Annotated in this window: 50 protein-coding genes, 1 pseudogene and 1 riboswitch (1 of these 52 cut by a window edge); of the genes and pseudogenes, 20 read left to right on the top strand and 31 right to left on the bottom strand. The window is 74.8% G+C overall.

Annotation, left to right across the window (positions count from 1 at the left end; genetic code table 11):
• Together argJ and argC are read right to left on the bottom strand one after the other, a co-directional pair.
• A protein-coding gene (gene argJ / locus ACFY00_RS19240; protein ID WP_388032784.1) for a bifunctional glutamate N-acetyltransferase/amino-acid acetyltransferase ArgJ crosses the window boundary here: on the bottom strand, positions 1–654 show its 5' portion. 501 nt of this gene lie to the left of the window's left edge; the window shows 654 of its 1,155 coding nt (coding positions 1–654); it begins with the start codon at positions 652–654; the stop codon falls past the left edge of the window.
• Between the two features lie 26 nt (positions 655–680).
• Positions 681–1,709: an N-acetyl-gamma-glutamyl-phosphate reductase gene (gene argC, locus ACFY00_RS19235; RefSeq protein WP_388032696.1), complete on the bottom strand. Its 1,029-nt coding sequence runs from the start codon at positions 1,707–1,709 to the stop codon at positions 681–683.
• Between the two features lie 104 nt (positions 1,710–1,813).
• On the opposite strand from argC, the gene ACFY00_RS19230 reads away from it, so the two are divergent.
• Entirely contained in the window at positions 1,814–3,004 is a 1,191-nt protein-coding gene (locus tag ACFY00_RS19230; RefSeq protein ID WP_388032695.1) for a hypothetical protein, read from the top strand.
• A gap of 193 nt (positions 3,005–3,197) precedes the next feature.
• A complete protein-coding gene (locus ACFY00_RS19225) occupies positions 3,198–3,794 on the top strand; it encodes a hypothetical protein (RefSeq protein WP_388032694.1) in 597 nt (198 codons plus the stop codon).
• Between the two features lie 12 nt (positions 3,795–3,806).
• Here the strand turns inward: ACFY00_RS19225 and ACFY00_RS19220 are convergent, their stop codons facing one another.
• Positions 3,807–4,805: a LacI family DNA-binding transcriptional regulator gene (locus tag ACFY00_RS19220; protein WP_388032693.1), complete on the bottom strand. Its 999-nt coding sequence runs from the start codon at positions 4,803–4,805 to the stop codon at positions 3,807–3,809.
• Positions 4,806–5,056: 251 nt separating this feature from the next.
• Here ACFY00_RS19220 and ACFY00_RS19215 point away from each other — a divergent pair, with 251 nt between their 5' ends.
• Together ACFY00_RS19215 and ACFY00_RS19210 are read left to right on the top strand one after the other, a co-directional pair.
• Entirely contained in the window at positions 5,057–5,959 is a 903-nt protein-coding gene (locus tag ACFY00_RS19215) for a ribokinase (protein WP_388032692.1), read from the top strand.
• Between the two features lie 49 nt (positions 5,960–6,008).
• Entirely contained in the window at positions 6,009–7,355 is a 1,347-nt protein-coding gene (locus ACFY00_RS19210) for an NtaA/DmoA family FMN-dependent monooxygenase (protein WP_388032691.1), read from the top strand.
• A gap of 138 nt (positions 7,356–7,493) precedes the next feature.
• Here the strand turns inward: ACFY00_RS19210 and ACFY00_RS19205 are convergent, their stop codons facing one another.
• Positions 7,494–9,002: a hypothetical protein gene (locus tag ACFY00_RS19205; protein ID WP_388032690.1), complete on the bottom strand. Its 1,509-nt coding sequence runs from the start codon at positions 9,000–9,002 to the stop codon at positions 7,494–7,496.
• Positions 9,003–9,149: 147 nt separating this feature from the next.
• On the opposite strand from ACFY00_RS19205, the gene ACFY00_RS19200 reads away from it, so the two are divergent.
• Complete coding sequence (locus ACFY00_RS19200) at positions 9,150–9,482, top strand: hypothetical protein (protein ID WP_388032689.1); 333 nt, start codon at positions 9,150–9,152, stop codon at positions 9,480–9,482.
• 6 nt (positions 9,483–9,488) lie between these two features.
• Here ACFY00_RS19200 and ACFY00_RS19195 read toward each other — a convergent pair whose 3' ends face one another.
• Positions 9,489–10,766, bottom strand: coding sequence for an erythromycin esterase family protein (locus tag ACFY00_RS19195; protein WP_388032688.1), 1,278 nt, complete (start codon positions 10,764–10,766; stop codon positions 9,489–9,491).
• Between the two features lie 81 nt (positions 10,767–10,847).
• Between ACFY00_RS19195 and ACFY00_RS19190 the strand changes: the two genes are divergently transcribed.
• Positions 10,848–11,597: a MerR family transcriptional regulator gene (locus tag ACFY00_RS19190; protein ID WP_388032687.1), complete on the top strand. Its 750-nt coding sequence runs from the start codon at positions 10,848–10,850 to the stop codon at positions 11,595–11,597.
• Between the two features lie 6 nt (positions 11,598–11,603).
• Here the strand turns inward: ACFY00_RS19190 and ACFY00_RS19185 are convergent, their stop codons facing one another.
• Together ACFY00_RS19185 and ACFY00_RS19180 are read right to left on the bottom strand one after the other, a co-directional pair.
• A complete protein-coding gene (locus ACFY00_RS19185) occupies positions 11,604–13,205 on the bottom strand; it encodes an amidohydrolase (protein ID WP_388032686.1) in 1,602 nt (533 codons plus the stop codon).
• A 58-nt stretch (positions 13,206–13,263) separates the two neighbouring features.
• Positions 13,264–14,799, bottom strand: a complete 1,536-nt coding sequence (locus tag ACFY00_RS19180) for an APC family permease (protein ID WP_388032685.1) — start codon at positions 14,797–14,799, stop codon at positions 13,264–13,266.
• A 188-nt stretch (positions 14,800–14,987) separates the two neighbouring features.
• Here ACFY00_RS19180 and ACFY00_RS19175 point away from each other — a divergent pair, with 188 nt between their 5' ends.
• Together ACFY00_RS19175 and ACFY00_RS19170 are read left to right on the top strand one after the other, a co-directional pair.
• Positions 14,988–15,584 (top strand): TetR/AcrR family transcriptional regulator, encoded by a 597-nt coding sequence (locus ACFY00_RS19175; RefSeq protein WP_388032684.1) that lies wholly within the window; start codon positions 14,988–14,990, stop codon positions 15,582–15,584.
• Positions 15,585–15,754: 170 nt separating this feature from the next.
• Positions 15,755–16,972, top strand: a complete 1,218-nt coding sequence (locus ACFY00_RS19170) for a beta-ketoacyl-[acyl-carrier-protein] synthase family protein (RefSeq protein ID WP_388032683.1) — start codon at positions 15,755–15,757, stop codon at positions 16,970–16,972.
• A gap of 18 nt (positions 16,973–16,990) precedes the next feature.
• Here the strand turns inward: ACFY00_RS19170 and ACFY00_RS19165 are convergent, their stop codons facing one another.
• Positions 16,991–17,956 carry a helix-turn-helix transcriptional regulator gene (locus ACFY00_RS19165; protein ID WP_388032682.1) on the bottom strand — a complete coding sequence of 322 codons (966 nt, stop codon included), beginning with the start codon at positions 17,954–17,956 and terminating at the stop codon, positions 16,991–16,993.
• A 54-nt stretch (positions 17,957–18,010) separates the two neighbouring features.
• Between ACFY00_RS19165 and ACFY00_RS19160 the strand changes: the two genes are divergently transcribed.
• Complete coding sequence (locus ACFY00_RS19160) at positions 18,011–18,397, top strand: VOC family protein (RefSeq protein WP_388032681.1); 387 nt, start codon at positions 18,011–18,013, stop codon at positions 18,395–18,397.
• A gap of 110 nt (positions 18,398–18,507) precedes the next feature.
• On the opposite strand, the pseudogene ACFY00_RS19155 reads toward ACFY00_RS19160, so the two are convergent.
• Positions 18,508–19,472 (bottom strand): annotated as a pseudogene (locus tag ACFY00_RS19155) (ADP-ribosylglycohydrolase family protein).
• A gap of 51 nt (positions 19,473–19,523) precedes the next feature.
• Between ACFY00_RS19155 and ACFY00_RS19150 the strand changes: the two are divergent.
• Entirely contained in the window at positions 19,524–20,678 is a 1,155-nt protein-coding gene (locus tag ACFY00_RS19150; protein WP_388032680.1) for a methyltransferase, read from the top strand.
• Positions 20,679–20,880: 202 nt separating this feature from the next.
• Complete coding sequence (locus ACFY00_RS19145; RefSeq protein WP_388032679.1) at positions 20,881–21,813, top strand: rhomboid family intramembrane serine protease; 933 nt, start codon at positions 20,881–20,883, stop codon at positions 21,811–21,813.
• Here ACFY00_RS19145 and ACFY00_RS19140 read toward each other — a convergent pair.
• A complete protein-coding gene (locus ACFY00_RS19140; RefSeq protein WP_388032678.1) occupies positions 21,806–23,221 on the bottom strand; it encodes a PLP-dependent aminotransferase family protein in 1,416 nt (471 codons plus the stop codon). The two genes, ACFY00_RS19145 and ACFY00_RS19140, sit on opposite strands and share 8 nt — an antisense overlap.
• 204 nt (positions 23,222–23,425) lie before the next feature.
• Here ACFY00_RS19140 and ACFY00_RS19135 point away from each other — a divergent pair, with 204 nt between their 5' ends.
• The 3 genes from ACFY00_RS19135 (at position 23,426) to ACFY00_RS19125 (ending at position 26,477) form a co-directional block, all read left to right on the top strand.
• On the top strand, positions 23,426–24,325 hold the full coding sequence (locus ACFY00_RS19135; protein WP_388032677.1) for a DMT family transporter: 900 nt from the start codon (positions 23,426–23,428) through the stop codon (positions 24,323–24,325).
• A 199-nt stretch (positions 24,326–24,524) separates the two neighbouring features.
• The gene (locus ACFY00_RS19130; protein WP_388032676.1) at positions 24,525–25,394 is read left to right on the top strand and encodes a polysaccharide deacetylase family protein; all 870 of its coding nucleotides are present in this window, start codon (positions 24,525–24,527) and stop codon (positions 25,392–25,394) included.
• Positions 25,395–25,481: 87 nt separating this feature from the next.
• Entirely contained in the window at positions 25,482–26,477 is a 996-nt protein-coding gene (locus ACFY00_RS19125; RefSeq protein ID WP_388032675.1) for a ketopantoate reductase family protein, read from the top strand.
• Between the two features lie 7 nt (positions 26,478–26,484).
• Here the strand turns inward: ACFY00_RS19125 and ACFY00_RS19120 are convergent, their stop codons facing one another.
• Positions 26,485–27,303 carry an SDR family NAD(P)-dependent oxidoreductase gene (locus ACFY00_RS19120; protein ID WP_388032674.1) on the bottom strand — a complete coding sequence of 273 codons (819 nt, stop codon included), beginning with the start codon at positions 27,301–27,303 and terminating at the stop codon, positions 26,485–26,487.
• Positions 27,304–27,541: 238 nt separating this feature from the next.
• On the opposite strand from ACFY00_RS19120, the gene ACFY00_RS19115 reads away from it, so the two are divergent.
• Positions 27,542–28,411 (top strand): 3-hydroxybutyryl-CoA dehydrogenase, encoded by an 870-nt coding sequence (locus tag ACFY00_RS19115; protein ID WP_388032673.1) that lies wholly within the window; start codon positions 27,542–27,544, stop codon positions 28,409–28,411.
• A gap of 243 nt (positions 28,412–28,654) precedes the next feature.
• Positions 28,655–29,767: a hypothetical protein gene (locus ACFY00_RS19110; protein ID WP_388032672.1), complete on the top strand. Its 1,113-nt coding sequence runs from the start codon at positions 28,655–28,657 to the stop codon at positions 29,765–29,767.
• Position 29,768: 1 nt separating this feature from the next.
• Here ACFY00_RS19110 and ACFY00_RS19105 read toward each other — a convergent pair whose 3' ends face one another.
• Positions 29,769–30,164, bottom strand: coding sequence for a hypothetical protein (locus ACFY00_RS19105; RefSeq protein WP_388032671.1), 396 nt, complete (start codon positions 30,162–30,164; stop codon positions 29,769–29,771).
• Between the two features lie 219 nt (positions 30,165–30,383).
• Complete coding sequence (locus ACFY00_RS19100; protein WP_388032670.1) at positions 30,384–31,235, bottom strand: chitosanase; 852 nt, start codon at positions 31,233–31,235, stop codon at positions 30,384–30,386.
• 215 nt (positions 31,236–31,450) lie between these two features.
• Between ACFY00_RS19100 and ACFY00_RS19095 the strand changes: the two genes are divergently transcribed.
• The gene (locus tag ACFY00_RS19095) at positions 31,451–31,942 is read left to right on the top strand and encodes a GNAT family N-acetyltransferase (protein ID WP_388032669.1); all 492 of its coding nucleotides are present in this window, start codon (positions 31,451–31,453) and stop codon (positions 31,940–31,942) included.
• Between the two features lie 47 nt (positions 31,943–31,989).
• Here the strand turns inward: ACFY00_RS19095 and ACFY00_RS19090 are convergent, their stop codons facing one another.
• The 8 genes from ACFY00_RS19090 to infC all read right to left on the bottom strand — a co-directional run bounded on the left by ACFY00_RS19090 (position 31,990) and on the right by infC (position 40,853).
• On the bottom strand, positions 31,990–33,201 hold the full coding sequence (locus tag ACFY00_RS19090; protein WP_388032668.1) for a hypothetical protein: 1,212 nt from the start codon (positions 33,199–33,201) through the stop codon (positions 31,990–31,992).
• 183 nt (positions 33,202–33,384) lie between these two features.
• On the bottom strand, positions 33,385–35,895 hold the full coding sequence (gene pheT, locus ACFY00_RS19085; protein ID WP_388032667.1) for a phenylalanine--tRNA ligase subunit beta: 2,511 nt from the start codon (positions 35,893–35,895) through the stop codon (positions 33,385–33,387).
• Positions 35,895–37,016: a phenylalanine--tRNA ligase subunit alpha gene (gene pheS / locus ACFY00_RS19080; protein WP_388032666.1), complete on the bottom strand. Its 1,122-nt coding sequence runs from the start codon at positions 37,014–37,016 to the stop codon at positions 35,895–35,897. Before pheS ends, pheT begins: the two co-directional genes overlap by 1 nt.
• A 127-nt stretch (positions 37,017–37,143) precedes the next feature.
• Positions 37,144–38,232: an ATP-binding protein gene (locus ACFY00_RS19075; RefSeq protein ID WP_388032665.1), complete on the bottom strand. Its 1,089-nt coding sequence runs from the start codon at positions 38,230–38,232 to the stop codon at positions 37,144–37,146.
• A gap of 45 nt (positions 38,233–38,277) precedes the next feature.
• A complete protein-coding gene (locus ACFY00_RS19070; protein WP_388032664.1) occupies positions 38,278–39,147 on the bottom strand; it encodes a TrmH family RNA methyltransferase in 870 nt (289 codons plus the stop codon).
• Positions 39,148–39,250: 103 nt separating this feature from the next.
• Positions 39,251–39,637 (bottom strand): 50S ribosomal protein L20, encoded by a 387-nt coding sequence (gene rplT / locus ACFY00_RS19065; RefSeq protein WP_388032663.1) that lies wholly within the window; start codon positions 39,635–39,637, stop codon positions 39,251–39,253.
• 105 nt (positions 39,638–39,742) lie between these two features.
• Entirely contained in the window at positions 39,743–39,937 is a 195-nt protein-coding gene (gene rpmI, locus ACFY00_RS19060) for a 50S ribosomal protein L35 (RefSeq protein ID WP_030268653.1), read from the bottom strand.
• A 133-nt stretch (positions 39,938–40,070) separates the two neighbouring features.
• On the bottom strand, positions 40,071–40,853 hold the full coding sequence (infC, locus tag ACFY00_RS19055) for a translation initiation factor IF-3 (RefSeq protein ID WP_388032662.1): 783 nt from the start codon (positions 40,851–40,853) through the stop codon (positions 40,071–40,073).
• A gap of 392 nt (positions 40,854–41,245) precedes the next feature.
• Between infC and ACFY00_RS19050 the strand changes: the two genes are divergently transcribed.
• Positions 41,246–41,620: a DUF1844 domain-containing protein gene (locus ACFY00_RS19050; RefSeq protein ID WP_033256284.1), complete on the top strand. Its 375-nt coding sequence runs from the start codon at positions 41,246–41,248 to the stop codon at positions 41,618–41,620.
• Between the two features lie 66 nt (positions 41,621–41,686).
• Here ACFY00_RS19050 and gcvP read toward each other — a convergent pair whose 3' ends face one another.
• Entirely contained in the window at positions 41,687–44,557 is a 2,871-nt protein-coding gene (gene gcvP, locus ACFY00_RS19045) for an aminomethyl-transferring glycine dehydrogenase (RefSeq protein WP_388032661.1), read from the bottom strand.
• A gap of 218 nt (positions 44,558–44,775) precedes the next feature.
• Positions 44,776–44,879: riboswitch (glycine riboswitch) on the bottom strand.
• 189 nt (positions 44,880–45,068) lie between these two features.
• Here gcvP and ACFY00_RS19040 point away from each other — a divergent pair.
• Positions 45,069–46,172: a PRC and DUF2382 domain-containing protein gene (locus ACFY00_RS19040; protein WP_388032660.1), complete on the top strand. Its 1,104-nt coding sequence runs from the start codon at positions 45,069–45,071 to the stop codon at positions 46,170–46,172.
• A 169-nt stretch (positions 46,173–46,341) separates the two neighbouring features.
• Positions 46,342–47,814, top strand: coding sequence for an MFS transporter (locus ACFY00_RS19035; RefSeq protein WP_388032659.1), 1,473 nt, complete (start codon positions 46,342–46,344; stop codon positions 47,812–47,814).
• Between the two features lie 107 nt (positions 47,815–47,921).
• Here the strand turns inward: ACFY00_RS19035 and ACFY00_RS19030 are convergent, their stop codons facing one another.
• From ACFY00_RS19030 to ACFY00_RS18990, 9 genes are all read right to left on the bottom strand, one after another.
• Positions 47,922–49,301 (bottom strand): DNA polymerase IV, encoded by a 1,380-nt coding sequence (locus tag ACFY00_RS19030; protein ID WP_388032658.1) that lies wholly within the window; start codon positions 49,299–49,301, stop codon positions 47,922–47,924.
• Positions 49,302–49,337: 36 nt separating this feature from the next.
• Entirely contained in the window at positions 49,338–50,015 is a 678-nt protein-coding gene (locus ACFY00_RS19025) for a vancomycin high temperature exclusion protein (RefSeq protein WP_388032783.1), read from the bottom strand.
• A 103-nt stretch (positions 50,016–50,118) separates the two neighbouring features.
• Entirely contained in the window at positions 50,119–50,796 is a 678-nt protein-coding gene (locus ACFY00_RS19020) for a MerR family transcriptional regulator (protein ID WP_388032657.1), read from the bottom strand.
• A gap of 313 nt (positions 50,797–51,109) precedes the next feature.
• Positions 51,110–51,583, bottom strand: a complete 474-nt coding sequence (locus tag ACFY00_RS19015; protein WP_030463664.1) for a bifunctional nuclease family protein — start codon at positions 51,581–51,583, stop codon at positions 51,110–51,112.
• A 97-nt stretch (positions 51,584–51,680) separates the two neighbouring features.
• On the bottom strand, positions 51,681–52,424 hold the full coding sequence (locus ACFY00_RS19010; RefSeq protein ID WP_388032782.1) for a MerR family transcriptional regulator: 744 nt from the start codon (positions 52,422–52,424) through the stop codon (positions 51,681–51,683).
• Positions 52,425–52,489: 65 nt separating this feature from the next.
• Positions 52,490–53,350, bottom strand: coding sequence for an FHA domain-containing protein (locus ACFY00_RS19005; RefSeq protein ID WP_388032656.1), 861 nt, complete (start codon positions 53,348–53,350; stop codon positions 52,490–52,492).
• A 181-nt stretch (positions 53,351–53,531) separates the two neighbouring features.
• Positions 53,532–54,473: a DUF881 domain-containing protein gene (locus ACFY00_RS19000; RefSeq protein WP_388032655.1), complete on the bottom strand. Its 942-nt coding sequence runs from the start codon at positions 54,471–54,473 to the stop codon at positions 53,532–53,534.
• A gap of 9 nt (positions 54,474–54,482) precedes the next feature.
• The gene (locus ACFY00_RS18995) at positions 54,483–54,815 is read right to left on the bottom strand and encodes a small basic family protein (protein ID WP_030463668.1); all 333 of its coding nucleotides are present in this window, start codon (positions 54,813–54,815) and stop codon (positions 54,483–54,485) included.
• A complete protein-coding gene (locus ACFY00_RS18990) occupies positions 54,812–55,852 on the bottom strand; it encodes a DUF881 domain-containing protein (protein ID WP_388032654.1) in 1,041 nt (346 codons plus the stop codon). The genes ACFY00_RS18995 and ACFY00_RS18990 overlap by 4 nt, the downstream gene beginning before the upstream one ends.
• Positions 55,853–56,083 lie beyond the last annotated feature (231 nt).

Here is a 56,083-nt window from a genome sequence, read left to right as displayed (position 1 = left end):
GGACATGCAGCCGTCGGAGTCGACCCGGTCGAAGGTGGTGCGGGTGGCGTCGCGCAGCGCGGCGTCCAGGGCGGCGGAGTCGACCTCGGCGTCGGTGGTGAGCACGACCAGCATGGTGGCCAGGCCGGGGGCGAGCATGCCCGCGCCCTTGGCCATGCCGCCGACCGTCCAGCCCGCGGGGGCGGTGACCTGGGCGGTCTTGTGCACGGTGTCGGTGGTCTTGATGGCGATCGCGGCGCTCTCGCCGCCGGTGTCGCTGAGGGCCTTCACCGCGAGCTCGACGCCGGGCAGCAGCTTGTCCATCGGCAGCCGGACGCCGATCAGGCCGGTGGAGCAGACCGCGACCTCGATGGCGCCGATGCCGAGTTCGGCGGCGACCTTCTCGGCGGTGGCGTGGGTGTCCTGGAAGCCCTCGGGGCCGGTGCAGGCGTTGGCGCCGCCGGAGTTGAGGACGACGGCGGCCAGTTCGCCGTCGTTCAGCACCTGGCGCGACCACTTCACCGGCGCGGCGTGCACCCGGTTGGAGGTGAACACGCCGGCCGCGGCGTGCTGCGGGCCGTCGTTGACGACCAGCGCGAGGTCCGGGGTGCCGGAGGCCTTGATGCCCGCGGTGACGCCCGCCGCGCGGAAGCCCTTGGCCGCGGTGACGCCGATGTTGCCGGTGGGCTGGTCCTGGGTGGTCACGGTGCGACTCCGTTCAGCGGGAGGCCGAGCTCCTCGGGGAGGCCGAGGGCGATGTTCATGCTCTGCACCGCGCCGCCCGCGGTGCCCTTCACCAGGTTGTCGATCGCGCTGATCGCGATGATCCGCCCGGCGTGCTCGTCCAGCGCCACCTGCAGCACCGCGGCGTTCGAGCCGTACACGGACGAGGTGTGCGGCCACTGGCCCTCGGGCAGGAACTGGACGAACGGCTCGGCGCCGTACGCCTTCTCGTACGCGGCGCGCAGCTCGGCGCCGGTGGTGCCGGGCCGGGCCTTGGCCGAGCAGGTGGCGAGGATGCCGCGCGGCATCGGCGCCAGGGTGGGCGTGAAGGAGACGGTGACCGGCTCGCCCGCGAGCGGGGTCAGGTTCTGCGCCATCTCCGGGGTGTGCCGGTGGCCGCCGCCGACGCCGTACGGGCTCATCGAGCCCATCACCTCGCTGCCCAGCAGGTGCGCCTTGACGGCCTTGCCCGCGCCGGAGGTGCCGGAGGCGGCGGTGATCACGGCCTCCGGCTCGGCCAGGCCCGCGGCGTACATCGGGTACATGGCGAGCGTGACGGCGGTCGGGTAGCAGCCGGGGACGGCGATCCGCTTGCTGCCGCGCAGCGCCTCGCGGTGGCCGGGCAGCTCGGGCAGGCCGTAGGGCCACGTCCCCGCGTGCGGGGAGCCGTAGAACTGCTCCCAGTCGGCCGAGGACTTCAGCCGGTGGTCGGCGCCCAGGTCGACCACCAGGACGTCCTCGCCCAACTGGGCGGCGATCTCGGCGGACTGGCCGTGCGGCAGGCCGAGGAAGACGATGTCGTGTCCCGCCAGCGTCTGCGGGTTGGTCGGCTCCAGCACCCGGTCGGCCAGGCCGATCAGGTGCGGCTGCAGCGCGCCGAAGCGCTGGCCCGCGTTGGAGCCGCCGGTCAGCGCTCCGATCTCCACCTCGGGGTGCGCCTGCAGCAGTCGCAGCACCTCACCGCCCGCGTATCCGCTCGCTCCGGCGACGGCTACTCGCAATACCATGGCATTCCCTCCTGAAGCCCAGCATGAATATACGCACCCCAGCAAAATCATGCAAGGATGCGGTCGGCCTGCGCACTGTCGCACCCTTCTTCTAGGGTGCCGCCATGACCGATCTCGCCGTCGCGGCCCGCCTGTTGGCCGAAGAGGACCTCCTGGTGGACCTGCTGGCCTGCCACCCCCGCCTCCCGCTGGCCGCCGGGATCAGCACCGACGAGGACGCCGAGCGCTCGCGCGTCCGGGTCTGGGACTGCTCCGGCGGAGGGCTGGGCGAACTCGCCTCCTTCGACGTCGCGCTCGCCTTCACCCCCTGGGGCGACTACCGCCCGCCCGCGATCGCCTGGCACCCGCACGAACCCCTGCTGACCGTCGCCGACGGGAACGCGCTGCGGCGCTGGACGCCCGGCGGCCCGGTCGCGCCGCTGCCCGCCCCCGACGGCTGCGACGCGCTCGCGTACAGCCCCGACGGCCGCGCCCTGTGGACCTCGACGTCCGACGGCGACGACACCTCGGCCGTCCTCGACCCCGCCACCGGCGCCGCCTCCCCCGCCCGCTGGTGGGACACCGGCGTCGGCGCGCACCCCTCCGGCGAGCTGGTCGCCACCCTGGTCAGCGACCAGGGCGCCACCTTCTGCGTGTTCGCCCGCCCCGGCGGCGCGGGCGGGGCGATGCGGCAGCAGCGGCGGGCCCTGGTCCTCGACGTCGACGGCTACGGCACCCCGCTGTTCAGCCCCGACGGGCGCCACCTCGCCCTCCGCGGCAACGCCTACGTCGACTCGCTGGACGTCTTCGCCTTCCCCTCCCTGCGCAAGGTCCTGCACACCGCCCTCGCCGAGGACGGCGACTGGCCCCGCCACAACCTCGCCTTCGGTCCCCGCTCCGGCGTGCTGTGGATCGGCACCCCCGGCGGCGCCCTGATCGAACTGGACGTGGAGGCCCTGGAGGCCGTCGAGCACGGGGACCCGGACGACGCGGCGGTCACCGCGCTGGCCGCGACCGCCGCCGGCGAACTGCTGGTCGCCCGGGAGGACGGCAGCCTGACCCTGCTGACGGTGTCCACCGGGGGCGAGGCCCCGACCCCGGCCACCACGGCGGGCGAGGACGCGGCGGCGTTCCTGGCCGCCACCGGGGACGTCCCCGCCGACGGCGACCTCGACGGCCACCTGGACTTCACCGACGGCGATCACGACTGGGACCGGGAGAAACTGGCCGAGGTCACCGACGCCTCCCCCGACGACCCCACCTGGCTCCAACTCCGCGCCCACCTCAACCGGGCGTTCGCGGAGCGCACCGACTGACGAGCACCCGGACGGCGCACCACGAACGCGGCGGCGGCGCGTCGCGGCCGCCGCGGCGGCCTTCCGGCGCGCGCACGGCCACGAGGCGCCGGAGCGGCTCTTCGACGCGCACGCGGTCGAGCCGCTGGACCCGCGCCGACCGTCGGGGTGGGAGGGCACGGGGTGTGTGGGTGGGAGGCCGTACGCTCCGGGGATGGATCTGGCGGAGGCGTGGAACGAGCGGCTGGCCGGGCTGGTCGGGTGGCGGGGGGCGCGGCGGGAGGTCGACTGGGCGGGGGTGGAGGCCCGGTTGGGGGTGCGGCTGCCGCTCGGCTACCGGCTGTTGGTGGAGCGGTTCGGGGCGGGGGCGTTCGACGGGTTGTCGCTGCTGGTGCCGGGGGCGCCCGACCCGCGGCTGGACCTGGAGGGCAACGCGGCGCAGTTGGCCGGAGCGGCGGCCGAGTGGCCCGGGCGGCTCGATCCGTACCCGGTGTTCCCCGCGCCGGGCGGGCTGCTGCAGTGGGCGGACGGCGAGGACGGCCAGTTGCAGGCGTACTGGCTGACCGACGCGGGCGACCCGGACCGGTGGCCGGTCCTGAGCAACGGCGCCGACGGCACGGCTGCGGAGTGGGAGCGCTTCGACGGCCCGGTCGGCCAGTACCTGTTCCGGCTGTTCACCGGCCGCCGCCCGAGCGCGTACGCCGACGGCCCGCCGCCGGTCCGGTTCGTGCCCGCGGGGTCCGCGAGGTCGGCGGTCGAGCCGTGGGAGGACGAGGGGTTCGAGGGGTGGGACCCCGACCCGCACTGGTGAGTCGACGTCGCGTCAGGCGTGCGCGTCCGCGTCGGTGGAGGCGCGGACGACGAGCTGCGGGGCGAAGCGTTCGACCCGTTCGGTGCGGTCGGCGGCGGGACCCCGGAGCAGGGCGAGGGCGCGCTCGGCCATGTCGGCGAGCGGGTGGCGGATGGAGGTGATCGGGGGGTCGAGGAGTTCGAGCATCTCGGTGTCGTCGAAGCCGGTGACGGCGATCTCGCCGGGCACGGAGACCGCCGCGCGCTGCAGGGTGCTGACCAGGCCGACGGCGAGGACGTCCGCGCCGCAGACGACGGCGTCGACCTCGGCGCGGCGTTCGGCGATCCGGCGACCCGCGGTGCGGCCCGCGTCGGTGGTGAAGCTGGGCAGCAGGACGGTGGTGGCGTCGGCGCCGCGGGCGGCGGTGAAGGCGGCGAGGCGTTCCGCGCCGGAGGAGGAGGCCTGGTCGGCGGCGACCAGGGCGATCCGGTGGCGGCCGAGGGCGTCCAGGTGCTCGAGCAGCAGGCGCATCGCGGCGGCGTTGTCGAGCGTGACGGCGACGGTGCCGGAGCCGTGCGCCCAGCGGTCGAACAGCACGACGGGGGCGCGCTCGGCGGCGGCCCGGACGGCGGCCCCGGAGGCCGCGGCGGAGACCGGGACGACCAGCAGCCCGTCCACCCGTCCGCCCAGCAGGGTCTCGATCTGCTCGGCCTCGATGGTGGGCGAGTTCGCCGCGTCGGAGACCACCAGCTGCCCGCCCGCGGCCCGGACCTGCCGGGCGAGGGCGTCGGCGAGCTGGACGAAGTACGGGTTGGCGAGCGAGGGGACGACCACGCCGACGGTGCCGGTGGTGCCGGTGCGCAGCGCCCGCGCGGAGTGGTTGGTGCGGTAGCCCAGGCGCCGGGCGGCCTCCTCGACCCGGCGGGCCAGGTCGGGGGCGACGTTGCGCGGGGTGCCGGACAGGACGCGGGAGGCGGTGGCCCGGGAGACGCCGGCGGCGGCGGCCACGTCGAGGAGTCGGGGCGCTGTCACGTGGGGTCCTCCCCGGTCGGAGCGGTCTCGGGAGCGGTCTCGGTGGCGGTCTCGGTGGCGGTTCGAGGGCGGTTCGAGGGCGGTGCCGCGCGTTCCCGGCCTCGGGGCGGTGACGGTCGGGGCGCGTTCCGGCGGTCGGCGCCCGGGCGGCCTGAGCTGCCGCGATGCGCAGCACGAGGGTACTTGACGCCTCGTGAGTGCTGGTCCACAGTGTGGGAAATCGATCTCCCACGGCTCCCGAGGAGTTCCAGATGCCGCCCGTCACCGTCGTCGGCTCGGTCAACCGCGACCTCGTCCTGACCGTCGCGGACCTGCCGCGACCCGGCGAGACCGTACTCGCCCGGGGCTTCGTCGAGGGCGTCGGCGGCAAGGGCGCCAACCAGGCGGTCGCGGCCGCCCGGCTCGGCTCGCAGGTGCGCCTGGTGGCCCGGATCGGGGCGGACGGCGAGCCGATCCGCCGGGTGCTGGCCGCCGAGGGCGTCGACCTGGACGCGGTGCTGACCGCGCCGGACGCGAGCACCGGGATCGCCTCGGTGGTGGTCGACCGCGCGGGCGAGAACACCATCGTGGTCAACCCCGGCGCCAACGCCGTGCTCTCGGTCGAGGACCTGCCGCAGTGGCTGGCCCGCACGCCCGGGGAGGTGCTGCTGGTGCAGCACGAGGTGGCCGCCGAGGTGGTGGCCGCCGCGGTGCTGCGGGCCCGGGAGCAGGGCGGCACGGTCGTCCTCAACCCGGCCCCGGCCCGTCCGGTCGCCCCGGAGGTGCTGGCCGCCGTCGACGTCCTGGTGCCCAACCTGGGCGAGCTGGCCGCGCTGCTCGGCGCCGCGCCGGTCTCCGGCCCGGCCGCCGCCCGCGAATTGCTGGCGGCCGCCGACCTGCCCTGCGGGGCCGTGGTGGTCACGCTCGGCGCGGACGGGGCGCTGGTCAAGCAGCCGGGCCGCCCGGCCGTCCACCTGCCCGCCCCCGCGGTGGACGCCGTCGACACCGTCGGCGCGGGCGACACCTTCTGCGGCGCCCTCGCCGACGCGCTGGCCCGCGGCGCCGACCTGCCCGCCGCCGCGGCCCGCGCCGTCCGGGCGGCCTCGCTGGCCGTGACCGGACTCGGCGCCCAGTCCTCGATGCCCTACGCGGCGCAGCTCGACGCCGACTCCTGACGTTCCGTCAATTTCATTGTGAAGCTTGCCTGTTCAACGGAGAACACCCATGCGCAGCCTCAAGCTCGGCCTGTTCGAGAACGCCCAGACCAACGCCGGCGGCACCGCCACCTGGCGGCACCCCGACAGCCGCCGCCACCTGTTCGACACCCTCGGCTACTGGCAGGAGGTGGCCCGGCTGTGCGAGGACGCCACGCTGGACTTCCTGTTCCTGGCCGACGCCTGGGGCTGGTCGGAGGTCAACGGGGTGCGCCCGCCGATCGCCACCGAGGAGACCCTCGACCTGCCCCGGCTGGACCCGTTCGTGATCGCCTCGGCGCTGCTCGCCTCCACCACCGACCTGGGCCTGGTGGTGACCGGCTCGGTGCTGGTCGAGCCGCCGTACGGCTTCGCCCGCCGCCTGGCCACCCTGGACCAGCTCTCCGGCGGCCGCCTCGGCTGGAACGTGGTCACCACCGGCACCGCCGACACCGCGGTCAAGGCCTTCGGGATGGACATGGTCGCGCACGACGACCGGTACGCGATGGCCGAGGACTTCCTCGACCTGGTCTACAAGTACTGGGAGGGCGCCTGGGAGCCGGACGCCCTGGAGAAGGACAAGGCCGGCCGCTTCGCCGACCCGGCCAAGGTGCACCCGGTCGAGCACGAGGGCCCGTACTTCCGCTCGCACGGCTACGGCAACACCGCCCGCTCCCCGCAGGGCACCCCGGTGCTGTTCCAGGCCGGGGCCTCCCCGGCGGGCCGCCGGGTCGGCGGGCGGCACGGCGAGTGCATGTTCGTCGGCAGCGGCAGCGTCGAGCAGCTCGCGGGCCACGCGAAGGCGATCCGCGCGGAGGCCGTGCGGGCCGGGCGCAAGGCCGACGAGGTCAAGGTGATGTCGGCGTTCTCCTGCGTGGTCGGCGCCACCACCTCGGACGCCGAGCGCCGCTGGCAGCGGATCCTGGACGCGCAGCGCCCCGAGGTCACCGTCGCCTCGTACGCGATGTTCACCGGCCTGGACCTGTCCGCGTACCCGGCGGACACCCCGATGAGCGAGCTGTCCACCGAGCTGTCGCAGACCCAGGTCGCCCGGTTCGCCGGGAGGACGGTCGGCGAGGTGCTCGCCGACTGGCACACCCACGGCGTGGGCGCCCGCCCGGTGGTCGGCACCGCCGAGGAGATCGCCGACGAGCTCTGCGCCCTGGCCGAAGGCGCCGACCTGGACGGCTTCCTGCTCTCGCCGACCGTGCAGCCCGCCTCCACGGTCGAGTTCGTCGAGTCGGTGCTGCCGATCCTGCGCGAGCGCGGGGCGTTCCGCGGCGCGTACGCGGACGGCGAGTCGCTGCGCGAGCGCCTGACCGGATCCGGCGACCGGGCGCTGCCCGCCAGCCACCCGGCCGCGCGGCACCGCCGCTGACCCGTCGACCGCCCCTGCACCACGAGAGGACGGCGACGGCGACGGCCACTCCCGCCCGGCGACCGGGTACGCACACCGAGGCCTGCAGCGTCCTGCTGCACCACACCGACGGCCGTGCCGCCGCTCCGTTCGGGGACGCTACGGCGTCGGTGGCATCAGGCGCAGCAGGTCGGCCGCCGGGAGGGACGGGTTGGCGGCGGCGTGGTGGGCGGTGGCGGGGTCGGCGAGGAGGGCGCGGATCCGGTCGGGCGGTAGGGCGGGGTGGGTGGCGGCCCGTTCGCGGGCGCGGCGGTCGCGCAGGCAGGCAGTGAGGGTGGCGCCGTCGGCGGCGGGGTGGACGGCGAGGGCGCGCAGGGTGGCCACGTTGTGCTCGCCGGTGGTGAGGGCGCGCAGCAGGGCGGTGGGGGCGTCGGGGTTGGCCGCGATGCCGGGGCCGACGAGGCGTCCGTGGCGCTGGTGCATGGCGGCCAACTGCCGTTCGTCCAGGCCGGGGTGGGGTGCGACGGCGTTGGCGACCCTGGCTTCCGGGTCGGCGGCGAGGCGGTCGCGGACGTGCGGGGGCAGGTCGCGGCGCAGGGCGAGCAGGCGGCGCAGTTCGGGGTCCGCGGCGGCGGCGAGCCGTTCGGTCTCGGCGGGGTCGGCGGCGGCGATCCGGGGCGGCAGCGTCGTCCCGAGCTTGAGGACGACGCCCTCCCAGGCCCGTTCGAGGAGGTCCAGCGGCACGGCGGGGTTGCAGACCACGGCCCGGCGTACGCTCTCGTGCGGGACGGCGGCGAGTTCGCGGATCAGCCGCTCGCCGACCGCCGGGTTCTCGGCGAGCTCGGCGAGCACGAACGGCTCGGTGGAGGTGGCGAGTTGGGCGTAGGCGTCCGGGTCGAGGTCGGTGCGTTCGGCGAGTCGGGCGCGCAGCAGGCCGGACGGGTCGTGCAGGTGGCGCCGGGCGTCGGCGGCGGGCGCGTTCGGGTGTGCGAGGGCGGCCTCCACGACGGTGTGCCGGGCGTACTGGTGGCTGCCGTCGCAGGCGGCGCCGCCGGGCAGGTCGCAGTCCGGGTCGGGGCAGTCCGGCGGGTGCGTCCACGGGACGGGGTGGCGTTCGCACGTTTCGCAACTCGGCAGCGGTGGACGGTTGTTGAGTAGATCGGCGAGGACGTCGGACGGGGTGGCCGGGTTCCAACCGACGGCCTGCCGGACGTACGACGAGGGGTGCGCCGCGAGGGCGGCCAGGACGCCGGGGTCGGGCTGCGCCTCGGCGAGCGCGACCAGGACGTCCTGGTCCGCCGTGGCGAGCAGCCGCCGCGCGACCCCGGCGGGCAGCCGCTCGGCGGACGCCAACTCCGGCCACAGCTCCGGCCGTTCGGCCAGCAGCTCGGCCCACCCGGCGGGTGCCCTTCCGGCCCGCAGCAGCGCCAGCGCGGCGAACGGCTGCCGCCGGGGGTCGACCCGCTGCGCCGTCAACCGGCCCGCCTCCACCAACTGCCCGGCCACTGCGGCCCCGCGCTCCGCCAGCACCTCGACCTGCTGCTGGGTCAGGTCCGCCCGCTCGGCCAACTCCGAGGAGAGGTCCGGATCGACGAGCCGGACCAGCCGCTCCACGGCCTCCGCGGGCAGCGCGGGGTTCCCGGCCAGTCCCTCCCAGACACGACGCATCCGGGCATCCTCCCCCGCCCGGCCCGCCCCCGCCACGCGTTTTCGGCGCGGGCGCACCGGCATGATGGGCGGATGCCGAAGCGCCGGAAGCCCGCCGTCCGACCCGCCGAGCCGCCCGACCCACCGAGCCCCCGACCCGCCGAGCCCGTGGCAGTCGATCGCGGCCCGTCCGTCCTCCCGCCCGTGGCGGCCCGCGGGTTCACCGACGCGGACGGCTGCCGCTGGCGGCTCGTCCGGGGCCCGCTGGACCCGCGCCGGGCGAAGCGGCTCGCGGTGCAGGCCGACGTGATGTCGATGGGCGACCACTACGACGAGCGGGCCGAGCGCTGGTTCCCCCGCTTCCTGCCGGAGGCCGAGCGCCCCGCCGCCTGGCTGGTGGCCAGGGCCGGGTACGGCGCGGACGGTCTGCCGTCCTACCTGGCGTACGAGTTCACCGGGGACGACGGCCGGGTGCTGCTGTTCGTCGAGACGTCCTGCTGAGTCCGCTCACGCCTCCCCGCCCCCGAACAGGCCCTGCTGCCGGGCGATGTCCCGGACGAACACCACCCCGTCGACCCGGCCCAGCTCGGCCGGGTCCAGCCCGAAGTACGTGTGGTCGGCCGGGACCCGGGCCTTGACCCGCCCGGGTTCCCCCAGTGCCGCGGCGAGCGGGGCCGGGTCGAGGACGGTGCGCGGGCCGGGGAGGGTGGCGAGGAGGCCTTCGAGGGTGTCGGGGGCGGGGCGGTCGTCGGGGGCGCGGTTGCCGAAGGTGGTGGCGAGGAAGGCGTAGCCGCCGTCGAGGCGGGCTTCGAGCAGGGATCCGGCGCTCCACCACAGGAGTTGGTGGCCGCCGCCGAGCGGGATGCGGCCGGCTTCGCGCTGGAGGTGGCGGTTGTGGGCGAAGGCGAGGGTCGGGCCGCGGCGGGCCTCGCGGCGGAGGATCGCTTCGAGGTTGTCGGCGATCATCAGGTCGCGCTGCCGCATCAGGGAGTTGAGCCGGTCGGGGCCGTCCCCGGCGGTGGCCGCGTGGTAGCGGAGCAGGCCGGTGGCGGTGCGGGCGTCGAGTTCGGCCCGCCAGAGCGCGTCCGCGGCCGTGCCCGCATCCGTGGTCGCATCCGCGCCCGCAACCGCTTCCGTGGCGGCGAACTGCGGGCGGTGCGCGGCCAGGAGCACCCCCAACTCGTCGGCGATCAGCCGGAGTCGGGCGGCTTCCGCGGTGCGTCCCACCGAGCGGGTGGGGTCGAGTGCGGCGGCGGGTTCGGTCCAGCGCTCGTCCGGTCCGCAGAGGTGCAGCAACTCGGCCCGCTCGGGGAGCAGTTCGGCCGGGAGCCGGTCGGCCAGGAAGGCGTGCAGCCGCAGGAGCGCGGGGCCGGGTGCGGCGGCGCCGGTGTACTCCAGCGGGCCGTCCGCCCCGTAGAACCGCAGCCGCTCGCCCTCCCCGAGTCCGGCGTTGAACTCCCGCATCCAGCGGACGAGCTCGCGGTTCCCGGCGTAGGCGCCGAACCCGTGGCTCAGGCCTTCCCGCAGCACGGTGTCCAGCTCGCCCTCCGCGCCGCCCACGTACGCGTCGACGGTGGGCGCGGCCAGGCAGTCGCTCTCCAGGGCGATGGAGCGGTAGCCGTGGTCGGCGACCAGGTGACGGAAGAGTTCGTTGCGCAGGTCGAGGAACTCCTCGGCGCCGTGGGTGGGTTCGCCGAGGGCGAGCAGCCGGGTGCCGGCGGGGACGAGGTCGGTGAGGGCGGCGGCGGAGAAGGGGCGGGCGGCGTCCTGGAGCGAGGGAGTCATGGATTCCACCGTATCGTTGAAGAAACGGTGTAAACTTTTCCGTTCTCAGCCCGGAGAACGAGCAGAAAAGCTTCAACCACCATGGCACTGCGCCCGATCGATCTGGCCCGCGAGCACGGCCTGTCCACCCAGGCGGTGCGCAACTACGAGGAAGCGGGCGTCCTGCCGCCCGCCGCCCGTTCCGCGCACGGGTACCGGCGCTACGACGAGCGCCACGCGGTCGCGCTGCGGGCCTTCCTGGCGCTGCTACCGGGGTACGGCCACCAGGCCGCGACCGCGATCATGCGCGCCGTCCACGCGGACGCCCTGCCGGAGGCGCTGCGCCTGGTCGACGAGGGCCACGCCCTGCTGGCCGAGGACCGTCGCACCCTGGAGGCCGTCCGCACCGCCCTCGACCACCTGCCGCCCGCCGGGGCCGACGAGCCCACGGCCGACGGACCCGCGACCGGAGGATCGACCACCGGCACGCACATCGGGCCGCTCGCCCACCGGCTCGGCCTGCACCCGGCCACCCTGCGCGAGTGGGAGCGCGCGGGCCTGGTCACCCCGTCCCGGGACGCCCGCACCGGCTACCGGGTCTACGCGCCCGAGCAGGTCCGCGAGTTGCTGCTCGCCGAGCAGTTGCGGCGCGGCGGCCACGGCCTGGCCCGGACCGCCGAGATCCTGCACCGGCTGCGCACCGCCGGTTCCCCGGAGGCGCTCCGCCCGACCCTGGCCGCCTGGCAGGACCGCCTCACCGCCCGCGGCCGCGCCCTGCTCGCGGGCGCGGCCGCCCTGCACGCCTACCTCGACCTGCCCCGCCCTCCTGGAGCGAACCGGAGCGGGGCTTGAACTCCGCTACGCAGCAACCCGGTTGGTGACCACTCCGTTGGACATGGTGAGCGGCACCGCCGTACCGGCGAACGCGTCGGGGTCGGTGGCGAGCGGGTCGAGGGCGAAGGCGGTGAGGTCGGCGCGCAGCCCGGGGGCGATCCGCCCGGTGCGGTCGAACTCCCCTGCGGCGCGGGCGGCGTGGGTGGTGTAGCCCTCCAGGGCCATCAGGGCGGTGAGCGCCTGGCCGGGGTTGACGGGCGCGGTGTCGGTGCCCGCGTGGCGGCGCAGTTGGGCGTAGGCGAGGACGCCGCGCGGGTCGTGGTGGGCGATGGGCCAGTCGGAACCGAGGGCGAGGGTGGCGCCGGTGTCGCGCAGGGTGCGGCAGATCCAGGCGCGTTCGGCGCGTTCGGTGCCGAGGCGGGTGGACCAGGCGTCGGTGTGGTCGGCCCGGGTGTACGCGGAGTGGGTGGGCTGCATGGAGGCGGGGACGCCCAACCGGGCGAATCGGCGGGCCTGTTCGTCGCCGAGGGTCTCGATGTGCTCGATCCGGTGCCGCCCGCGGCCCTGCCCGGGCAGCGCGGCGACGGTGTCCAGCACGTGCCGGACGCCCGCGTCGCCGATCGCGTGGGTTGCGGTGCGCACCCCGTACGCGTCCAACTGGCGTACCACGTCGGTGTATTCGGCAGGGTCGAGCCAGAGCGCGGCCGTTCCCTCGCCGTGGCAGTCGGGGCGTTCCAGCCAGGCCGAGCCGCCCTCCACGGTGCCGTCGACGAACAGCTTGACGCCGCCGACCAGCCAGTTGCGCCCGGACTCCCCCTGCAGCGCGGCGAGTTCCTTCAGCCCTTCGGCGCCGATCCCGGGCATGCACCAGGGCGCGATACGCAGGCGCAGCGGCAGGTGGCGGGTGTCCTCGATGGCGCGGACGAGTTCCAGGATGTCTCCCCCGGCGTCCATCACGTGCGCTCCGGCGAGCCCACCGGCGGCCATCCGCAGCAGCAACTCGTGCAGGGCGTCCCGGCGTCGGTCCAGCGGGAGGCTGGGCATGACGGCGGTGACCAGGTCCATCGCGGCGTGTTCGATCAGGTGGCCGGTGGGGGTGCCGTCGGGGTCGCAGACGACGGTGGCGCGCTGGGCGAAGGTGCGCGGGCCGGTGACCCGGGCGGCGCGCAGGGCGGCGCCGGTGGCGAGGGCGGAGTGGCCGTCGTAGAGGCGGATGAAGGCGGGGGTGTCGGGGCCGAGCACGTCCTCGATCACGGAGCGGTGGACGGGGTGGTCGCCGAACGCGTTGTGGTCGAGGTTCCAGGCGAGCACCCAGCCGTCGAGGCGCTCGGCCCGGGCGAGGGCGGCGCGCAGGCCGTCCAGGTCGCGGACGGCGGACAGGTCGGCGCCGGTGGAGAGTTCGAGCCCGAGCGCGGGGTGGCTGTGGCCGTCGACCAGCCCGGGGACGAGGGTGGCGTCGCCGAGGTCGATCACCTCGGTGCCGGGGCCGCGCCAGTCGCGGGCGTCGGCGGCGCTGCCGACGGCGGTGATCAGCCCGTCCGCGACGGCGACCGCGGTGGCGCCGGGGACGGCGGCGTCGTCGAGGGTGTGGACGGTGCGGGCGAGGACGATGGTGTCGGGCGACACGGTGAACTCCTGGTGGTACGAGGGTGGTTCGGTCAGCGGGTGCGGGTGCGGGTGCGGGTCAGACCGCGCCGGCCGCCGGGGACCGGGCGTCCAGCGACGCGTCCCCGACCGGTCCCGCCGAATCGGCCGCTTCCACCGGTTCGGCCGCTTCGACCGGTTCGGCGCCGAACGCGGCGTACACCTCGGGCCGGCGGGCCCGGGTGCGCAGCGCGTACAGCAGGCCGGCGGCGAGGACGGCGGGGACGATCAGGACCAGGACGCGGTTGACGGTGGCGGAGGCGCCGGTCAGCAGCTCGATGTGGTCGACGACCAGCCAGAGCGCGCCGCTCAGCAGCACCGCGGCGACGACGGGCGCGACGACGGTGCGCAGCACGCCCTCGCCGTGGCCGGGGCGGCGCCGGAACCAGCAGGGCACGGCGAGGGCGGCGAGCAGTTGCAGCGCGACCAGGGCGAGCATGCCGGGGGTGTTCACCCACAGCAGCAGTTGGGTGTAGGGGTCGGCCCCGGCGGCGGCGAACACCACCACGACGACCAGGGCGAGCACGCTCTGCGCGATGCCGGAGAGGTACGGGGAGCGGTGCCGGGGGTGGATCCGGCCGAGCGCGCGGGGCAGCAGGCCCTCCTCGGCGAGGGCGAGTCCGTAGCGGCTGGTGGCGTTGTGGAAGGCCAGCAGCGAGGCCAGGATGCTGGTGACGATCAGGACGTGCATCAGGTCGGCGGCCCAGGCGCCCACGTACCGGTCGATGGCGGTGAAGAAGAGCCCGCCCGGGTCCTGGGCGGCGGCCGCGACGACCTCGGCGTCGCCGTACGCCTGGACGACCATCCACACCACGAAGGCGTAGAACAGGCCGAGGAAGGCGACGGCCAGGTAGGTGGCGCGCGGGACGGTGCGGTCGGGGTCGCGGGCCTCGCGGCGGTAGATGACGGTGGACTCGAAGCCGGTGAACGCGGCGAAGGCCATCGCCAGGACGCCGGGCATGCCGCCGGTGAGGACGTTGCCGGGGGCGAAGGAGTGCAGGCTCAGGCCGTGCGCGCCGCCCTTGAGCAGCACGGCGGCGGCGAGCAGCACCAGGATGCCGGTCTCGGCGAGCAGCAGGACGCCGAGCAGCTTGGCGCCGAAGTCGATGGAGCGGAAGCCGCCGTACCAGATCACCACCAGCCCGATCAGCGCGGGCAGCAGCCAGGGGACCTGGTGGCCGGTGAGGGCCTGGACGGTGTCCCTGGTGGCGGAGCCGAGCAGGCCGAAGACGCCGATGTTCATGCCGAGGTAGCCGAGCAGGGCGAGCAGCGCGGCGCCGAACCCGGCGGGGCGGCCGAGGCCCTGGGTGATGTACGCGTAGAAGCCGCCCGCGTTGCGGACGTGGCGGCTCATGGTGGTGAAGCCGACCGCGAAGACGGCCAGCGTGACGCCCGCGGCGAGGTAGCCGACGGGGGCGCCGATGCCGCCGACCAGCAGGGCGAGCGGGGCGACGCCGGCCATCACGGTGAGCGGGGCGGCGGCGGAGACCACGAAGAAGGCGATGTCGGCGGTGCCGAGGCTGCCGCGGCGCAGCGTGGGGGCGCCGCCCGCGGCGGGGTGGGGGGTTTCGGTCATGGGAGTGCCCTTCTGGCGGCCGGGTGGGGAGTCCGGCTGGTGGTCCCGACTGCGGACGACCATAAACCTAAAGGTTGATGGTTTCCGCACCCTAGCCCGGCGCACTACCCTCTGGGAAGACCCGGATTCCGAGGTCACGGCCCACGGGCGAGCGACACGCAGGCAGGACACGACGGGGGACGGCACCGGTGGGACGACCGAGCAAGGCCTTGCTCGACCGAGCGAGGATCGGCGCGACCGCGCTGGCCCTGGTCGACGAGAGCGGCGACTTCAGCGTCCCGCAGATCGCCCGCCGCCTCGGCGTGCAGACCGCCTCCGTCTACCACCACGTGGACGGGCGGGCCGGGATCGTCGAGCTGCTGCGCGTCCAGGTCTCCGCCGCGATCGACCTCGCCACCCTCGACCTGCGCCCCTGGGACGTCGCCCTGGAGGCCTGGGCCCGCTCCTACCGCGCCGCGTTCGCCGCCCACCCGCGCACCATCCTGCTGCTGACCACCAGCCAGGTGGCCGCCCCCGAGGTGCTGGCCCAGTACGAGCGGGCCGTCGCCCTGCTGCTGGAGAGCGGCCTCCCGCCGCCCGTCGCGATGCCGCTGCTGACCGCCGTGGAGAACCTGGTGCTCGGCTCGGTGCTCGACCTCGCCGCCCCCGAGACGGTCTGGGACCCGACCGCCGACACCCCCCGCCTCGCCGAGGCCCTGCGCGCCGCCGGACCGGGGCGCAGCGAGGCCGCCTTCGACCTCGCGCTGACCGCCCTGCTGGCCCGGGCCCGCACCCTCCTGCCCTGACGTCAGGTCAGCTCGCCTTGTAGTGAACCTACAAGATCACCGTGCCCGACTCGGTCGCGCCCGGCAGCCTTCCGCGCCCGTTTCCCTTGGCAGAGTGGGCGGCATCGGATCGTCCGGCCGACCGCCGGACAGCCCGATCATTGTGCTGCCATCACAACGGGAGTATCGCCATGCGCACCGAATACGACACCGTCGTGGTCTCCGGCCTCGGGGCCACCACCCCGCTCGGCGGAACCGCCCCCGCCACCTGGCGGGCCATGTGCGAAGGGCACAACGGCATCCGCGCCCTCGACCACGCCTGGGCCGCCGACCTGCCGATCCGGATCGCCGGACAGCTCGCCGTCGAACCCTCCGAGGTCCTCGACCGGATCGAGGCCCGCCGCCTCGACCGCAGCGAGCAGCTCGCCCTGATCGCCGCCCGCGAGGCCTGGGCCGACGCCGGACGCCCGGACGTCGAAGGCGAGCGGCTGGCCGTGGTGATCGGCACCGGCACCGGCGGCGCGGTCACCATGCTCGACCAGGACGACGTCCTGGAGCGCTCCGGCGTCCGCAAGGTCTCCCCGCACACCGTCCCGATGCTGATGGCCAACGGCCCCGCCGCCTGGGTCTCCATCGACCTCGGCGCCCGGGCCGGCGCCCACACCCCCGTCAGCGCCTGCGCCTCCGGCGCCGAGGCGGTCGCCCTCGGGCTCGACCTGATCCGCCTCGGCCGCGCCGACGTGGTCGTGGCCGGCGGCACCGAGGCCTGCCTGCACCCCCTGCCGCTGGCCGGGTTCGCCCAGGCCCGCGCGCACTCCCTGCGCAACGACGACCCGGCCCGCGCCTCCCGCCCCTTCGACTCCGGACGCGACGGCTTCGTCATCGCCGAGGGCGCCGCGGTGCTCGTCCTCGAACGCGCGAGCCTGCGCCCCGGCGCCCGCCGCTACGCCACCCTCGCGGGCGCCGCCGTCACCTCCGACGCCCACCACATCACCGCCGGGCACCCCGACGGCCAGACCCGCGCCGTCCGCGGCGCCCTCGCCGACGCCGGGCTGGCCCCCGAGGCCGTCGGCCTGGTCCACGCCCACGCCACCTCCACCCCCAAGGGCGACCTCACCGAGGCCGAGACGCTCACCCGGGTCTTCGGCCCGCACCGCCCCGCCGTGACCGCCACCAAGTCGATGACCGGCCACCTCTTCGGCGCCGCCGGGGCCCTGGCCGCCCTCGCCACCGCCTACGCCCTCCACCACCAGTACGCCCCGGCCGTCCGCAACCTCACCGACCCCGACCCGGAGTTCCTCCCGCTGAACCTGCTCACCACCGCCGGTCCGCTCCCGCACGCCGCCGCCCTCACCAACTCCTTCGGCTTCGGCGGCCACAACGCCAGCCTGGTCCTCACCCGCACCTGAGCCGCACGGGAACGGGACTCACTCCCCGTTCTCCTCCGCGACGCCCCGCAGGAGGCGCAGCAGCGCCTGCCGCACCTCCTGCGGGCCCAGCACCCGCAGCGGGACGGCCAGCCCCAGCAGGTAGCGGGCCAGCCCCTCCGGGTCGGGCCCGCCGATCTCGACCACGCAGGCCCCGGGCCCGTCCGGGCGGTGCGTGCCGACGCTGGCCGGGACCAGCCGCAGCGCCTCCTCCGGCGGCACCGGGAAGCGCACCGACGCGTACACCGGGTACCGGCCGGTCCCGGTGTTGCGGGCGACCAGCAGCGCCGGGTCGGGCGGTTCGACCTGCTCCGCCACCGGCCGCCCCGTCCCCCGCACCTGCACCACCCGGTCCGCCCGGAAGGTCCGCCACTCGCCCCGCGCCACGTCCAGCGCGACGAAGTACCAGCGCCGCCCGTTGTGCACCAGGCGGTACGGGTCGACCTCCCGGACGCTGTCCCGGCCCTCGCCGTCGCGGTACGACAGCCGGACGCGCTCCCCGGCCCGGCACGCCCCGGCCAGCTCCAGCAGCATCCCGGGGGCGATCTGCGGGTCCCCGGGCCGGTGCGCGTGCACGAAGGTCGCGTCCATCCCGGCGAGCCGCTCCGCGACCCGCCGCGGCAGCGACTGCCGCAGCTTCAGCAGCGCCGACAGTGCCGCCTGGTCGCTGCCCAGCACGCCGCTGAACGCGGCCCCGCGCAGCGCCACCGCCACCGCCAGCGCCTCCTCGTCGTCCAGCAGCAGCGGCAGCGCGCGGGCACCGCCGCTGAGCCGGTACCCGCCCCAGGGCCCCGGGTCGGACTCCACCCCGTACCCGAGCTCCCGCAGCCGCGCGACGTCCCGGCGCACCGTGCGGTCGGTGACCTCCATCCGCTCGGCGAGTTCCCCGCACGTCCAGGACGGCCGCGAGGCCAGCAACGAGACCAGGCGCAGCAGGCGCGCCGACGTGGTGAGCACGTCCACCATCCTCTCGCACGACCAGGACCGAACCTGTCCTGGTCGGCCCCTAGCCTCGTAGCCATGGACACCAACGACGCCTCCACGCCCGCGATCCGCTACGTCGCCGTCACCTTCGACTGCCCCGACCCGGCCGAACTCGCCCGCTTCTACGGCGAGGCCCTCGACCTGCCGACGGTCTACTCCGGCGAGGACTTCGTCCTGATCGGCCGCGAGGGCGCCCCCGGCCTCGGCTTCTCCCGCATCGCCGACTACCGGCGCCCCACCTGGCCCGACCCCGCCCAGGAGAAGCGCGCCCACCTCGAGTTCAGCGTCGACGACCTGGAGGCCGCCACCGCCCGCATGCTCAAGCTGGGCGCCACCGAGCCCGACACCCAGCCCTCCCCCGACCGCTGGCGCGTCCTGCTCGACCCCTCCGGACACCCGTTCTGCCTCACCACCCTGGCCTGAGCCCCCCGCCGCACGGGCCTCACCACGAAGGCCCCGTCAGTGCCCCGGGAACGGCGGACCCGGGGCCCTGACGGTTCACCGCCGGAGCGCGCACCGGCTCCGGGCCGCGTTCACGACCCGTCCCCGTCCCTCCCTCCCCGCCCGTCCGCGTCCAGTCGCACCGCCAGCTCCGTCAACTCCCGCACCCGCAGCACCCGTTCACCCGGCGGCAGCGGCACGTGCAGCGGCTCCAGCCAGGCGTCGGGGATGGCGCCCGCCCCGTACACCGCCCCCGCGAGGCCCCCGGTGACGGCGGCCGTGGTGTCGGTGTCGCCGCCGAGGTCGATGACCGCCCGCAGCGCGTCGGAGAAGCCGCCGGTGGTGCGCAGCGCCCAGAGCGCGGAGCCGAGGCAGGCCCACACGGCGCCGTTGCCCTCGGTCGCCTGCTCCGGCCGCCAGTGCGCGTCCAGCACCCGGGCCCAGCGTTCCCGGTGCTCCGCCCGGACCTGCGCGAGCGTCTCCGGCACCGCCGCCAGCGGGTCGCCGCCGTCGAGGGCGACCCGCAGCAACTCGTGGAGGATCGCGGTCCCCTCCCAGGCGGCGCCGTCCCCGTGGGTGAGCGCGGTGATCCGTCGGGCGGCGTCCATCGTCACCTCGCGCCCTCGCGGGGCGAACCGGACGGCGCCGGTGACGGCCCGCATGAGGGCGCCGTTGCCCGCGGCCCGGCCCTCGGTCTGGAAGTGGATCGCGGCGGCGAGGTCCCAGGGCAGTCCGCTGCCGAGCACGATCTCGGTCTGGATGCCGATGTCCTTGGGGTCGCCCGCCGCCCACCCCGGAAGCGTTCGAACATCTCGGGCAGGTCGAGTCCGCCCGCGGCCAGCAGCGATTCGCCGAGGTGGACGGCCATCTGGGTGTCGTCGGTGGCCTCACCGACCTCCCACCCCCCGCCGCCGCACATCGCGGCCGCGCCGGGGAAGCGCTCCCCGAACGCCCCGGCCGGGCCGAACTCGAAGGGGGCGCCGAGCGCGTCCCCGACCGCCGAGCCGAGCACCGCCCCGACCACCCGTTCCCGTCGCTCCACTTCACCCTCCGCCATCGCGTCGGCACCGTCTGTCACCACACCGCCCTCCGCTAGCCTGGGGGCACGATGAACTGTTTCACCACCGCCTGGGGCGAGTTCGAGCTGGCCCGTTTCCCGGAGGATCCGCGCGAGCAGCTGCGCGCCTGGGACGCCGCCGACGACTACCTGCTGCGACACCTGCACGAGGAGGCGGTGCCGCTGGACGGGGCCGTCACCGTCCTGGGCGACCGCTGGGGCGCGCTGTCGACCGCGCTGGCCCCGAAGGCGGGCGCGCTCACCGCGGTCACCGACTCGTACCTGGCCTCGCACGCGATCGCCGCGAACCTGGCCCGCAACGGCCTCGCCCCGTCCGCCGTCGCGGTCCGCAGCACCCAGGACGCCCCGCCGTCGCGGATCGACGTGCTGCTGGTGCGCGTCCCGAAGAGCCTGGCGCTGCTGGAGGACCAGTTGCACCGGCTGGCCCCGGCCGTGCACGAGGGCACGGTCGTGGCGGGCACCGGCATGGTCACCGAGATCCACACCTCCACCCTGAACCTCTTCGAGCGGATCCTCGGCCCGACCCGCACCTCGCTGGCGGTCCGCAAGGCCCGCCTGATCCACACCACCCCGGCGCCGGACCTCGTCCGCCCGGCCAACCCGTGGCCGCTGCGGTACCGGCTCCCGGACGGCATCGGCGTCCTGTCGGGCCGTCAGGTCGCCAACCAGGCGGGCGTGTTCTGCGCGGACCGCCTCGACATCGGCACCCGCTTCTTCCTCCAGCACCTGCCGGAGCCGACCGGCACCCCGCGCCGGGTGGTCGACCTGGGCTGCGGCAACGGCATCGTCGGCACGGCGGCCGCGCTCGCCGACCCGCGGGCCGAACTCCTCTTCGTGGACGAGTCGTTCCAGGCCGTCGCCTCCGCCGAGGAGACCTTCCGGACCAACCTGGGCCCGGAGCGCCCCGCCGAGTTCCTGGTCGGCGACGCCCTGGCCGACGTCCCGACCGCCTCCGCCGACCTGGTCCTGCTGAACCCCCCGTTCCACTCCCACCAGGCCACCACCAACGCCATCGCCCACCGCATGTTCACCGGAGCCCGCCGCGTCCTGCGCCCGGGCGGCGAACTGCGGGTGGTCGGCAACCGCCACCTCGGCTACCACGTCACGCTGCGCCGACTGTTCGGCGGCTGCCGAACGGTGGCGGGCAGTCCGAAGTTCACGGTGCTGAGCGCCACCCGCCGCTGACCCCGGCACCTCGCCTCCCGCCGCGGCCCGGACCACCGCCCGAACCACGCCCGCCCCAGGCCCGGACCACCGCCCGGAGCCCTCGACGCTCCCCTGGTGTACGCACTGTCCCCGCGGTGCTCTAGGGTGAGCGCCGTTTCGCTGTGGACCATCGCCGTGGACGCCTCCGCGGTCGAGCACCACCGCCAGGGGAGGCACTGTCATGGACACCACACAGCCTGCCCCGGGAGCCACCGCTCCCGAGGCACCGGCGCCCGTCTGCTTCCGGCATCCCGGCCGGGAGTCGTACGTCCGCTGCACCCGCTGCGACCGCAACGCCTGCCCGGACTGCCGGCGCGAGGCGGCGGTCGGCTACCAGTGCGTGGAGTGCGTCAAGTCCGGCCACCAGGGCACCCGCCGGGCCCGCACGGCGTTCGGCGGCCGGATCACCAGCCGCCCGTACGCGACGATCGTGCTGATCGCGCTGAACGTGGCCGCCTACCTGGTCGAACTGGCCCGGCCGGAGACGGTCGTCCAGCGGTTCGGGATGCTGGGCTCGGGCGCGTTCGTGCCGGAGGACGCCGACCCGGCCACGTACGTCTACCACCTGTCGGGCGTGGCGCACGGCGAGTGGTACCGGCTGATCACCAACGCGTTCGTCCACCTCGAACCGACCGCGTCGCCGATCGGCGTCCTGCACATCCTGAGCAACCTGTACTGGCTGTGGATGCTCGGCCGGGTGGTCGAGAACCGGCTCGGCGTGCTGCGCTTCCTGGCGCTGTACCTGCTGTCCGCGCTGGGCGCCGCCGCCACGGAGTACCTGCTCGCCCCGGGCGACCTGACGCTGGGCGCGTCCGGCGCGATCTTCGGCCTGGTCGGCGGGTACTGGGTGCTGAGCCGCCGCCAGGGCTACGACCCGCTCGGCGGGAGCCAGTTGATGGTGTCCTTCGTGGTGTGGATGGTGCTGTCGATGAGCTTCACCTCCTGGCAGGGCCACCTGGGCGGCCTGCTCACCGGTCTGGCCGCGGGCGCGGCCCTCGGCTACGCGCCGCGGCAGCAGCGCGGGCTCGTCCAGTCGATCAACCTGCTCGCGGTGCTGGCCGTGGTGGCGGTCGTGGTCGTGATCGCCGCCGACCGGGTCCCCCCGCTCACCTGACGACCGGCCACCCCGCCCCCGGGCCCGCCTCCCGCCCCGACCCCACCTCCCGGTACGCCTCGCCCAGCAGCGCCGCCGCCTCGCGCAGCCGCTGCTCGGCGAGCCCGGCGTAGCCGAGCGTGACCGCCGCCGGGCCCGGCCCGAGTCGCCCGGGGGCGACGGCGGCCACCCGCACCCCGCGCCGCAGCGCCGCCGCGACGAACCCCGACTCGCCCACCCCGGGCGGCAGTTCGACGTACAGGTGCAACCCGGCGGCGACACCGTGCAGCCGGGCCTGCGGGAGGTGCTCGCGCAGGGCGGCGACCAGCGCGTCGCGGCGGGCCCGGTAGCGGGGGCGCACGGCGCGCAGGTGGCGGTCGTAGCCGCCGCCCTCCAGCAGTGCGGCGAAGGCGAGTTGGTCGATCGCACCGGTGCCGAGGTCGGCGTACCGCTTGGCCTCCCGGACGTCCACGGCGAGCCACCCGGGCAGCACCGCCCAGCCGAGCCGCAGCCCGGGCGCCAGGGTCTTGCTGAGCGAACCCAGGTAGACCGTCCGCTCCGGCGCCAACCCCTGGACGGCGCCCAGCGGTTCGCGGTCGTAGCGGAACTCCGCGTCGTAGTCGTCCTCCACCACCAGCCCGCCCTCCCTTGCCCAGGCGGCGAGTTCGCCCCGGCGGCGGGCCGACAGCGCGACCCCGGTGGGGTACTGGTGGGCGGGCGTGACCAGCACCACCCCCGCCCCACTCGCCGCCAACTCCCTCACCACCAAACCCTCCTGGTCGACCGGTACGCCGACCGGCTCGACGCCGTGGGCGCGCAGCAGCTCCAGCGTGCCGGGCGAACCCGGGTCCTCCAGCGCGATCCGCCGCCGCCCGTGCCGGGCCAGCACCTGCGTGAGCAGCGCCAGCCCCTGCCCGACCCCGCTGACCACCGTCACCCGCTCCGGCGGCGCGGCCACCGCCCGCACCCGACCCAGGTACGCCGCCAACTCCCTTCGCAGCTGCGGCAGTCCGGCCGGGTCGCCGTACCCGAGGTCCCGGTTCGCGGCGCCCTGCAGCGCCCGTCGCACCGCCCCCGCCCAGGCCGCCCGCGGGAAGGCCCCCAGGTCGGGCGAGCCCGGCTTCAGGTCGTACCGCGGCTCGGCCGCCGCCACCCGGACGTCGGCCTGCGGCGACTCGGCCGCCACCCCGTCCGCGACCCTGGTCCCCGACCCCCGCCGCCCCACCAGGTAGCCCTCGGCGGCGAGTTGCTCGTACGCCTCGACCACCACCCCGCGCGAGACGCCCAGTTGGGCCGCCAGCGACCGGCTCGCGGGCAGTCGCTCCCCCGCCACCAGGCGCCCGTCCCGCACCGCCGCCCGCAACTCCCGGGTCAGCCGCCCGGCCAGATCCCCGCCGCCGTCCCCCAGCGTGACCAGCAACTCCCGCATCCCGTAAGCCTCCCAGCCGTCGAAGGGACCGCCAGGGGCCCGGGGAACGGCGACCCGAGCCACCACCGACCGGAGCCCACCGGAAGTCCGAGCTGCTGCGTGCCGCCTCGGCAGGCCCCTCAACCTACCTGCTCCGATTGGTCCTCTCCAGCACTCACCGAGTGGCCCTGGAAACCGAACCACTCCGCTCCTAGCGTCGCACCCATGGTCACCACCACCTCCGTCACCGCCCCCACCGTGGCGCCCGGCTCCGCCCGCGCGGCCGCCGCGATGTCCCTGCTCGGCGCGTCCACCGGCGTGAGCGCCGCCTTCGCCGCCTACCCGGTGGCGGGCGGCCAGGCCCTGCGCTACGCCCTGGCCGCGGCGATCCTGCTGCCGCTGGCCCGCCGCCGCCCGCGGCTCGCGCACCGCCTGACCGGCCGTGAACTGCTCCTGCTGCTGGCGCTGTCCGGCACCGGCCTGTTCGGGTTCAACCTGCTGCTGGTCGCGGCGCTGCGGCACACCGACCCGGCGGTGGTCGGCAGCGTGGTCGGCTGCACCCCGCTGCTGCTGGGCGTCGCCGGTCCGCTGCTGGCCCGCCGCCGCCCGGCGGGGCGGCTGCTCGCGGCGGCGGCCCTGGTGGTGTGCGGCGCGGCGCTCACCCAGGGCTTCGGCCACGGCGACGCGCTCGGTCTGCTGTTCGCGACCGGGACGCTGCTGTGCGAGGCGTCCTTCTCGCTGCTGGCCGTCCCGCTGCTGCCGCGGCTGGGACCGGTCCGGGTGTCCGCGTACACGACGGTGCTCGCGGTGCCGCTGTTCGCCGCGGTGGCCGCGCTCTCCCCGTCGGCGCTGCGGGTGCCCACCGGCGGGGAGCTGCTCGCCCTGCTGTACCTCGGCGCGGTCCTGACCTGCGGCGCGTTCCTGCTCTGGTACTCCGCGCTGACCGTGCTCCCCGCGGACCGCGCGGGCCTGTTCGGCGGCCTGATCCCGCTCACCGCGACGCTCTCCGGCGCGCTCCTGACCGCGACCGCCCCCACCCTGCCGCAACTCCTCGGCGCCGCCCTGGTCACCGCCGCCCTGCTCTTCGGCACCACCACCCGCCGCCCCGCCCGCCACCCCGCCTGACCTCCACCGACGCCCACCCGGCACACCAACCCGGTACACCGCCCGACACGCCGCCGACACCCGGCACACCACCCCCGCGCGCCCCCTCCGTGCACCACCAACCCGCACCACCTCCCCGCACCTCCCCGCACCGCCCCGCCACTCGTCCGGGCCGCACCCGTTGCCGCCGCGCCGAAACGTCCGCTTAGGCTGGGCCGCGATGACAGTCGACCGCCGCAGTGTTCTGCGTTCCGCCTCCCGCCTGGCCGCGTTGAGCGCCGCCGGCGGCCTCGTCGCCGCGTGCGGCGGCCCCTCCGACGGCCGCGGCGCGAGCGGCCCCTCGGTGGCGGCCCGTCCACAGCCCGCGCACCTGACCGAGTCGCCCAGCCCCAGCCCCAGCCCCAGCGCCTCGGCCTCCGCCTCCGTCCCCACGTCCCCGGCCCCCTCCCCCACCGCCACCCCGTTCGCCCTGCCCCCGCTGGCCCCGGACACCCCGCTGGAGGTGGTGACCGGCCCGCGCAGCAAGCCGCAGTTGGCGCTGACCTTCCACGGCCAGGGCGACCCGGCGATCGCCACCGCGCTGCTGGAGGCCGCCGAGCAGCGCGGCGCCCGGCTGACCGTGCTGGCGGTGGGCAGTTGGCTGGACGAGCAGCCGCAGATCGCGCAGCGGATCCTGTCCGGCGGCCACGAGTTGGGCAACCACACCCAGAACCACCTGGACATCTGCTCGATGCGCCCGGAGCAGGCGCGCGAGGAGATAGCGCAGTGCGCGCAGCGGCTGCAGCACCTGACCGGTTCGATCGGCCGCTGGTTCCGGCCGTCCGCGGCGCAGTACGCGAACGCGATGGTCAAGGAGCAGGCGCAGCAGGTCGGTTACGCGCACGTGCTGTCCTTCGACGTCGACCCGCGCGATTACGCGGACCCGGGTGCGGAGACGGTGACCCGCCGAGTGCTGAAGACGGCCGCCGCCGGTTCGGTGGTCGCCCTGCACATGGGGCACCCGGGCACGGTCACCGCCCTGCCCGCCATCCTGGACGGCCTCGCGGAACAGGGCCTGCACGCGGTGACGGCCTCCGAACTCTGCGCCTGAACCGCCCGGTTGACCTCTGTTCCCGAACCACCCGGTTGACCTCTGCGCCCGAACGGCCCGGTTGCCGGGCGTGGCATGCTCGACCGCATGCGATACATCTTCCTGGGCGCCGGCGCGGTCGGCGGCACCATCGGCGGTCGGCTCCACCAGAGCGGCCGCGACGTCCTGCTGGTCGCCCGCGGCCCGCACCTGGCGGCACTGCGCGCCGACGGCCTGCGGCTGACCGTCCCGGACGGCGTCCACCGGCTGCCGGTCCCGGCGGTCGGCGGCCCGGAGGAGGTCGAACTGACGCCGGACGACGTGCTGGTGCTGGCGGTGAAGACCCAGCACTCGGCGGCCCTGCTCGACGCGTGGGCGCCCCGCCCGGTCGCGGGCGGCGGGACGGCGGGCGAGCGGCTGCCGCTGGTGTGCGCGCAGAACGGCGTGGAGAACGAGCGCCTGGCGCTGCGCCGCTTCGCCCGGGTGTACGGGATGTGCGTGTGGCTGCCGTCCACCCACCTGGAGCCGGGCGCGGTCTCGGCGGCGGGCTCGCCCCGCTCGGGCGTGCTGCACCTGGGCCGCTACCCGCACGGCACGGACGGGACCGCCACCCGGATCGCCGCCGACCTGCAGGACTCGCACTTCGACGGGTACGCCGTCGCGGACGTGATGGCCTGGAAGTACGCGAAGCTGCTGAGCAACCTGGGCAACGCGCTGGAGGCGGTGGCCGGTCCGATCGACGGCGAGCTGCGGATGCGGGCCTGGCGGCAGCTCGGGGCGGAGGGGCGGGCGGTGCTGGCGGCCGCCGGGATCACCCACCCGTCCGAGGAGGAGCAGCGGGTCCGGCGCGGCGACCGGGTCACGCTGGTGCCGCTGGAGGGCGCGGTGCGCGGCGGCGGTTCGTCCTGGCAGTCGCTGGTGCGCGGCACCGGCGACATCGAGGCGGACTACCTGAACGGCGAGGTCGTCCTGCTGGGCCGCCTGCACGGCGTGCCGACGCCGCTCAACGAGGCCCTGCAGCGCCTGGCCGCCGCCTTCGCCCGCGAGGGCCGCCCGGCGGGCTCCCTCCCGGACGCCGAGCTGGCCGCCCTGCTCGAACCCTGAGCGGGCGTCACGCCATCGGGTCGTCCGGCCCGTACGGGCGCAGCCGCAGCGTGCGGGCGTCGGCGGAGCGGATGGCACCGGCCGAGGCGACCAGGGTCTCCAGGTTGTCGCGCCCGGCGTGCAGGAAGCGTCCGTGCAGCCCGTCGAAGCGCCCGCGGGCGGCGTCGACGGTGACGGCGACCATGTACGGGATGGAGCCCCAGGCCTTCATGTCCCGGAACATCTCCATGCCCGCGGTCATCTCGGTGGCGACCGCGCCGGGGCTGATGTCGAGCACCACGACGCCGTGCTCGCCGACCGAGTCGGCGATGTTGTCGGAGAGTTTCAGCAGCGCGCCCTTGGAGGTCGCGTACGCGGTGTAGTGGCCGTCGGGGCGCAGCGCGAAGCCGCTGTTGAGGTTGACCACCCGGCCGCGGCGGCGCCGCACCATGCCGGGCAGGACGTTGCGCAGCAGGTTGTAGGGGCCGCGCAGGTTGGTCTCGACGACCTGCCACCACTGGGCGGGGTCGGTCTCCCAGATCGGCACCTCGGCGCGGTCGACCTGTCCGGCGTTGTTGACCAGCAGGTCGACGGGGCCGAGGTCGCGCTCGATCGAGCGGACGGCCTCCCGGACGGCGCCGGGGCGGGTGACGTCGGCGGTGACGGCGACGCCGCGGGCGCCGTGCCGGACGCACTCCTTGAGGGTGGCGATCAGCCTGTCGTGGGTGCGGCCGATCAGGCCGACGGCCATGCCCTCGGCGGCGAGCCCGACGGCGATCTCGCGGCCGATGCCGCGTCCGGCCCCGGTGACCAGTCCGACCTGCCCGGCGAGTGATCCCGTCCCCATCTGCCTGCTCCCTCCTCCGGCTGGACCTCCGCATTGTGGTCCCCGCCCGGGGGCGCACGGGGGAGCGCGCGCAGCTCACGGCCGACGCTCACCCGTTCGGCCCAGCGTCCGGCGCGCCGCCGTCGGCACGCACCGATGTGAACGGGCGTTAAGGCAGGTAGTACCGTCGTCCGGGCGGACCAGCGCGTCCGCGACACCAGGCCGGGTGATCCCCGGCTCCGTCCCGAAGGGCATTTGAGTGAGCGACATCGCACGCGTCGGAGTAGTCGGCTGCGGCCTCATGGGGTCGGGCATCGCCGAGGTCTTCGCCCGTTCCGGCCTGGACGTGCTGGTCTCGGAGGCCAGTGGCGAGGCCCTGGAGCTGGGCCGCACCCGGCTGACCAACTCCCTGGAGACCGCGGTGCGGCGCGGCAAGCTGTCCGAGGAGGACCGGGACGCGGCGCTGTCCCGACTGTCGTTCACCACCGACCTCGCCGACTTCCACGACCGCGACCTGGTCGTCGAGGCGGTCGCCGAGCGCGAGGACGTCAAGGTCAAGATCTTCCAGACCCTGGACCAGGCGGTGACCCGCCGCGACGCCATCCTGGCCTCCAACACCTCCTCCATCCCGATCGTGAAGCTCGCCGCCGCGACCGGCCGCCCCGAGCAGGTGATCGGCCTGCACTTCTTCAACCCGGCGCCGGTGCAGAAGCTCGTCGAGGTCATCCCGACCCTGACCACCTCCGCCGAGACCACCACCCGCGCCGAGCAGTTCGCCGTCGAGGTCCTCGGCAAGGAGCCGATCCGCGCCCGCGACCGGGCCGGCTTCGTGGTCAACGCCCTGCTCGTCCCCTACCTGCTCTCCGCCGTCCGGATGTTCGAGACCGGCGTCGCCACCGCCGCCGACATCGACAAGGGCATGGAGGCTGGCTGCGCCCACCCGATGGGCCCGCTGCGCCTGTGCGACCTGATCGGCCTGGACACCATCGTCTCGATCGCCGAGTCGATGTACGACGAGTACAAGGAGCCCCTGTACGCGGCCCCGCCGCTGCTCTCCCGGATGGTCGACGCGGGCCTGCTGGGCCGCAAGTCCGGCCGCGGCTTCTACGACTACACCGCGGCCTCCTGACCTGCGCTCCTCCCCACCGACCGACCCCCGCCACGGTCGCCACGGTCGAACTCCGGGGAGGCCCTGGGGAGTTCCGCCCCCTCCCGGTGCGGCCGACCGTCGACGACGGCCCGGCGCCCGCCGACGTTCCGGCTTCGTGACGCGAGCGACCGGCGGCGCGCCGGGAGGCCCGGTCCCACCACCCCCACCGCCCGCACCGCCCCGCCCCGCGCCCCCTCCCCCCGCGGGCCGTAGTCTCGGCCGGTGACCCGGACCCCCCTCGCCCCCGGCTGGGAGCCGCTGCTCGCGGCCCCCGCGGTGGACCGCCGCCTCGGCCTGACCTGGCTCTCCGGCCTCGGCTTCAACCGGGCGGCGCCCGTGGCGGTGCTGCTCGCCCTGCTGGACCTCGACGAGACCGACTGCCTGTCCCGCCCGGACCTGCCCGCCGCCGTGCTGGACGCCGCCCTCGCCCACCCGGAGCGCCGGGTCCGCAGCCGGGCGGCGGAGCTCGGCCGCCTGTCGCCGGAGCAGTGGGAACGCCTGCTCGCGGCCACCCCCGAGCCGGAGCTGCGCAGCCGGTTCGCGGAGCTCGCCGAGCAGCGCGCGGCGGCCCGGCGGCGGGGCCGCGGCGTCGGGGAGGCGCCCCACCCGGGCGCCCGGCCGCCCGCCACCGCCGCCGAGTTGGCGGCGATGGCCGCAGCGGTGCCCGACATCGTCCCGGGGAACCTGACGATCGCCCTGTGGTGGGTGGGCGCCCTGCACGACGACGGCGCGGCGATGCGCCTGCTGGCGGCCTCGCCCAAGCTGCTGGTGCGCCGCAGCGTGGCCCGGGCGCCGCGGCTGCCCGCGGACGTGGTGGAGCTGCTGGCCCGCGACGAGGACCGGGTGGTGCGGCTCTTCCTGGCCGAGTCCTGCGCGGACGCCCCGGCCTGGATGCTGCTGGAGGTGGCCTCCTGGTGGAAGGGGAGCTTCTCGTTCCCCGACCGCCCGCGTTCCCACCCGAACTTCCCGCGCGCGGGCCTGCTGCGCTTCGCCGCCGACCCGAACCCGCTGCTGCGCGCCCTCGTGCCGGACGACCCGGAGGCCACCGCCGCGGACGTCGAACGGCTCGCCGCCGACCCGGACCCGACCGTCCGCCGGACCGCCGCCGAGGACCGCCGCCTCTCCCCCGCGGCGGTGTCCGCGCTGGCCGCCGACCCCGACGCCGGGGTGCGCTACCGCGCCTGGGCCAACCCCGCGCTGCCGGTGGCGGACCTGGTGGCGCTGCTGCTGGAGCCGCGGACCGCCGAGTTCGCCGTCCGCAACCCGGCCGTCCCGCCCGCCGTGCTGCACCGGATGCTCGCCCTCGGCACCCCGCACACCGCGGCCGCGCGGTAGCTCAGGGGCTGGCGTAGCGGGCGACGTCGGCGATCCGGCAGCTGACCGGGCCGTGCGGGTCGGCGGTGCCCTGGGCGTGCTCGACGGCGTCCTGGCCGGGCGGGAGGGTGGTGGCGGCGGCCACGCCCCCGGTGACCGGGCGGCCCTGGCCGTCCTCGAAGGCGATCTGCACCACGTAGTTGCTGGTGGTGGCGGTGTGGTTGGTGATCCGGACGGTGGCGGAGGGCCACTGCAGTTGGTCGTCCACCGTGCAGGAGACCACCTCGACGTCGCCGAACGCGGCCCGCCCGGCGTCCTCCGCCCCCGGTGCCCGGTCGTCCCCGTCCGCCCCGCAGCCCGTCGCCGTCAGCACCAGCGCGGCGACCAGGCAGGCGGTGGCGATCGCTCGGATGCGCATGGTTTCCCCTCGGGCCGGACACGGGTCGTGGCCGACGCTACGAGCCGCCGGGGCCACCCGTCCGGAATGTGTCCGATCCGTAACAACCGTGCGGAGCAAGTGTGTTGACTGTACGTCAGCAAACGATTCGCCCCGGCGAGCCGCACGGCGAACGGCCCGGCGCGTGCGGGCGCCGGGCCGTTCGGGTCGTTCGGGCCGTTCGGGTCGTGACGGGAGGGGTCAGCCGTTGATCTGGTACGGGTCGCCGTAGACCTTCCACTTCAGCGGCGGGTTGAGGTCGAAGTTCTTCGCGTTGAGGAACACCCGCTGCTCGGTGTCGACCCGGCTGGTGTCGGCGTGCGCCTCCTCCTGCTTCATGATCACCTTCCGGGCGTCGAGGAAGGCGTTCAGGTAGGTGGCCTCGTCGCCGCCCTGGGCCGGAGTCTTGGCCTTCTTCATCGCGGCGGCGCGGATCCCGCCGAAGCTGTCGGAACTGCTGCCGGGGCCGTGCATCACGATGGCGTCGTAGTAGACGAACTGCCCCAGGGCGCGCAGCCCGTCCGCCTTGGCCTGCTTGACCGCGGGGTTGAAGTAGACGCGGTCGCGCTCGTCGTTCTGGGCCCGCTGGAAGACGGTGTCCTTGGCGGCGGTCTTCCAGGCGCTGACGAAGGCGCTGCCGAGGCCGGAGTGCGAGTCGGTGCCGTTGACCTTCTCCAGCGCGGGCAGGTACTTGGCCAGGACGTTGCCGGGCTTCAGGTCGGTGTAGTGCTGGACGAGTTCGAGCATGTCGCCGGTGCCGGAACAGAAGCCGATGATGCCCGCGGTGTAGCCGCGGCCGTCGCCGATGTCCTCGATGTACTTGTACTGGGCCTTCCAGTCGAGCGAGGAGTTCTCCGCCGAGGAGACCAGCTCCATGGCGATCTCCTTCTTCGCCGGGTCGTCCAGCCCGACGGACGCCACCGACACCGCGGCCGCGGCGGGCGCGGCGGCGTGTCCGGTCCCGGCCGCGGCCAGGGTCAGCGGGAGGACGCCGACCAGGACCGCGAGGGCGGTGCGGGCGGTGCGGGCGGTGCGGTGCTTGCTGGGGTGCATCTGACGCTCCGTCTGCCGGCTGCGGGCATGGGGGCGCCCGCAGCAGAGGGTTAGGAAACTTTCCTAACGGATATTGAAGCGTCCGCATCACCCCCGGCGCAAGACGTCCGACCGGATCCGCCCCGCCGCACCGCCCCGCCCCGCGCCGCACCCCCGCCCGCGCCGCCCGGAAAACCGCTGGCCACCGGGCCCACCGACGGCCACCCTGGGAGGCCATGGAGATCCGCGAAGCCACCCCCGAGAGCTGGGCCGCCGTCTGGCCGTTCTTCCACCGCATCGTCGCCGCGGGCGAGACGTTCACCTACCCGACCGACCTGACGGCCGACGAGGCCCGCGGCTGGTGGATGCTGCCCGCGCCGGACCGCACCGTGGTCGCCGTCGACGAGAGCACCGGCGGCGTCCTCGGCACCGCCAAGATGAACCGCAACCAGGCGGGCAACGGCGCCCACGTCGCCAGCGCCAGCTTCATGGTCGACCCGGAGCACGCCGGGCGCGGCACCGGCCGCGCCCTGTGCCTGGAGGCCCTGCGCTGGGCCCGCGAACGGGGCTACCGCGCCATGCAGTTCAACGCCGTGGTCGCCACCAACACCCCGGCCGTCGGCCTCTACCGCTCCCTCGGCTTCGCCGTCGTCGGCACCGTCCCCGAGGGCTTCCACCACCCCCGCCTCGGCTACGTCGACCTGTACGTCATGCACCGCCCGCTGTGACCGCCCGCCCCCGGCCGCCCCCGGAGAACACCGCCCCGCCCCGCACGTCACGCGCCCCCCGCCGCCACCGGCCGCGCCGCCACCGCCGCCGCCCGCCCCTCCCGCACCACCGCCGGGCGCGAGAGCACGGTCACCAGCAGCGAGGCCCCCGCCAGCGCCCCGATCGCCCAGCGCACCTCCACCCACTGCGCCAGGCCCCCCGCCAGCGCCGCGCCCACGCCCTGCCAGGCGATCCGGCCCGCCGACTCCACCCCCTGCACCTGGCCCCGCCCGGCCGCCGGGGTCAGCGCCAGCAGCCGCTCCTGCAGCGGCAGCGTCGCCGCGAACCCGACGCCCGCCACGCCCACCGCCAGCGCCGCCGCCCACCCCGGCGGCCGGGCCGCCAGCAGCAGGAACGGACCCGCCAGCAGCAGCCGCAACCCGTACGCCAGCCGGGCCCGCCGCGCCTCGTCCAGCAGCCGCCCCACCAGCAGGTCGCCCGCCAGCATCCCGGCCGCGCTCGCCGCCAGCAGCGTCCCGGCGGCGCCCGGCGCGTACGGCAGGAACAGCGCCTCGCAGCCCACCACCAGCCCGTTGGGCACCCACAGGTTCAGCAGCAGCGCCCGCCGCCCCGGGCGCCCCAGCAGCTCGACGTTGCCCCGCCAGGTCTCCCGCAACCCCGGCCGCCGCGGCGGCCGCACCGACCGCTCCCGCACCGTCGCCGCCACCACAGCCGTCGCCAGCGCGGTCAACACCGCGGCCGCGCCCATCAGTTGGTACGGCGACAGCAGCGTCAGCAGCGCCCCGCCGAGCGCGAAGCCGAGCACCGCCGCCCCGCCCGCGGTGACGTTCATCAGCGACCGGGCGAGCGCGTAGCCCTCCGGCGGCACGATCTCCGCCAGCAGGCCCATCCGCGTCCCGGTGCCGAGCGACTGGAAGAACCCGACCGCCAGCAGCAGCCCGAACCGCGCCGCCAGCGGCAGCCCCGGCACCGCCTGCGCCGAGGTCGCCGCCAGCGCCAGCAGGTGCAGCGCCACCAGCGTCCGGCGCGGCCGCTCCCCGTCCGCGGCCGACATCAGCGTCAACGCGCCCAGCACCGCCGCGAACGACGACCCGTACATGCTCACCGCCGTCAGGAACGGCGACCCCGTGCGCGCCTGCACCAGCACGCCCAACGCGAACCCGGACAGCGTCCCGGCCCCCGCCAGCAGCGTGAAACCTGCGTACAGCCCCGCGAACTCCCGCTGCCGCAGCAGCGCCAGATATCCGTGACCAGTCATGAAAAAAGCCTCCGACGCTGCCGCGGGCGCGTTCGAAGGCTGACATCGAGAACCTAGCACACCCAACGCCCCGCCCCCGCACGCGTTTTCGCCGCCCGGGCACGCCGGAGCACGCCGGAGCACGCCGGAGCCCCGCCGCACCCCACCCGGGGGCGCGACGGGGCTCCGTCCCGCAGCGGGCCGTCAGGCCCCGCGCAGCACCGCGCCGGTGCGCTCACCGGCCACCGCGACCGCCGCCGCGCGGGCCGCCGACGCCTCGTCGGCCGTCAGCGTCCGGTCGGTGGCCCGGAAGCGCAGCGTGTACGCCAGCGACTTCTTGCCCGCGCCCGCCTGCTCGCCGGTGAACACGTCGAACAGCCGCAGCGACTCCAGCAGTTCGCCCGCGCCCTCGCGCAGCGCCGCCTCCACGTCCGCGGCGTGCACGCCCGCGTCCACGATCAGCGCCACGTCCTGGGTCGCCACCGGGTACGCGGAGACCGGCGGGCCGGAGACCCGGCGGCCGTCCTCGAACAGCAGGTCCAGGTCGAGCTCCATCGCGCTGGTGCGCTCCGGCAGGTGCAGCGCCTTGACGACCCGCGGGTGCAGCTCACCGGCGTGGCCGACGACCTCCTCGCCGACCAGCAGCTCGGCGCAGCGCCCCGGGTGCCACGGCGCGTACTGCGCCTGGCGCACCGTCAGCTCCACGCCCGCGGCGGCGGCGACCACCCGGGCCGCCTCGACGGCGTCCGCCCAGCCGGACGGCGCGCCCTTGCCCCACCAGCCGGACGGCAGCCGCTCACCGGTCAGCGCGACGGCGACCCGGCGCGGCTGGTCGGGCAGGGCGGCGTCCAGCTCGGCGAGCTGCTCCTCGGTCGGGCGGCGGTCCACCGGCAGCCGCGGCGCGACCTTCGGCTCGGCCTTGGGCAGGAACACCGTGCCGGTCTCGAACAGCGCCAGGTCGGTGTTGCCGCGCCCCACGTTGCGCCGCAGCGCGCCCAGCAGGCCCGGCAGCAGGGTGGTGCGCAGCGCCGGCTCGGCGTCGTTCAGCGGGTTGACCAGCTTGACGGTGCGGCGGCGCGCGTCGTCCGCCTCCAGCCCGAGGGCGTCGAAGGAGGCCTCGCCGACGAACGGGTACGCGTTGATCTCCACGTAGCCCGCGCCCGCCAGCGCCACGCCGACCCGCCGGTGGAAGCGCTGCGCCTCGCTCAGGCCGCGCCCGGGCGGGGTGACCGGCATCCGGGCGGGGACGTTGTCGTAGCCCTCCAGCCGGATGACCTCCTCGGCGAGGTCGTACGGGTCGGTCAGGTCGGGCCGCCAGGACGGCGGGGTGACCTCCAGGACGTCGGTGCCGACGACGGTGCAGCCGACCTCCTGCAGGCGGCGGGTGACGGTCTCGCGGCCGTACTCGGCACCGGCGACCCGGTCGGGCAGGTCCGCGTCGATCGGGATGGTGCGCACCGGGTGCGGGGCCGCGATGTCGGTGACCCCGGCCTCGGCGGTGCCGCCCGCGATCAGCACCAGCAGGTCGACGGCGCGCTGCGCGGCGGCCCGGGCGGCCTCCGGGTCGACGCCGCGCTCGAAGCGCTTGGACGCCTCGGAGGGCAGCTTGTGGCGCTTGGCGGCGCGGGCGATGGCGACCGGCTCGAAGTGCGCGGCCTCGATGAGGATGTCGGTGGTGCCGGTGGCCAGCCCGGTCCCGGCGTCCACGACCGGGTCGAGGATCTCGGTGCTGGCGCCGCCCATGACCCCGGCCAGGCCGATCGGGCCGGAGTTGTCGCAGATCAGCAGGTCCTCGGCGGACAGCTTGCGCTTGACGCCGTCCAGCGTGGTGAGCTCCTCGCCCTCCACCGCCCGGCGGACCTGGATCGGCCCGTCCACCCGGTTGCGATCGTAGGCGTGCAGCGGCTGCCCGACCTCCAGCATCACGTAGTTGGTGATGTCGACGGCCAGCGAGACCGGGCGGATCCCGGCCTTCTGCAGGCGGCGCTGCAGCCAGATCGGCGACTTCGCGCCCGGGTCGACGCCGGTGACGGTGCGCGCCACGAAGCGGTCGCAGCCCACCGGGTCGGCGACCTTCACCAGGTAGCCGTACGAGTTGGCGGGCGGCACGTCCAGCAGCGCCGGGTCGGCCAGCGGCAGGCCGTACGCGGCGGCGGCCTCGCGGGCCACGCCGCGCATCGACAGGCAGTAGCCGCGGTCGGGGGTGACCGCGATGTCGAGCACCTCGTCGACCAGCTGCAGCAGCTCGATCGCGTCGGTGCCGGGCTCGTACTCGGGCGGCAGCACGATGATGCCGTTGTGGTCGTCACCCATGCCGAGCTCGCGGGCGGAGCAGATCATGCCGGCCGAGGTGTGGCCGTAGGTCTGCCGGGCGGAGATCGGGAACGGGCCGGGCAGCACGCCGCCGGGCAGGATCACCACGACCTTGTCGCCGACCTGGAAGTTGGTGGCGCCGCAGACGATCTCCTGCGGCTCGCCGGTGCCGTTGGCGGTGCCGACGTTGACGAAGCAGTGCCGGATCGGCTTCTTGAAGCCGGTCAGCTCCTCGATCGACAGCACCTCGCCGACCACCAGCGGGCCCTTGAGGTCGGTGCCGAGCTGCTCGACGGTCTCCACCTCGAGACCCGCGCGGACCAACCGGGCCGCGACGTCCCGGCCGGTCTCGCCCGCCGGCAGGTCGACGTACTCGCGCAGCCAGGAAAGCGGGACGCGCATCAGATCTCCATCCCGAACGGGAGGGTGAAGCGGACGTCACCCTCGACCATGTCGCGCATGTCGGCGACGTTGTGACGGTTCATCAGGATCCGCTCCAGGCCCAGGCCGAAGGCGAATCCGCTGTAGCGGCTCGGGTCGATGCCCGCGGCGACCAGCACCCGCGGGTTGACCACGCCGCAGCCGCCCAGCTCGATCCAGCCCTCCGAGGAGCAGGTCCGGCACGGGCGGTCGGGGTTGCCCACCGAGGCGCCGCGGCACACGAAGCACTGCAGGTCGATCTCGGCGCTGGGCTCGGTGAACGGGAAGTACGAGGGGCGCCAGCGCAGTTCGAGGCCGCCGCCGATCAGCTTCTCCACCAGCACCTCGATGGTGCCCTTGAGGTGGCCGAAGGTGATGCCCTCGTCCACCGCGATCGCCTCGACCTGGCGGAACACCGGGGTGTGGGTGGCGTCCAGCTCGTCGGTGCGGTAGACCCGGCCGGGGCTGACCGCGTACAGCGGCGGCTCGCCGGCCAGCATCGCGCGGATCTGCACCGGGGAGGTCTGGGTGCGCAGCACCATGCCGGAGTCGGCGGTGCCGTCGGGGGCCTCGACGAAGAAGGTGTCCTGCATCGAGCGGGCCGGGTGGTCGGCGTGCAGGTTGAGGGCGTCGAAGTTCAGCCACTCCGCCTCGACCTCGGGGCCGGACGCGACCTGGTAGCCCATCGCGACGAAGGTGTCCTCGATGCGCTCGGCGAGCGTGGTCAGCGGGTGCCGGGCGCCGCGCGGCACGCGGCCGTACGGCAGGGTGACGTCCACCGCCTCCTCGACCAGCACCCGGGCGTCGCGCTCCGCCTCCAGCTCGACCTGGCGCTTGGCCAGGGCCTGGTTGACGGCTCCGCGGGCCTGGCCGATCAGCTTGCCCGCGGCGGCCTTGGCCTGCGGGGGCAGGGCGCCGATCTCTCGGTTGGCGAGCGACAGCGGGGAGCGGTCGCCGGTGTGCGCGACCTTCGCCTGCTTGAGCTCGTCGAGGTCGGCGGCGGCGGCGAAGGCGGCGAGCGCCTCGTCCCGGGCCTGTTCCACCACCTCGGGCTTGAGGGCCTCGACCTCGACCGGGTCGTACGACTTATTGGGTGCCGACATCTCTATCTTTCCCGTGCTCCTGCTCGTGATCAGGTCTGCTGCGTCGCCGGGCGTCCCAGAACGCCAAAGGTCGAGTGTAGTCGCAGCCCGCGACCGCCCCGGGCGGGTGACCGCGCCCCGGGCGGGCTCAGAGCATGAAGTCGGGGACGCCCGCGGGCAGCACGAACCGGAACCGGGCGCCGCCGCCCTCGGCCCGGCTGATCCGGATCACCCCGCCGTGCGCCTCCACGATGCCCTTCACGATGTACAGGCCCAGGCCGGTGCCGCCCCGCCGGGAGCCCCGCCAGAACCGGGTGAACACCCGCGGCATCGCCTCCTCGGGGATGCCCGCGCCCTGGTCGCTGACGGTCACCGCGGTGCCCTCCACCACCCGCGGCGGCGTGCCGGGCACCTCCACCAGCTCCTCGGCCGGGCCGACCTCGATGGTGACGGTGCCCTCGCCGTGCCGCACCGCGTTCTCCAGCAGGTTCCCCAGCACCTGGTCGATCTTGTCCGGGTCGCCCCACTGCTCGACCGGCGGCCCGGCCACCTTGATGTCGAAGCGCTCGGCGGGGATCCCCGCGGCGACCTTCCCGGCCACGTGCCGGCGCACCGCCGCGGCCAGGTCGATCCGCTGCTTGCGGATCTCCAGCCGGCCCGCGTCGATCCGGGAGATGTCCAGCAGCTCGGCGATCAGCCGCACCACCCGGTCGGCGTCCGCGTCGACGGTCTCCAGCATGACGCGCTTCTGACCGTCGTTGAACCGCTCCCACTTGGCCAGCAGCGTCGCCGTGAAGCCCTTCACGCTGGTCAGCGGGGAGCGCAGCTCGTGCGCGACGGTGGCGATCAGCTCGGCGTGCGAGCGCTCGGTGCGCCGCCGCGCCTCGGTGCCGCGCAGCGTCACCACCACCTGCCGCACCGGCCCGCCGGGCCGCTCGCGCACGTACCTGGCACACACCAGCACCTCGCGCCCGTCCAGCAGCAGGTTCCGCTCGGGCTGCCCGGTGCGCACCGCGAGCCCGCCGTACGGGTCGGTGAGGGGCCACCAGCGGCGGCCGTCCAGGTCCTCCAGCGGCAGCGCCCGTTCCAGCTCGACGCCGATCGCGTGGCGCGCGGAGCGGCCGGTGATCCGTTCTGCGGCCCGGTTGAAGACCACCACCCGGCCCTGCCCGTCCGCGACCACCAGTCCGTCCGGCAGGTCGTCAGGTTCGACCGGTGCCCAGTTGACGCCGCCCATGGGTGTCCTCCCCCGCCCGCCCCCTCGCAGGCCCAGGAACCGACCCTAGCGCGCTCGGCCCTCGGCGCGACACCCGCCGCGGGAGCGCTGGGCGCGCGCGGAGGCGTACAGGCACACGGCGGCGGCCGTCGCGAGGTTCAGGCTCTCCGCGTGCCCGTGAATGGGCACCCGCACCACCTCGTCCGCCAGTGCGCGGGTCTCCTCCGGCAGGCCCCAGGCCTCGTTGCCGAACACCCAGGCGCACGGCCCCTGCAGGGTGCCCTCGTCCAGCTCCTGGTCCAGGTCGCGCTGCCCGGCCCCGTCCGCGGCCAGCACCCGCACCCCGGCCGCCCGCAGCCGCGCCACCGCCTCCTCCACCGGCACCCCGGTCGCCACCGGCAGGTGGAACAGGCTCCCGACGGACGCCCGCACCGCCTTCGGGTTGTACGGGTCCACCGAGGCGTCGGTCAGCACCACCGCGTCCGCCCCGGCCGCGTCCGCGGTGCGCAGCACGGTGCCCGCGTTCCCGGGGTCGCGCACGTGCGCGAGCACCGCGACCAGCTTCGGCCGGGCCGCCAGCACCTGCTCGAACGGGGTGTCGATGAACCGGCACAGCGCCACGATGCCCTGCGGGGTGACGGTGTCGCAGATGTCCGCGACGACCTCCTCGGTGGCGGTCAGCACCGGCCGCCCGGCCGCCCGCGCCGCGGCCACGATCTCCGCGTGCCGCTCGGCGGCCTCCGGCGTCGCGTACACCTCGACCACGGCGTGCTCGCCGTCCGGCAGCCGCCCGAACGCCACCGCCTCCCGCACGGCCTGCGGGCCCTCGGCCAGGAAGCGCCGCTCCTTGCCGCGCTGGTTGCGCTTGGCCAGGCGGCGGGCGGCGACGACGCGCGGGGAGCGCAGGGAGGTCAGCAGGGGGGTCTCGGTGCTCATGCTCACGATCTTCGTCACGGACGGGCGGGTGCGCGATACGCGACGGACCCGCAGGCCGGGCGGCCTGCGGGTCCGGGGAACGCTTCCAGGGCGAGCGCCTGGATCAGGCGGCGACCTTGGGGGCGTTGACGTCCTCCGGGAGCGCCTTCTGGGCAACCTCGACCAGGGCGTGGAACGCCACCGAGTCGTTCACCGCGAGGTCGGCCAGCATCTTGCGGTCGATCTCGACGCCCGCGGCCTTGAGGCCCTGGACGAAGCGGTTGTAGGTGATGCCGTTGGCACGGGCAGCGGCGTTGATGCGCTGGATCCAGAGCTGGCGGAAGTCACCCTTGCGCTTCTTGCGGTCGTTGAAGTTGTAGACCAGCGAGTGGGTGACCTGCTCCTTGGCCTTGCGGTACAGGCGCGAACGCTGACCGCGGTAGCCGGAGGCCCGCTCGAGGATGACCCGGCGCTTCTTGTGGGCGTTCACTGCCCGCTTGACGCGTGCCACTTCATTACTCCTTGATTTCCGGACCTCGGGTCGTGCCGGCGGTCCGTTATTCGATTCGGTCGGTAAGGATCAGCTGGTGCCCGCGACGCGGTCGCGGGCGGGCGATCACTTGCCGAGAAGCTTCTTGATCTTCTTCGCGTCGCCCGGGGCCATCTCGGCGTTGCCGGCCAGCTTGCGGGTCAGCGTCGAGGGCTTGTGCTCGAGCAGGTGGCGACGGCCGGCACGCTCGCGCAGCACCTTCCCGGAGCCAGTGATCTTGAAGCGCTTGCTGGCGCCGCTGTGCGTCTTCTGCTTCGGCATGTCGCCGTTTCTCCTCGTCGGTCCGTTCCGGCCCGCGCCTTGCGGCGCGGGCCGGAACTGGATGGATCTCGTCTCCAGGGCGGGACGCCCCGGAACCGGGTGCCTCGGCTCCCCGGCCCCCGAACCCGAAGGCTCAGGCGTCCTGGGCAGCCTCGGCGGGCTGCTCGACCTCGGCGGCCTCGACGGTGTCGTCGGCGCCGGCCTCGACGGCCTCGGTCTCCTCGACCTCCGCCGCCTCGACCTCGTCGGCGTCGTCCGCCTGGTCCGCGGCCGGTCCGCGACCCTGCCGCTCCGCCTTGCGGGCGTCAGCGGCGGCGCGGGCCTCGGCCATGGCCTCGGTCTTCTTCTTGTGCGGGCCGAGAACCATGATCATGTTTCGGCCGTCCTGCTTCGGAGCGGACTCCACGAAGCCCAGGTCCTGGACGTCGTCCGCGAGCCGCTGCAGCAGTCGGAAGCCCAGCTCGGGGCGGGACTGCTCACGACCGCGGAACATGATCGTGATCTTGACCTTGTCGCCCTGCTTGAGGAACCGGACGACGTGACCCTTCTTGGTGTCGTAGTCGTGCGGGTCGATCTTCGGCCGGAGCTTCATCTCCTTGATGACCGTGTGCGCCTGGTTCTTGCGCGCCTCACGGGCCTTCATGGCCGACTCGTACTTGAACTTGCCGTAGTCCATGAGCTTGCACACCGGCGGGCGCGCCGTGGCGGCGACCTCGACCAGGTCCAGGTCGTACTCCTGGGCAAGCTCCAGCGCCTTCGCGAGCGGGACGATGCCGACCTGCTCGCCGCTGGGACCGACGAGTCGCACCTCGGGGACGCGAATCCGGTCGTTGATGCGGGGCTCGGTGCTGATGGGGCCTCCTCGGTTGCACCTTTTCCGATGCGGCCGTCGGGCGGCGGTCGCACGTAGTGGCATTCGACCACTGGGCGGGGCTTCATTCATGCTCCGCTGCCCGTCGAGGGCACCGAGCGCACGAAAAAAGCCCCGCACGGTACAGGCGGGGCTCCACACGTTCCGGGATGCCCTCACGGGCACCACTGCCGACGGACACTCCCTTGACGGGCGCCCATCGCGGACCGGACCCGTCGGCCCTTCGGCCGATCAGGTGGGAGACTGTCGCGGTTGCCCTCTCGGGCCTCCTGAGTGGAGCCTCCACTTGCTGGCCGGGCAACCCGAAGAGTCGCCTGGCCGGTCAGTCTCGAATCATACCAGCGTTTCCCACTCGACCGGTATTCCAACCCCCTCCCACCCGCCTTGTACGCTCCTTGCGTACTGCGCTTTCGCACCAGCCCCCTCGGAGTGACACCTTGACCAGCCAGCCCGACCACTCGCACGAGTCCGACCAGGCCCTCGGCTTCGACGACCTGACCCGCGACATCGCCGAGGTCCCCGCCGTCGAGGTGATCACCACCGTCGCCGTCCACCTGATGAGCGCCGCCGCCGTCAAGTGCGGCCTCGCCGAGGGCGGCGAGGCCGACAAGGACCTCGACGAGGCCCGCAAGCTCATCACCGCCCTGGCCGGCCTGGTCACCGCCGGGGCCCCCGAGATCTCCAACTTCCACGCCGCCCCCCTCCGCGACGGCCTCCGCTCCCTCCAGCTCGCCTTCCGCGAGGCCTCCCTCGTCCCCGACGCCCCCGGCACCGGCCCCGGCGAGAAGTTCACCGGCCCCGTCTACTCCTGACACCCCCCACGCGCGGAAGCCGCCCGACCGGGAGGACTCCCCCGGCGGGCGGCTTCCGCCGTGCGGCTACGCGTCGTACTCCTCCAGCGGCGGGCACGAGCACACCAGGTTCCGGTCCCCGTACGCGCCGTCGATCCGTCGCACCGCGGGCCAGTACTTGTCCGCCGGGTTGACCCCCGCCGGGAAGACCGCCTCCTCGCGGCTGTACGGGTGCGTCCACTCACCGGCCAGCATCGACGCGGTGTGCGGGGCGTTGCGCAGCGGGTTGTCGTCGGCGGCCCACTCGCCCGCCCCGACCTTCTCGATCTCGCCGCGGATCGCGATCATCGCCTCGCAGAAGCGGTCGATCTCGTGCAGGTCCTCGGACTCGGTCGGCTCGATCATCAGCGTCCCGGCGACCGGGAACGACATGGTCGGCGCGTGGAAGCCGTAGTCGATGAGCCGCTTGGCGATGTCGTCGACGCTGACGCCGGTCTCCTTGCTGAGCGGCCGCAGGTCGATGATGCACTCGTGCGCGACCAGCCCGCCGGGCCCGGTGTAGAGCACGGGGTAGTGCGGGGCGAGCCGCTTGGCGATGTAGTTGGCGTTCAGCACCGCCACCTGGGTGGCGCGCTTGAGCCCCTCGCCGCCCATCAGCCGGACGTACGCCCAGGAGATCGGCAGGATCGCCGCCGAGCCCCAGGGCGCGGCCGAGATCGGTCCGACGCCGGTCGCCGGTCCGGCCTCGGCCTGCAGCGGGTGGTTGGGCAGGTACGGCGCGAGGTGCTCGCGCACCGCGACCGGGCCGACGCCGGGGCCGCCGCCGCCGTGCGGGATGCAGAAGGTCTTGTGCAGGTTGAGGTGCGAGACGTCCGCCCCGAACTTGCCGGGCTTGGCCAGGCCGACCAGCGCGTTGAGGTTGGCGCCGTCGACGTACACCTGGCCGCCGGCCTCGTGGACGAGGGCGCAGATCCGGGTGATCTCGGTCTCGAACACGCCGTGGGTGGACGGGTAGGTGACCATCAGCACGGCGAGCTGCTCGCGGTGCTGCTCGATCTTCGCCTTCAGGTCGTCGACGTCCACGTCGCCGTCGGCGAGCGTCTTGACCACGACGACCCGCATGCCGGCCATCGCCGCCGAGGCCGCGTTGGTGCCGTGCGCGGAGGACGGGATCAGGCAGACGTCGCGCTGGGTGTCCCCGTTCGCCCGGTGGTACGCCCGCACCGCCAGCAGACCGGCCAGCTCGCCCTGCGAGCCCGCGTTCGGCTGGATCGACACCGCGTCGTAGCCGGTGACCTCGACCAGCTGCTGCTCCAGCTCGCGGATCAGCGTCAGGTAGCCCTCGGCCTGCTCGACCGGCGCGAACGGGTGCAGCTGCCCGAACTCGGGCCAGGTGACCGGCTCCATCTCGGTGGTCGCGTTGAGCTTCATGGTGCAGGAGCCCAGCGGGATCATGCCGCGGTCGAGCGCGTAGTCGCGGTCGGAGAGGCGGCGCAGGTAGCGCAGCATCGCGGTCTCGGAGCGGTGGCTGTGGAAGACCGGGTGGGTGAGGTACTCGTCCTCGCGCAGCAGTTCGGCGGGCAGCGCGTCCGCGTCCTCGGCGATCTGCGCCTCGACGCCGAACGCGGCGAACACGGCCGCCAGGTGCGCGCGGGTGGTGGTCTCGTCGCAGGAGACCGACACCCGGTCGCCGTCGACCTTGTGCACGTTGACGCCACCGGCCAGCGCCGCGGCCACGACCTCGTCGGCCCGGCCCGGGACGACGGCGGTCACGGTGTCGAAGAACGCCTCGTGGGCGAGTTCGACGCCGCCCGCGCGCAGGCCCGCGGCGAGCGCGGCGGCGTAGCGGTGGGTGCGGCGGGCGATGTCGGCGAGGCCGTCGGGGCCGTGGTAGACGGCGTACATGGAGGCCATCACGGCGAGCAGCACCTGCGCGGTGCAGATGTTGGAGGTGGCCTTCTCGCGGCGGATGTGCTGCTCGCGGGTCTGCAGGGCGAGCCGGTAGGCGCGGTTGCCGTCGGCGTCGACGGAGACGCCGACCAGGCGGCCGGGCAGGTTGCGGGCGTACTCGGCGCGGACGGCCAGGTAGCCGGCGTGCGGGCCGCCGAAGCCCATCGGGACGCCGAAGCGCTGCGAGGTGCCGCAGGCGATGTCGGCGCCGAGCTCGCCGGGCGAGCGCAGCAGGGTGAGGGCGAGCAGGTCGGCGGCGACGGCGACGACGGCGCCGAGCCCGTGGGCCTGCTCGATGACGGCCTTCAGGTCCCGCACCGCGCCGGAGGCGCCCGGGTACTGGAGCAGCACGCCGAAGACGCCGCGCTCGGCGATCTCGGCGGGGATGCCGTCGGACAGGTCGGCGGTGACGACCTCGACGCCGGTCGGTTCGGCGCGGGTCTCGATCACGGCGAGGGTCTGCGGCAGGGTGTCCGCGTCGACCAGGAAGACCCCGGCCTTGTTCTTGGTGACGCGCCGGGCCAGCGCCATCGCCTCGGCTGCGGCGGTGCCCTCGTCGAGCAGCGAGGAGCCGGAGGTGTCCAGGCCGGTCAGGTCGGCGACCACGGTCTGGAAGTTGAGCAGCGCCTCCAGGCGGCCCTGCGAGATCTCCGGCTGGTACGGGGTGTAGGCGGTGTACCAGGCCGGGTTCTCCAGCACGTTGCGCAGGATCACCGGCGGGGTGAAGGTGCCGTAGTAGCCGAGGCCGATCATCGAGGTGAGGACCTGGTTGCGGCCGGCCAGCTCGCGCAGTTCGGCGAGCACCTGGGCCTCGCTGCGCCCGGCGGGCAGGCCGAGCGCGGTGAGGCTGCGGATGGCGTCGGGGACGGCGGCGTCGGACAGTTCGTCCAGGGAGGCGTAGCCGACCTGGGCCAGCATCTTCTGCTGGGCGTCGCTGTCGGGGCCGATGTGGCGGTGCTCGAAGGGGCTGGCCTGCTCAAGGTCGCTGAGCGTCGGCTGGGCGTTCATGGGGGTCGGGCCTCCTGGTCGCGGACCGGCGGTGGTACGCACGCCGACCGACTGCCGTGGAAGCCGGGCGGGCGGGCGAACCCGTCAGCCTCCCCCTCTGTCATCGGTACCTGAGAGCTTCACGCGTCCGGGCGGGGCCCGCACGGCTTGCACCGTCGGCGAGGGCGGGTCCGACCGGCTCCGGTGCCGACGGTCCTGCCCTGCTTTCCAGAGTGACCTGTTCTCGCTCGGTACGGATGCCTGAGAGATTCCGGGGAGGGGTTGCTCCTTCGGCGTCCCGCACCCCCGTCCAGCGGGGTCGGGACTCTCCCGAGCGGGCTCGGCGGTCGCCTCCGAGGTTACCAGCGCGGGCCCTTCCGATCACCGGTACGGCCCTGTGATCTGCCCCGGACGGCGGCTTCCGGGGTGCCGCCGTCCGTTACGTGCCCTTTGGTGTGAAGTGGCGGCCCGGCACGCTCCTCCGGCCGCCGCCCGCAACAGACCCTGAGGAGCAGCAGGACTGGAGGACAGCGTGCAGACCGATATCGATCCGCGCGACCTGATCGGACACAAGGCGGTCGACCGGAACGGTGACAAGATCGGCACGGTCGACGAGGTGTACCTGGACGACGCCACCGGCGAGCCGGAGTGGGCGGCCGTCCGCACGGGGATCTTCGGCCGGGACGCCTTCGTCCCGCTGACCACCAGCGAGTTCGCGGGCGACGAGTTGCGCGTCCCGTACGACAAGTCGCTGATCAGGGAGTCACCGGACTTCGGCGTGGGCCAGCACCTCTCCCCGGCCCAGGAGTTGCAGCTGTACCGCTACTACGGGCTGGACAGCGGCGGCAACGCCGGTTCGGGCCCCGCGGCGAAGGCGGCAGAGGCTGCGACCGGAACGGCGGCGGCCGCGGGTGCGGCCGCGAAGGAGCACCCGCGCCAGGAGCCCGCGGCGGACCGCGACTTCGGCACCGTCGCCTCCGCTCCCGCCCCGGCACCCGCTCCCGCCGCCACCGCGGCCGCCGCACCGACGGCCTTCGCCGCGACCCGGACCGAACCGGCGACCCAGCAGCGCCAACAGCACGAGCAACAGCACCAGTCGTCCCCGGCGGAGCGCCCGGACGGGGCGCAACCGACCGCGCCGATGGAGATCACCTGCCGCGAGGAGCGGCTCGACATCACCACCGAGTGGCACGCGGTGGGCACCACCCGGCTGCGCAAGTACGTGACCACCGAACAGGTGGAGCGCCGGGTGCCGGTGGTGCGCGAGCGGGTGCGGGTGGAGCGGATCCCGGTGTCGGACGCGGAGCGGGCGGCGCTGAGCGAGCAGGAGATCGCCGAGGCGGTCGAGGAGGTCACGCTGCACGAGGAGCGTCCGGTGGTGCGCAAGTACCTGGCGCCGGTCGAGCGGGTGCGCCTGGTGGTGGAGCGGTACACCGAGGAGGAGGTGGTCCGCGAGGAGCTGCGCCGCGAGCAGGTGGAGGTGCACGACGCGGCCACCGGCGACGGGGACGGCGAGGGGGCGCAGCAGCGCCAGCCGTGGAACGCGCAGCCGCAGTCGCCGACCGCGGCGAAGCCCCAGGCGTCCGTCGCGGACGGCAGTGCGGAGCACGCCCGTCCGGAGCCGCTGCGCTCCTGACGGCCCGCCGCGCTTCCCGACCCCGGCCCCGGTCCGCTCCGGCGGGCCGGGGCCGTCGCTTTGCCAAAGCTTCACCAATCGATATTTGACAGGGTGAAGCATTTCCCGACATGGTTACTTAAGTTCATGCACTATCGCCTGTCTGAAGCAACCCGTCGGAGGAGTCCCCGTGAGTGAGGCACCACAGCCCACCCCCACGGCCGCCAAGCCCACCAGCGCCCGGGTCCTGCCCGCCCTGATCCTGGCCATGCTGGCCTTCAGCGTGGTGCAGACCGCGGTCGTCCCGATCCTGCCGGGCCTGGCCCGCGAGCTGAACGTCTCGGGCTCCAGCATCACCTGGCTGATGACCGCCAACCTGCTCTCCGCCGCGGTCCTCACCCCGCTGCTCGGCCGCTTCGGCGACCTGCGCGGACGCAAGCCCATGCTGCTGGTCTCGCTGGCCGGCCTGGTCCTCGGTTCCGGCCTCGCCGTGTGCACCCACTCCTTCACCTGGCTGCTGGTGGCCCGGGTGCTGCAGGGCGCGGGCGGCGGCGTGCTGCCGCTGGCGATCAGCATCGTCCGCGACGAGCTGCCCCGGCACAAGGTCACCGGCGGCGTCGCCGCGATCTCCGCCTCGATGGGCGTCGGCTCCGGCCTCGGCCTGGTCGCCACCGGCCTGCTGCTGGAGCACTGGAGCTACAAGTCGATCTTCTGGATGGGCCTGGTCTTCGGCCTGGTCGCGGTCGCCCTGGTGGTCCTGCGGGTGCCCTCCGACCCGGTCGTCGACAAGGAGGGCGGCGCCGACCCGCTCGGCGCCCTCACCCTGGCCGGCTGGCTCTCCGCCCTGCTGGTCGCCGTCAGCCAGGGCAACCACTGGGGCTGGACCTCCAACCGCACCCTCGGCCTGTTCGCCGTCGCGGCCGTGGTCGCCCTGCTCTGGGTCCTCGTCGAGTCCAGGGTCACCCACCCGCTGGTCGACCTGTCGATGATGGCCCGCCCCGCCGTCGCCTTCACCAACCTCTCCGGCCTGCTGATCGGCTTCGGCATGTACGGCTCGTTCATGGTGATCAGCAACTTCGCGCAGACCCCGGAGAAGCTCGCCCACTACGGCTTCACCGCCACCGTCCTGCACGCCGGCGTCATGCTGCTGCCCTCCGCGATCGGCTCGATGGTCGCCGCCCCGCTCGGCGCCCTGCTGATCGCCCGCCGCGGCCCCCGCCTCCCGCTGGTCCTCGGCGGCCTGCTCGGCGCCGTCTCGATGGCGTACCTGGCGCTGCGCCACGGCGCCGAGTTCGACCTCTACTTCTCCTCCGCGGTCTTCGGCCTCGGCGTCGGCCTCGCCTACGCGGCGATGCCCGCCTACATCAACGGCGCCGTCCCCGCCGAGCAGTCCGGCATCGCCAACGGCATGAACGCCGTGCTGCGCACCGTCGGCGGCGCGATCGGCACCGCCGTGATGAGCGCGATCCTCACCGGCGACACCCTCAAGCTGCCGATCCCCGTGCAGCTCCCCACCGAGAACGCCTACCAGAACGCCTTCTGGGTGGCCGGCGTGATGTGCCTGGTCGCCGCCGCCGTCCCGTTCGCCATCCGCGCGGCCAAGTCCGCCCCCGCCGCCCCCGTCGAGCAGGCCGCCCCGGCCCTCACCAAGACCGACGCCTGACGGCGTCACCCTCGCGTCCTGGACACACGCGAGCAACGGGGAGCACCCCTCGCCACGGGCATCGGCGAGGGGTGCTCCCCGTTGCTCGCCCGCTCAGCCCCGCACGCTCAGCCCCCGCCCGCCGGGGGCCTGAGCGGCAACGCCCCCGAAGGCTCCAACTCCTCGTCCCCCACCGCGAACGTCCGCACCCGCCCCACCCCCGAGTACGGCGTCTCGAACCGCACCGTCACCCGCCCGACCCCGCTGCCCTGCACCCAGCCGGGCCCGAACTCGCGGTGCGTGACGTCCTGCCCGGGCCACCACCGCCGGGCCGCCGGGTCGACCTCCACCGCCTCCTCGACCGTCTCCTCGACCACGGTCGCCGGGCCCGACTCCCGTTCCTCCCGCTCCAGTTGGGCGAACAGGTCCTCCTGGGTGTAGTCCGCGAGCTGCGCGACGCCCACCCCCAGCAGCCGCACCCCGCCCGTGACGTCGACCTGCGTCGCCAGCCGCCGCGCCGTCGCGGCGATCACCTCCGCGTCGTCCGTCGGCCCGCGCAGCGTCTCGGAGCGGGTCAGCGTGGAGAAGTCGAACCGCCGGACCTTGAGCACCACCGTCCGCCCGGAGCGCCCGGCCGCCCGCAGCCGCCGCACGCAGCGCGCGGCCAACTGCTCGATCTCGTACAGGATCCGCTCCCGGTCGGCGAGGTCGACCTCGAAGGTGTCCTCCACCGACACCGACTTGGCGTCCCGGTCCGGCACCACCGGCCGCTCGTCCCAGCCGAGCGCCATCTGGAACACGCCCGCGCCGTGCGCCTTCCCCAGCAGGGCGACCAACTCCTCGAACCCGGCCTCCGCGAGGTCCGCCACCGTGGTCAACCCGGCCCGGCGCAGCGCCTGTTCGGTCGCGGGCCCGATCCCGGGCAGGGCGCGCACCGGCATCGGGGCCAGCACCCCCCGCTCGGTGCCGGGCTCGATCAGCACCAGCCCGTCCGGCTTGGCCTGCTCGGAGGCGATCTTGGCCATCAGCTTCGACCCGGCGACGCCGACGGACGCGGTCAGCCCGGTGTGCTCCACGATGTCGGCCCGCAGGTCCTCGGCCAGGGCCAGCACCAGCTGCGCCCCCTCGGCGGGCGTGGTCGCGGCGGCCAGCGCGGGCCCGTACGGCCCGGCCTCCAGGTCGACGAAGGCCTCGTCCAGGCTGAGCGGCTCCACCAGCGGGGAACGTTCCCGCAGCAGGCCCATGACGATCTCGCTGTTGGCCCGGTAGGCGTCGAACCGGCCGGTCAGGAAGGCCGCGTTCGGGCACAGCCGACGGGCCTGCGCCATCGGCATCGCCGAGTGCACCCCGAACCTGCGCGCCTCGTAGGAGGCGGTGGAGACCACGCCGCGCCCGCCGAGGCCGCCGACGATGACGGGCTTGCCGCGCAGGCTCGGCTTGGACGCCTGCTCCACCGCGGCGAAGAAGGCGTCCATGTCGAGGTGGAGGATGCTCGGCACGGTCCGCACCGCTCGATCATCCCCCGCCCCACCGACAATCCCCGCTCAGCCCTGCCCGGCGCCCCCCGCCGCGTCCGCCAGCGCCCGCGCCACCCCGTCCTCGTGCGGCCCCAGCAGCGTCGGGTCCGGCCGCAGCAGCACGCTCAGCGCCGCCTTCGCCGCGCTGCCGACCTCCCGCGCCTCGCCGTACTTCCAGGTGGTGTCGTGCCACTCCTCCACCCCGACCCCGTACGCGTCGATCCCGGCCGCCCCGCACAGCGCCAGCGCCCGCCGGACGTGGAAGGTCTGGCTGACCAGCAGCGCCCGGTCCACGCCGAAGATCCGGTGCGCCCGACTGCACGAGTCCCAGGTGTCGAAGCCCGCGTAGTCGCCGACCACCCGCACCGCGGGCACCCCGCGCTCGATCAGGTACGCGCGCATCGCGTCGGTCTCGTCGTACTGGACGGTGCCGTTGTCGCCGGTCACCAGGATCGCCCGGACCTTGTGCGCCCGGTACAGCTCCAGCGCCGCGTCCAACCGGTGCGCCAGGTACGGGGAGGGCACGCCGTCCATCAGCCCGGCGCCGAACACCATCGCGACGGGGGCCTCGGGCGCGCTCGCCACCGTGCCGACCCTCGCCGACTGGGTGAGGTGCAGCCAGGCGCTCGGCGCCAGTCCCAGCGCGGAGCACAGCACCACCGCCTGGAACCAGCGGCGCTGGCGCCGCCGGTCCACCGGCCGCACCGCGCGCCACGCCGCCCGGGCCCGCCGCCCCGCACACCTCAAGATCGTCGACACACCGACCAGGACGAACGGGGCTCGCCCGTCGGTTCCCCGGGGCCCGGTCTCAGACCGCGCGGTTGCGGCGCTGCGCCAGCTCGTCGCCCGGGTCGTGGCCGATCAGCGTCTCGCCGGTGTCGGTGCGCTCGCCGTGCAGCCGCCCCAGGGTGGTCTCCAGCTCCTGCCAGACCGCACCGACCGCGATGCCGAACACGCCCTGCCCGCCGTTCAGCAGGTCCACCACCTGCTGCGGCGAGGTGCACTCGTAGACCGTCGCGCCGTCGCACATCAGGGTCAGCCCGGTCAGCCCGGCCTGGTCGGCGGACTGCAGGTGGGTGACGGCCACCCGGATGTTCTGCAGCGACACGCCCGCGTCCAGCAGCCGCTTGACGATTTTCAGCAGGAGAATGTCCCGGAAGCTGTACAGCCGCTGCGCCCCGGCCGGGTACGCGGAGCGCACCGAGGGTTCCAGCAGGCCGGTGCGCGCCCAGTAGTCGAGCTGCCGGTAGGTGATCCCCGCGGCGGCGCAGGCCGTCGGCCCGCGGTAGCCGACCAGGGCGGACGTCGGGGCCAGCCGCTCGATCGCGGGCTGCCCGGGCTGGACGGCCGGGAAGCGGCCGAGCCGCGGCAGTTCCTCCGCCTCGGGTTCGGGCCGCCAGGGCCGCCCGATCAGGGGCCGGCCGGCCCGCGGCACGTGCACCGCGCACAGCGCCCCGGAACGCGTCTCGTCGCCGGTGCCGCTCATCGCCAACCTCCGTCCATTCCGCCCAAGGCCCCACGGGACCCGCAGGAGCCCTGCCGGGCCCCGGGCTGCGGGTGGCCCGTCCGGCGGGCCATCACCTGACGGTAGGCAGTGGTCCGAGCAGCGTCAACGATCGCCACGCCGGGGGCTTCCACAAACTTCACCCCATCGAGTGGTTATTCGTGCCCCATGAGCGGGTAGCAGAACGGATTTCCGGCCCAACCGAGTTGCGACCCGCCGCCGACCGGGCTAGCACGCCGAACCCCGCCCGGTCACCGCGGGCCACCGGCCGCACCCGGCCCCGGAGGGCCCGGGGCTACTGCGGGCCGCCGCCGAAGTCCTCCGGCGAGACCTGGTCCAGGAACTCCCGGAACTTCTCGACCTCGTCCTCCTGCTCGTCCGGGATCGAGATGCCGGCCTCCGCCAGCACCTCCTCGCTCCCGTAGATCGGCGTACCGGTGCGCAGCGCCAGCGCTATCGCGTCCGAGGGGCGCGCGCTCACCTCGACACCACCGGCGAACACCAACTCGGCGTAGAACACCCCGTCCCGGAGGTCGTTGATCCGCACCTCGGTCAGCTGCTGCCCCAGCGCGCCGAGCACGTCCTTGAACAGGTCGTGCGTCAGCGGCCGCACCGGGGTCATGCCCTGCTGGGCGAAGGCGATCGCGGTCGCCTCGCCCGGCCCGATCCAGATCGGCAGGTAGCGGTCACCGCCGACCTCCCGCAGCAGCACGATCGGCTGGTTTGAGGGCATCTCCACCCGGACACCCACGACGTCGAGCTCATTCACACCAGCAACCCTATGGCGCGCGCCCCCGATAGGAAAGCGCAGCAGGCAGCGGCCACCGCGATCCGGACCCGCTGCCCACCCGCCCGCCACCGGCCGATCAGGACCTGGCCCGCAGCCCCGCCTGCACCATCGCCGCGTGCAGCCGCACCGACAGGGTCGCCAGTTCCCGCGCCGTCGCCTCCGCGTGCGCCCGGGTCTGCGGGTTGCGGTGCCGCCGCAGCGGCGCCACCACCTGCTCCACCAGCGCCACCTCGCGCTCGGCCGCCGCCTTCACCGCCCGCAGGTGCCGCGGCTCCAGGCCGAACCGGCCCAACTCCGCCACCAACCGGGCGATCTGCAGCGCCTCGCCGTCGTACCCGCCGTCCGGGCCCGGCTGCACCAGCCCGTACGCCTCCCACTCGACCAGCTCGCGCTCCTGCGCCTCGGCCGCCGCGATCAGCTCGGCCCGGCCCAGCCGCACCCCGCCCGCCACCGCGGCCGCGGCCGCCAGCTCCCGGTCCGCCTCCTCCATCGGCCCCGGACGGCCCTCCGCCCCCGGCAGCGCCGGCGGCTGCTCGCCGCGCTCGATCGCGTCCAGGTGCTCGCGGATCACCCGCAGCGGCAGGTAGTGGTCGCGCTGCATCCGCAGCACGTACGCCAGGCGTTCCACGTCCGCCGCCGAGAACTTCCGGTAGCCGGACGGGGTGCGCTGCGGCTCGACCAGGCCCTCCGCCTCCAGGAAGCGGATCTTGGAGATCGTCACCTCCGGGAAGTCGTCCCGCAGGAAGGCCAGCACCGCGCCGATCGACAGCAGCTCGTCACCCCGCCGGCGCGCCTCGCCCGTGCGGCGCGAGGCCGGCACGGGCGAGGACCCGAGGGACGGGGTCGGAATCTGTGGGGTCACTCGGGCTCCAAACGGAGAAGTGGTCAGTACCCCCGGTGGTGGCTGGCGAAGAACACCAGCCGGTACTTCCCGATCTGCACCTCGTCGCCGTTGCTGAGCAGCACCTCGTCGATCCGCTCCCGGTTCACGTAGGTGCCGTTCAGGCTGCCCACGTCCGCGACCGAGAAGCCGCCGTCGTGCTGCCGACGGAACTCCACGTGCCGACGCGACACCGTCACGTCGTCCAGGAAGATGTCACCCTGCGGGTGCCGCCCCGCCGTGGTCACGTCCGAGTCCAGCAGGAACCGGCTGCCCGAGTTCGGGCCGCGCTGCACGATCAGCAGCGCCGAACCCGGCGGCAGCGCGTCGATCGCCGCCATCACCTCGGCCGACAGCGCCGGAGTGGCGCCCGTCGAGGTCGCGGTCGGGTCGTACGACTCGATGCCGGAGATCGAGATGGTCGAGGTGGTCTCCACCGCGCCCTCAGCGAAACCGCCACGCAGCTGCGTGCCGCAGTTCGAGCAGAAACGGGCCTGAGCCGGGTTCTGGTTCCCGCACCGCGGGCACGGGCTGGTGCCAGCCATGTTCACAGCCTCCTGGCGCGGCACACCCGACTGGACGTGCCCGGCATAGGGGTCCGGGGCAAACCCTCCACCGGAGGTTGAGGGTCCTGACGCGAAACCTATGCGCGGCCCGCCCGCCGGATCAACCGACGCGCCGTACGCCGCGTCGAACTGCCCGGTCGGGATGCCCGCGCCCTGGGTCACGTCGTCCCGGTACATCGGACGCTGCCCCTCCGGCGCCGGACGCATCGACGGCACCCCGGCGTCCTCCTGCCGGTGACGCGCGGTCGGCGCCTCCGCCGTCTTCTTGTTGCGGCCGAAAAGCTTCGAGAAAAAACTCACGGGCGAATCCCCTTGCGTGTGACAGAACCGCCCGCGGGGCAGGGTTCAAGGCTCGGTGTGGCGGTGGGACCGGCATCGGACCGGAGACTGACGAGCGGTAAGACCCAGTGTCGCCGACCCGCCGCGGAAACCCACCACCGGGGGCTGCCCGCAGCTGACGAACCGTACGGAGCGCGCCCCGTCACTTCGCCGCCGGCTTGCCGTACTGCAACGGCTTCGGCGCGGCCAACGCGTCCACCAGCACCTTCTGCTGCTGGACGATGGTCGCCCGCGCCTGATGGTTCTCCAGGCTGCGCACCACGCCACCGGGGATGTTCAGCGCCGGAGTCAGGTCCTGCGGATTGCCCACCACGGTGAAGCGGAACGGCTGCGAGACGTCCTTGCCGTCGATGCGCACACCGTTCCCCGACGAGTTGTCGGTGAAGTAGGTTCCGGCCACCACGCGCACGTCGTTGATCTGAATCGCCTCCGCCCCCGCCGCTCGGAGTTCCTGCAGGGTGTCCAGCAGCATATCGGCCTTCACCTGCCCTTGGGGATCATCGATCGTCAGCACGATCCCCGGGCCGGTCGCCTTCTCCGTCCCGGCCAGCACGCCCAGCTCGGCCGCCTTCTTCCGGGTCTGCTCCTGGGCCTCCTTGGCCTGGTTCGAGGAGTTCTCCAGCTGCGCCAGCGACTGCTCCAGCTGCGTCTTCTCCGACTGGAGGCGCTGCTGCTTGCCGTCCAGTTCGTCGAGGATCCGCACCAGGTCCTCCTGCCGGGCCCCGCGCAGCTCGCTGTGGTCGTTGGTCGAGCGGACCTGGATCGCCAGCGCCAGCCCCAGCGCGAACAGCAGCAGCGCCACCACCAGTTGGCCCCGCGACACCCGCGGCGGCCACAGCGCCGCCTTCAGCCGCGTCCGCCCGTCCGACGGCAGCCGCACCGGCTCCCGCGGCACTGCCGCCGCCACCGGCGGCTCCTCGGCCGCGGGCACCTCCTCCGGCGCCTGGACGGCCTCCCCGGCCGCGGGCTCGACCTCGCCGACCGCCCCGACCGCCCCGGCCTCCTCGGCCGCGGACCCCACCCCGGGCTCCTCGCCGACCGGCGGCTCCGCCTCCCGCTCCCGCGGCTCCTTCTCCTCGCTCACAGCCGCTCCCTACGCCCTGAACACGTGCCGACGGATCGCCGCCGCGTTCGAGAAGATCCGGATGCCCAGCACCACCACCACGCCGGTGGACAGCTGCGACCCCACGCCCAACTGGTCGCCCAGGAACACGATCAGCGCCGCCACCACGACGTTCGACAGGAAGGACACCACGAAGACCTTGTCGTCGAAGATCCCGTCCAGCATCGCCCGCACGCCGCCGAACACCGCGTCCAGCGCCGCCACCACCGCGATCGGCAGGTAGGGCACCACCGCGTTCGGCACCTCGGGCTGCACGAACACGCCGACGATCACGCCGATCACCAGACCCAGTACGGCAATCACGGTGTAGCAGCTCCTGTTCCGGTAGGAGTGGAAGTGGACTTCGCGGTCGGCCGCGCGGACTTCGACGGCGTCCCGCTCCTGGCCGCGCTCGGCGAACCGGACGGCGAGGGCGACGGCGACGGGCTCGGAGCCGCCGTCGGCTCCGCGGACGCCTCCGGCCCGGCCACCCGCAGCGTCACGCCCAGCGCGGCCGGCAGGGTCAGCGACTTCTGCGTCGACAGCGTCGAACGGATCCCGTAGCTGTCCTGGATGATCTTGAGGTAGTGGCCGCCCTCGTTGTCCTGGAAGGCCTGCGCCAGCCGCGGCCCGTCCCCGATCGCCAGCACCGTGTACGGCGGCACCAGCGGCCGGTTGTCGACCAGGATCGCGTCGCCGGCCGCCCGGATCGCCGACAGCGCGGTCAGCCGCTGCCCGTTCACGGACACCGCCTCCGCCCCGGCCAGCCACAGGCCGTTCACCGCGTACTGCAGGTCGTGGTCCTTGACCCGCCCGTTCTTGCCGTAGCCGCCGCCGTTGCGCGGATCGCTGACGTTGCCGCCCGAACCGCTGCCGGACGCGTCGTCGATCACCAGCTTGACGCCCGGACCGGTGATCTCCCCCGTCCCGGTCTGCGCCGCCAGCGCCGCCGCCCCGCCGTCGCTCCCGGTCTGCAGCGCCGCGTCCTGGGCCCGCTCGACCTTGTCGCGGTCCTCCTCGACCTGCCGCTGCAGGGCGTCCGCCGCCGCATTGGCCTCGTTGACCCGGCTGACCAGCGCGTCCCGCTCCTTCGCCAGGACGGGCGCCGCCGCGTGCGTGTTCACCGCCCCGACCGTCACCACGACCGCCGCCAGCGCCAGCCCCAGGGCCAGCACCAGCCGGCCCCTGGCCGTCGTCGGCAGCCGCGAGCTGCCCTCCGCCCCGCGCGCCCGGGCCGCCTCCGCGTACCCGTCGTCGAGCGAGTGCTCCATGACCGTGGTCAGCAGGGACATCGAGGCGTCCGGACGGCGGAAGCGCCCCTCCGGGTCACTCGGTGTCGGCGTTGCTGGCATGCGGCACATCGTTTCACGACCACGAGGTGCCCCACGACCAGCTCCCGGCCCCGCAGGACGGTTTCGGCACAGGATCGTGACAAACGCCCGGCGGGGGGGGGGGGCCCCGGCCCCCCCCCCCCGGGGGGGGGGGGGGGTGAGGGCGGGGGCGGGCCCCCCCCCGGCCCCCCCGGCCCCCCCCCCCGCGGGCGGGCCCCCCCCCGGCCCGTCGGCCGGCTCCTCCAGCAGCCGACCGACGCC

The organism is Kitasatospora sp. NPDC001540 (assembly GCF_042894345.1).
GTDB classification, from domain to species: Bacteria; Actinomycetota; Actinomycetes; order Streptomycetales; family Streptomycetaceae; genus Kitasatospora; species Kitasatospora phosalacinea_C.
The sequence above is the reverse complement of the archived record's forward strand: the minus strand, read 5'-3'. Positions and strand labels throughout refer to the sequence as shown.

Bases quoted from the DNA above. Each gene is read 5' to 3' on its own strand.
- argC (WP_388032696.1), bottom strand. From the start codon at position 1,709: ATGGTATTGCGAGTAGCCGTCGCCGGAGCGAGCGGATACGCGGGCGGT.
- ACFY00_RS19230 (WP_388032695.1), top strand. From the start codon at position 1,814: ATGACCGATCTCGCCGTCGCGGCCCGCCTGTTGGCCGAAGAGGACCTC.
- ACFY00_RS19225 (WP_388032694.1), top strand. From the start codon at position 3,198: ATGGATCTGGCGGAGGCGTGGAACGAGCGGCTGGCCGGGCTGGTCGGG.
- ACFY00_RS19215 (WP_388032692.1), top strand. From the start codon at position 5,057: ATGCCGCCCGTCACCGTCGTCGGCTCGGTCAACCGCGACCTCGTCCTG.
- ACFY00_RS19210 (WP_388032691.1), top strand. From the start codon at position 6,009: ATGCGCAGCCTCAAGCTCGGCCTGTTCGAGAACGCCCAGACCAACGCC.
- ACFY00_RS19205 (WP_388032690.1), bottom strand. From the start codon at position 9,002: ATGCGTCGTGTCTGGGAGGGACTGGCCGGGAACCCCGCGCTGCCCGCG.
- ACFY00_RS19195 (WP_388032688.1), bottom strand. From the start codon at position 10,766: ATGACTCCCTCGCTCCAGGACGCCGCCCGCCCCTTCTCCGCCGCCGCC.
- ACFY00_RS19190 (WP_388032687.1), top strand. From the start codon at position 10,848: ATGGCACTGCGCCCGATCGATCTGGCCCGCGAGCACGGCCTGTCCACC.
- ACFY00_RS19180 (WP_388032685.1), bottom strand. From the start codon at position 14,799: ATGACCGAAACCCCCCACCCCGCCGCGGGCGGCGCCCCCACGCTGCGC.
- ACFY00_RS19170 (WP_388032683.1), top strand. From the start codon at position 15,755: ATGCGCACCGAATACGACACCGTCGTGGTCTCCGGCCTCGGGGCCACC.
- ACFY00_RS19165 (WP_388032682.1), bottom strand. From the start codon at position 17,956: ATGGTGGACGTGCTCACCACGTCGGCGCGCCTGCTGCGCCTGGTCTCG.
- ACFY00_RS19160 (WP_388032681.1), top strand. From the start codon at position 18,011: ATGGACACCAACGACGCCTCCACGCCCGCGATCCGCTACGTCGCCGTC.
- ACFY00_RS19150 (WP_388032680.1), top strand. From the start codon at position 19,524: ATGAACTGTTTCACCACCGCCTGGGGCGAGTTCGAGCTGGCCCGTTTC.
- ACFY00_RS19145 (WP_388032679.1), top strand. From the start codon at position 20,881: ATGGACACCACACAGCCTGCCCCGGGAGCCACCGCTCCCGAGGCACCG.
- ACFY00_RS19140 (WP_388032678.1), bottom strand. From the start codon at position 23,221: ATGCGGGAGTTGCTGGTCACGCTGGGGGACGGCGGCGGGGATCTGGCC.
- ACFY00_RS19135 (WP_388032677.1), top strand. From the start codon at position 23,426: ATGGTCACCACCACCTCCGTCACCGCCCCCACCGTGGCGCCCGGCTCC.
- ACFY00_RS19130 (WP_388032676.1), top strand. From the start codon at position 24,525: ATGACAGTCGACCGCCGCAGTGTTCTGCGTTCCGCCTCCCGCCTGGCC.
- ACFY00_RS19125 (WP_388032675.1), top strand. From the start codon at position 25,482: ATGCGATACATCTTCCTGGGCGCCGGCGCGGTCGGCGGCACCATCGGC.
- ACFY00_RS19120 (WP_388032674.1), bottom strand. From the start codon at position 27,303: ATGGGGACGGGATCACTCGCCGGGCAGGTCGGACTGGTCACCGGGGCC.
- ACFY00_RS19105 (WP_388032671.1), bottom strand. From the start codon at position 30,164: ATGCGCATCCGAGCGATCGCCACCGCCTGCCTGGTCGCCGCGCTGGTG.
- ACFY00_RS19100 (WP_388032670.1), bottom strand. From the start codon at position 31,235: ATGCACCCCAGCAAGCACCGCACCGCCCGCACCGCCCGCACCGCCCTC.
- ACFY00_RS19095 (WP_388032669.1), top strand. From the start codon at position 31,451: ATGGAGATCCGCGAAGCCACCCCCGAGAGCTGGGCCGCCGTCTGGCCG.
- ACFY00_RS19090 (WP_388032668.1), bottom strand. From the start codon at position 33,201: ATGACTGGTCACGGATATCTGGCGCTGCTGCGGCAGCGGGAGTTCGCG.
- pheT (WP_388032667.1), bottom strand. From the start codon at position 35,895: ATGCGCGTCCCGCTTTCCTGGCTGCGCGAGTACGTCGACCTGCCGGCG.
- pheS (WP_388032666.1), bottom strand. From the start codon at position 37,016: ATGTCGGCACCCAATAAGTCGTACGACCCGGTCGAGGTCGAGGCCCTC.
- ACFY00_RS19075 (WP_388032665.1), bottom strand. From the start codon at position 38,232: ATGGGCGGCGTCAACTGGGCACCGGTCGAACCTGACGACCTGCCGGAC.
- ACFY00_RS19070 (WP_388032664.1), bottom strand. From the start codon at position 39,147: ATGAGCACCGAGACCCCCCTGCTGACCTCCCTGCGCTCCCCGCGCGTC.
- rpmI (WP_030268653.1), bottom strand. From the start codon at position 39,937: ATGCCGAAGCAGAAGACGCACAGCGGCGCCAGCAAGCGCTTCAAGATC.
- infC (WP_388032662.1), bottom strand. From the start codon at position 40,853: ATGCCACTACGTGCGACCGCCGCCCGACGGCCGCATCGGAAAAGGTGC.
- gcvP (WP_388032661.1), bottom strand. From the start codon at position 44,557: ATGAACGCCCAGCCGACGCTCAGCGACCTTGAGCAGGCCAGCCCCTTC.
- ACFY00_RS19020 (WP_388032657.1), bottom strand. From the start codon at position 50,796: ATGAGCGGCACCGGCGACGAGACGCGTTCCGGGGCGCTGTGCGCGGTG.
- ACFY00_RS18990 (WP_388032654.1), bottom strand. From the start codon at position 55,852: ATGTGCCGCATGCCAGCAACGCCGACACCGAGTGACCCGGAGGGGCGC.